The following is a 57,671-nucleotide window of genomic DNA, read 5'->3' as shown; positions in this document are numbered from 1 at the left end:
CACCGGACTTCCACGCGCACTCGGTCATTCAGACCTACCGACTCGGCACGGTCGCGGCCATCCACTCGCTTGCGAGCGAATAGGCCACACGACTTGATTCGATGTGGCTGCCGATCGCACGAGAGGCCGTTCCCTATGACGTCCCCGGGCCGACACCGTGAACACCGCGGGACCGACCAGCGCGAAGGCGGCGATGACGACCAACGCTCGAGCGACTCCCCGCACCCGTCCGATGCACACCGACGAACAGCGCGTAAACGGCCGGATACACCTGGCAGAGTTCGGGTGGCGTGGGTCCGCCGCATCCTGGTTACGCTCACCGCCGCCCTGGTCGTCGGCCGACATTCTTGGTTGCCGGCAGGACGATGGCCAGGTAGGAGCTGGACCGGCGGACGGCATGGCCGACAAGCGCAAGGCAATGGCGCGCGACCAACTCGCGAACGGCCATTGGGCAGTCGGTTACGTACGCGCCGGTGCAGCTCTCGAAGTCCTCGACTCGACTTCAGCGGCCGCGCGCACCACCACCGAAACCACCCGCACCGCCCAAGCCACCCGCACCGCCCAAGCCACCCGCACCGCCCAAGCCACCCGCACCGCCCAAGCCACCCGCACCGCCCAAGCCACCCGAGTGGCCCGAGAAACCACCACCCGATGAAGCTCCACCTGAACTCGCGCCACCCGACGAAGCTCCACCAGAGAAAGTCCCACCCGAAGACGCACCTGACGAAAAGGCTCCACCCGAATCCGCGCCGCCTGTGTAAGCACCGCCGGTCGAGACCCCACCCGAGGACGCACCACCCGAAGTGGCTCCGCCAGACGATGTTCCGCCAGTCGAGGCAGCACCGGGCGCAGCTCCCCCAGAGCTTGGACCACCCGAAGATGTCCCACCGGATGCACCCGACGACGAACCGTGCGCACCTCCGGAGGACGTGCTACCGGACGAAGCTCCTCCGGAGGAAGCACCACCCGAGGTGTCGCCGCCGGACGATGCGCCACCCGAGGCCGTGTCGGAGGCCCCGCCGTCGGAAGTCGCACCACCTGGCGTTGTTCCTGACGTGGAACCGGAGGTGCCCCCAGAGGCTGGAGTGTCGGTCGCACCACCGGACGTGGGGTTACCAGTCGAACCACCGGACGTCGGACTACCAGTCCCACCACCAGACGACGGGTAACCAGCCCCACCACCAGAAGGAGTTCCCGTGCCGGGAGTCGTTGGGGTGGCGGGGGCCGGATTGGACGGGGCGGGAGCAGGAGTCGTGCCTGGGAAGCTGGGCGGGAAACTGATCCTGGGAATGACGGGGACACCCGGCGGCAGGTTGAGGTTGGGTGCGGGAATGAAAGGCAGCGGGTTGATGAATTGAGCCGGGTTGGCGTAGGTGCCGAGGCCGGATTGCGGTGTGTCGCAACAGGATCGTTGGTTCTCGTGGGGGCGGGGGCCGGATTCGGCCAGCGTAGGGCCGAATCGGGTCGACCGGGCGACAGGTGCGATCGCCAGACCGGAGGGGATATAGGTGACCGGCCGCGATCCCGCGCCCCCGGTTCGCCAGAGCTTGTCGAGCGATCCGTCGCCGTTGGGTTCGTACAGCAGCGCGTCCGCGGGAACGTTGATGCCCGGTAAGAGCTCGAGCGCCGGGGATAGGCCGGTGTCGACGGGTCCGCCGAACACGGTGACGGCCGAGACGGCGATCGCGGATGCGACTGCGGCGCTGGAGAACACCGTGGGGTGCGGCACAAAATGATTGCCGGTGACGGCGGGGACGAAGGTGCGCGCGGCGTAGTAGGCGGCGCCGGCGGCGACGGTCTGACCAGGATCGGCCGACATCACCACGGGGCGACCGAGTTCGGCGAGCGTCCGCGCGACCTCTGCAGGCCGGCCCGCACCGCCGATGAGCAGGATGCGTCCGATATCGGAGAGGGTGAGGCCGGTCGACTGCACACACGCCCGCACCACATCGAAGGAATCGCGGATGTGCTCGGTGCGCAACCCGTCGACGTCGACGATCGACGTCATCGATAACGGCGCGGTGCGACCGGGCTGGGTGTATCGCGCGATCATCGACCCGAGCGGGCGGCCGCCGAAGTCATAGGAGCGCAGCGGCTTTCCCACCATCGGATGGTCTTCCCAGTCGGGCCCGACCCGGACGACGGTGACATCCAGACAGGTGCCGCCGAGGTCGTACACCAGCATGAACCCTGGCTCCAGCGGACCCTGCTCCTGCTCGAGCCACTCCGCTGCGGCCACCGGTTCGGGCACCAGCAGCACGTCTCGCGCTCCGGCGAGATCCATGGCCTGACGCAGCAGCGCGACCTGTTTGTCGGTATACGCTGCCGGATAGGTCGATACGGCGCCCGCGATCGGCTCGACCGCCTCGATCAAGCCGTTCACCACGGCGGCAACCAGATTGGCGGGGGACCAGATCCGCCCGCCGACGATCACCGGCTCCGGATCGCGCGCCAGATCAGCGAAATCACTGACCGCCATGCTGAATTGGGGTATCCCCCCGATTCTGATGCCGCCCGCGCTGTCGAACGTCACCGCCGAACGTCGAGTGCGCACCGATGGCCGGGAGCGTTCCTCGCTCACCGAAGCCGATACGGAGTTCACTGAACCGATGCTGAAGCCCACGCCAGTAGTCATTCGCTATCCCGTCAACGCACCGTGACCACGTCCATCACACAGGAGATCCATGTGGCCGCGGTCGTCTTCCAAACAGCCCCCACAGGTTAACTGCTTACCGGCCAGTATGGATGCTGAATTGATATGGAAAATTTTACCGCCGTTGACATTTCACCATTTTCCCAGGTAGACGGGTTGCGCAAGCACGATTCAGACCCCTCGACGACGGCGATTCGACTGCGGTAACGCAGATTCCGCTACCACACAGCGACCTGGATATCCATTTTGGATGCACCATTGTCGCCACTTGGCAGCCTCCGATCAAACCCGGACAACGCACACCGACCGGTCGGTAACCAAAGCGTTGCCGGTGCCATGAATTTCGTGGCACACGCGTCCCATTCGATAAATATGACATGTCAAATGCAACGACCGTTTTCCGCCAGCACCGCACTACCGCTGCGGCTTGACTGAGTACAGCGATGCGGCGCACGACCGAGACAAGATCCAGGTCTGCAGCTACATCCGACATGAAAAGTCAAGGACGAGAAGGGAACTGAAGACGATGTCTACACGCTTCGCGGAGAAGGTCGTGCTGATCACCGGAGCGAGCTCGGGGGTCGGCAAGGCGGTGGCCCTGCGCGTCGCCGCCGAGGGCGCGGCAGTGGTACTCGGCGCTCGTGGCAAAGACGCAGGCGAGCAGGTCGCCTCCGACATCCGCGCGGCGGGCGGCCGCGCGCTGTTCGTGCCGACCGATGTCACCGTCGAAGCCGACGTGGCCCGGCTGACACAGGCCGCGTTGACCGAATACGGCCGCCTGGACGGAGCCTTCAACAACGCGGGCGCGATCAACGCCTTCGGCCCGGTCTCCGATATCGAGGAGTCGGGCTGGCGCGCCGATATCGAGCTCAACCTGACCAGCGTGTTCTACGGTCTGCGCCACCAGGTTCCGGCATTGGTCGCCTCCGGCGGCGGCGCGATCCTGAACAACGCCTCGAACCTCGGCGTGGTGGGCATGGGCCAGGTCGCCCCCTATGTCGCGGCCAAGCACGGCGTGATCGGGCTGACCCGCGCGGTGGCGCTGGAAACGGCCGAACAGGGTGTGCGGGTGAACGCGATCACCTCCGGCGCGATCGACACGCCTGCCTTCCGCAACTCGATGGGCGCGACACCGGAGGGCGAAGCGGCCATTGCCGCACTGCATCCCCTCGGCCGAATCAGCAAGCCCGAGGAAATCGCCTCGTTCTGCGCGTACCTGCTCAGTGCTGAAGCAAGCTTCATCACCGGCGCGGCACTCGCGATCGACGGCGGGTTCACAGCTCGATAGGTATCGCGTCCTTGTGGACAGGCGCGGCACCTCGGCTCGAACACGCCCTCATCGCGTGGCCGCCGGCCGAGGTGCCGACAACCGCTCTGGCGACCCTACCGCGTGATCGCCGCCGCCGGACCGAGTCCGGACAACAGTCCCGCATTCGGACCGAGAGCGCACCGGCCGAGGGCAGAAAGCGATCCGGCAGTGCCATGGCGGTCTGCGACTGTGCGTATCAGACCGCCCCCGCAGTCGTTGCCGCCCGTCCGCCCGATCTGCGGGTTGCGAGGGGCGGCTCGGCCTGCGATCAAGCGCGGGCGAGCAGTCGGCGGATCGGGCCGGGACGCTGTGCCGCCCCTGTCGCGTGCACCGCAGGCTGACGGTTGCGCACCAGGCGATCGAATTCTTTGGCACTGCTGCGGGGTTCGCGCAGCAGACCGGCGTTGAAATCGTCGGCCAACTGCTGCACCGTCTCCTGCGCACACGACTTGTTGGTGCCGATGAAGCCGGTAGGGCCGCGCTTGATCCAGCCGGTGACGTAGGCGCCGGGAAGCACCGATCCGCCTGCCTCCTGTAGGACACGTCCGTTCCGGTTCGGGATCACCGCGGCCCGGTCGTCGAATGGCAAGCCGGGCAACGCAACACCGCGATAGCCCACTGACGTGAGGACAAGTCCGGCGTCGATCCGCTCGGTCTCCCCCGTCGCGACGGCATGTACCCGGCCGTCCGGATCGGTGCGGAGTTCGTTGCGACCGACCTCGATACCGGAGACCTCATCGGTGCCGAGAATTTCGGTCGGCGCGGCCAGGTAGCGGAAGATGATCCGTTTGCGGCCACCGAACGGGCGGTCGGCCACGCTGCGCAGCAGTCGCAGCTTCTGCTCCACCTGGTAAGGCAGGCCCTCGACCGGTTCGGGCAACTCGCCCTCGATGGCGATATCGACATCGGCCCCGAGCAGACCCACGAATTCCGGAACGGTGAAAGCAGATTCGGCAGGACCACGGCGGCCGAGGATGACGACCTCCTCGATCTTGCTGTGCTGCAACGCCCGCAACGCGTACGGCGCGATATCGGTGCCCGCCAACGACTCCGGATCGCTGGCGAGGATGCGCGCGACATCGAGCGCCACATTGCCGTTGCCGACGGTGACGACCCGGCGTTGCGACACATCGAAGGTATCGCCCGCATGATCGGGATGCCCGTTGTACCAGGCGACGAAGTCGGTGGCGGAGACATTGCCCGCCAACCCCTCACCGGGGATACCGAGCTTGCGATCCGAGGACGCACCGACCGCGTAGATCACCGCATGGAAGTGCCCGAGCAGCTCTCCATGCGAAACATGCTTGCCCACTTCGACATTCAGATAAGACCTGAACCCGGGCTGCGCCGAGATGACGTCGAACAGCTCGCTGACCTGCCTGGTCCTGCCATGGTCCGGCGCGACGCCGTGGCGGGCGAGCCCATAGGGCACCGGCAGGCGATCGAAGACGGTCACCGACACCTCGGGCTGGGTCAGCAGCTCATCGGCCGCATACATCGCCGACGGCCCCGACCCGACGATCGCCACCCGCAGCGGCCGGCGTTCGGTATGGATCTCGGCCGCAGGCACCGGCCGCGCGAGCAGCGGACGCGGGCGCGCCTGTCGGTAGAAGTCGGCGTTGATCTCGATGAACGGCTTCTGCTCATCGGTCAGCTTCTTCGACGAGGTGATGGCATCGACAGGGCAGGCGCTGGCGCAAGCACCACAGTCCACGCACGCCTGCGGGTCCACGTACAGCATCTCCGCCGTCAGGAAGTCCGGTTCGTCGGGCGTGGGATGGATGCAGTTGACCGGGCAGGCGTAGACGCAGGACGCGTCGCTGCAACAGGATTGCGTGACAACGTAGGGCACGTCAGGCAGCCTTGACCGCGCGCAACGGCTCCGAACGGTAGCGGGTGGTGTGGCCGTCGATCCGGAGCAGCTTCCAGACCGCCTTGGAGATCGGGTTCATCAGGCCGATGTCGTTGGCCAGGGTGCGCACGTCGGCGAAGTAGTCGCGGAAGACCTGCTTGGCTTCCTTGGAGCCGTAGAACAGCTCCTTGCGGACCGACTGCGGGATGTCGAACTCCTTGAAGAACGCCTTCGGCGGCGTCGCGATCGAGCGACCGAGGATCCACATGACGATCGGCATCGCAACCGACAGCACCAGCTTGCCGGCCGGGTTCGCCTCCGGCACATGCTTCTTCAGGAACTCGTGCGCGAAGGAGATATGGCGCGCTTCCTCGGCGACGTGAATGGCCATCACGCCGAGCATGATCGGATGGACCTCTTCGCCGGAGCGCAGGATGGCCTTCTGGATGTGGTCGATCGGCTCTTCGCCGGCCAGCACCGCCATGAAGAACAGATTCGGGAACAGCCCGGCCACCGGAGCGCCGAGGTACTTGAACTTGCTCACCAGCGGGCCCATACCGGGAACGTCGACGCCGATCCGGTTCACCATCTCCTGGAACATCAGGGTGTGGTTGTGCTCCTCGATCATTTCGTGGGAGCAGTAGCGGAATTCGGGCGAGCCGTTGGGCAGGCCGAAGTTGTGCGTCGCCATACCACTGATGAGGATCGACTCGAACTGCAGACCGACCTTGGCCACGTTGGCCTGACGGTACTTGCCGATCTCGATCTTCTCCTCGTCGGAGAGTGCCAGGTACCAGGGATGGCGGCCGAGGGTGTCGCCGGACATCGGCAGGATCCACCGCTCTTCGCCGGCGTCGGCCGCGTAGTCGGGGTTGTCCCAGTCGATGTCCTCGAACGGGTCGAAGTGCTTGTTGACCGAACCCTCGGAGAGCAGCAGCAATTTCGCTGCGTACTCCTGCGCCTTCTCCAGATCGGGATCGATTGCGGGCGTCACGGCTGCAGACATCGTCGTCACTGCCTCTCCTCATGGGACCAGTTATCTGTTTCCCATGGTTACACCAACGACGGCGGCAGTCAACCTGGCACCCACTCGGCCTCCCCGGCGGCGAACCGGATACTCGCCACCGCAGCCGCTCTCCTCCGCGTTGTCACACCCCGAGCTGCGACAATCCCGCGACCACCGAATCTGCGGACAAGGCGAGGGCAAGCGCGACACTGCCCGCCGACATCCCCGCCGCAATGGCGACCTTCGTCAGCTTGCGCCGCGTCCGTCGCGACAACAACAAGGCCCTCGTCGTCGCCCTGCGGTGCGACCCGCGATGTTTGCGCCCGTGTGGAATGCCCGCTGCCTCCTCGGCAGCGGCCGCCGACCTGCGTGCCATGATCGCGGCACCGTCGGCGATCGTGCGCTCCGGATCCGGGGCCGTGATCACCGGGCGCGCCAACTCACCTGCCAGCACCTGAGAGACCTCGATCGGCCGAGCCGCGCCACCGACCACCAGTACGCAGTCCACATCGGCCATCGTCACGTCGGCCGTGCCGAGGCAGCGATACACCAGTTCCAAAGAGCGGCGCACATGCTCGGTACGCAACGCATCGGCGGTCGTGCCGGTGACCGCCCCCGACAGCGAGGCCGCGGCAACACCGGTCCCGACCCGCTCGGCAACCAGCGCACCGAAGGCGCGGCCGCCGAATTTCGGTGAGCGCAGTGGGACGCCGACGATCGGATTGTGCGGACAGCCCGCGCCGACTCGGACCAGGGTGACGTCGAGGGTGGACCCACCTAGGTCGTAGACCAGCGCCAGCCCCGGCATGAGCGGGCCGCGCGTGGCTTCCAGCCAGGTCGCGGCGGCGACCGGCTCGGCGATCAGCGCCACATGCCCGAGAGCGACGGCATCCAGTGCCGCGCGCAACTCGGCCAGGTGATCGTCGGTGTAGCCCGCCGGATGGGTCAGCGCGATCCCGGCCTCGACCGCCCGGCGATCGCGCCGCGCCTCGGTGATCAAACATTCGGCGACCACTGCGACCAGGTCGGCGGACGACAGGGCGCGGTGCCCGACTCGGGCCCGCAAGGTGGTGCGCTGGGTGAGGTCGGCGAATTCGGTGATGGCGCGACCGTGCCGCGGGATCATGCCGACCCGCGCCATTCCGGTGCTGTCGAAGGTGAGTGTGGTGCGGCGGGTGATGGCGGGCGAACGCTCGGCGGCGGAGCGTCGCCCCGGCGGAGCCTTGGCCGAACCCTCCTGCGCCAGAGCGGAAACCGTGTTCACTGTGCCAATGCTCAAACCGAGACCAACCGCCATCGCAATCCACCTGATCGCCGAGCCGATTTGCTTCGAACCCTACTAACGCAACCACTTGGCGACCCGCCTGCCAACCACCGGACACACGATTGTCCGCATCCCGCCTGCACCGACACAAGTCGTATAGCGAAGGCACCGAGCGCCGCTCACCTGCCGCGCTGCGCCCAACGTTGCGCAGGCAGTCGGATTTCCTTACGGCGCGGCGAAATTCGAGGATGCCCTGTCCGAGTTAGCCAGCCGCGGAGCAGACCGTCCAGTTGCCAACAAATACATCTCCTGCCCCGTAATACGGGCACAGCGCTATCCCGTCCGGCAACAAGACAGCACCGCCCCAGTTACCGTCTGGCTGAATCCCTCCACTGCACAGGCACTTCCGGATCTCCACCGGGTGCGCATTCGCCTGGTGCGTGACGATTTCCGTGACCATGTCCGCCGCCTGCTCCTGCCACCTGAGCAAAGAGCGCGAACGCTGGGTGGCGGCATGCCAGAAGGGCCGGGTGCATGAAGTCCGGCACGTGCACCTGAAGTGCCTTATCCGGCGGGCAACTCCGGAATACGGGTGGCACGGGCGAAGACCGTCTCCCCCTCGTTCAGGTGCAACGCCTCGGCATCGCCGCGGGTCACCTGAGCCGCGAACAGATCGCCGGTGGCTGCGTTGCGCAGCTCGACACGCACTTCGAAACCCAGATGCACGATACGTTCCACGGTCGCCCGGGTGACACCCGCCGATTCCGCGGTGCCCTCGTGCGCGGCCAGCGCCATGCTCGCGTCGCGGCCGACCCGAATATCGTGCGGACGCACCAGGTGTCCGTTGAGCCGAGCCACTGCACCGAGGAACGACATCACGAACTCGTTGGCGGGACGGTCGTACACGTCCTCCGGAGTACCGACCTGCTCGATGCGGCCCTTGTTCATCACCGCGATCCGGTCGGCGACGTCGAGCGCCTCCTCCTGATCGTGGGTGACGAGCACGGTGGTCACGTGGACCTCTTCATGCAGCCGGCGCAACCAGGTGCGCAGGTCCGCGCGAACCTTGGCGTCCAATGCGCCGAACGGCTCGTCGAGCAGCAGCACCTGCGGGTCGACGGCCAGCGCGCGTGCCAGCGCCATGCGCTGACGCTGACCGCCCGACAGCTGTGCAGGGTAGCGATGCTGGAAGCCGTCGAGGCCGACAATGCCGAGCAGTTCGTCGACCCGCTTGGCGATTTCGCCCTTCGGGCGCTTGCGGATCTTCAGCCCGAACGCCACGTTGTCGCGCACCGTCATATGTTTGAACGCGGCGTAATGCTGAAACACGAAACCGATGTCACGCTTCTGCGGCGCTACCCTCGTGACATCGCGCCCCGCGATCACGACGACGCCGGAGTCGAGCGACTCCAGCCCGGCGATCGATCGGAGCAGCGTCGACTTGCCCGAACCCGACGGTCCGAGCAGCGCGGTCAGCTCTCCGGAGGGGATGTCGATGGAGACATCGTCGAGAGCGGCGAACGAACCGTAGTTCTTCTTCGCGTTGTTCACGGTAATCATGGGTGGCCTCCGGCAAGGGTGATCACTTGGTGCCCCGCTTACGTTCGAGGAGGGTCATCAGCAGCAGTACGACGAGCGCGATGCCCATCAGCAGGGTGGCGGCGGCATATGCGCCGAAGGTGTTGTGGTCGTTGATGTATCGGCCGTGCACGAGCAGGGTCAGCGTCTGCGACTTGCCGGGCAGCGCGGAGGACACCATGATCACCGCACCGAATTCGCCGAGCGCGCGAGCGACGGTGAGTACAACGCCGTAGGTCAGGCCCCAGCGGATCGCGGGCAGCGTGATGCGCCAGAAGGTCTGCCACCGGGATGCGCCGAGCGTAGCCGCCGCTTGCTCTTGATCGTCGCCGATCTCGTGCAGTACCGGCTCCACCTCACGCACCACGAACGGCAGTGTGACGAAGATGGTTGCGATCACCATGCCCGGCAGATTGAAGATCACCTTGAAGCCGAGGTCCTCCAGACCGCCGAACCAGCCGTTGGCGCCCCACAGCAGGATCAGCGCGACGCCGACCACGACCGGTGAGACGGCGAACGGCAGGTCGACGATGCCCTGAACCAGCGTGCGGCCGGGGAACTTACCGCGCACCAGCGCGAGCGCGGTGACGATGCCGAAGATGACATTCACCGGCACCACGATCGCCACGATGATGATCGAGAGCTGGAAAGCGGAGATCGCCGCGGGCGTGGTGATCGAGTCGATGAACGCGCCGACGCCCTTCTCGAAGGTGCGCCACATAATGATGATCAGCGGCAACACCAGCAGGATGAACAGATAGCCCAGTGCGATGGTCCGCAACGAAATGCGGGTCAGTGGAGAAAGTTTCATCGAGCGGCCTGTTCTTTACGCGCACTGCGCTCGGCAAGCAGCCGCAGTACGAACAGCGCCACGAACGAGATGGCGAGCAGCGTGACCGACACCGCCGCCGCGTTCACCGGCCGGTCGATCTCGATCTGCTTCTGGATGTACTGCGAGGCCATCTCCGTCTTGCGTGGAATGGCTCCACCGATCAGCACCACCGAGCCGTATTCGCCGATGGCACGGGCGAAGGCGAGGCCGCCGCCGCTGATGACGGCGGGTGCCAGGGTCGGCAGCACAATCCGTCGGAAAGTGGTCCAGTTGTCCGCGCCGAGTGACAGTGCGGCCTGCTCCACCTCGCGGTCGGCCTCGATGAGCACCGGCTGCACCGAGCGCACTACGAACGGCAGCGTGACGAACGCCAATGCCACGATCAGGCCGGGCTGGGTGGCGTTGAGGTGGATGTCGATCGGGCTCTGCGGCCCGTACAGCGACAACAGCACGATGCTGGCCACGATGGTCGGCAATGCGAAAGGCAGGTCGATGAGTGCGTTGACGACGCCTTTGCCCGGAAATTCGTCGCGGACGAGCACCCACGCGATCAGCGTGCCCATCACGACGTTGATCACCGCGACCACCACCGACACCAGGATGGTGATCCGCAGCGAGTCGAGCGCGGCGGGTGCGGTGACGGCGTCCCAGAACCCGGACCAGCCGTTGTCGAAGGACGTGACGGTAAGGGCGGCCAGCGGCAACAGCACGATGATGCTGAGCCACAGCACGGCGGTGGCGATGCCGAGCGGACCGACCGAGCCGGTGACCCGCAGCCACGACCAGTTGAAGCGCCCGGGCGCTGCGGCGGTCACTTTCGCGCCCGCCTCTACGGAAACGCCGGAACCGGGCGCGGGCCCGGTTCCGGTGTTGCTGCTGTCTGTCACAGTCTCGAGTATCCCGTGTGGCTCAGGTCACCGAGCTACTTGGTGGCCTTGTCGTAGATGACCGCGACGGAGCCGGTGTTCGCGGTGAACAGCTCCTTGTCCACGGTCTTCCAGCCACCGAGATCGGCGATGGTCCACAGCTTCTGCGGGGTCGGGAAGTCCTTGGCGTAGTCGGCGGCCACCTTCGGGTCGACCGGGCGGAAACCGGCCGAGGCCCACGCCTTCTGGCCCTCAGGGGTGAACAGGAAGTCGCGGAAGGCGGTGGCCTTCTCCAGGTTCTTGCTGTTCTTCAGTACGGCGACCGGGTTCTCGATCTTGAACGTGGTCGGTGGGACGACGTGCTCGATCGGGTCGCCCTTACGCTCGGAGAAGAGCGCCTCGTTCTCGTAACTGAGCAGCACATCACCGGTGCCTTGCAGGAAGGTCTCGGTGGCCTCGCGCCCGGACTTCGGCTGGACCTTCACATGCTCCTTGGCGATGAGCTGGCTCAGGTAATCGAGGCCGGCCTGCGGGTTCTTGCCGCCATCGCTCTTGGCGGCGTACGGGGCGAGCAGGTTCCACTTGGCCGAGCCGGAGCTGAACGGGTTCGGGGTGACCACCTCGACGCCCGGCTTCAGCAGGTCATCCCAGTCCTTGATGCCCTTCGGGTTGCCCTTGCGGACCACGATCGCGACGACCGAACCGAACGGAATTCCCTTGGTGGCGTCGGCATTCCAGCTCGCGTCGACCAGACCCGCGTCGACCAGTCGGGTGATGTCGGGCTCCACCGAGAAGTTCACGATGTCGGCCTCGGCGCCGTCCTTGACCTTGCGGGACTGGTCGCCCGAGGCACCATAGGATCCGTTGACCTGGACGTTCTTGCCTTTTTCGGTCTTGTTGAACTCGGGGACCACCTTGTCGAAGCCCGGCTTCGGCACGGCGTAGGCGAAGAGGTTCAGGGTGCCGCCGCTACCGTCGGAACCACTACCTCCGACGGTGTCACTGGCTCCACCGCCGCACGCGGTGAGTGCAACCGCCGCGATCGCTGTGAGAGCGGCGGCGGCATAGCGTCGACGCGGCGAGAGCCAAGATTTGCGAGACATGTGGGGTGGACCTTTCCAACGGAACCGTCACTGCCGGCACGGCGATCGATGACGGAGGAGCTGATGCTGATCGGTAGACCTGCCGCTGCGGCAGTGGCGCGACTCTCGGCCGGACGGCCGTCGGGGTTCGGACACATCTGCGAAAAAGGTGCGTGCCAGTCTACGAGGAAACGACGCGCAGAAGTGCCGGGTTACCGATCAACGACAGTGAATATCGGCGACATCGAGATTGCCGACAGCGATCAACGCCAATTCATGGCGGACCAGCGGGACGGCACTCGAAGACACGGGCAGACTGTAGCAGAGCGGACGCCACTGTCTCGAATTGTGACGGCGACGGCTTGCAGGTTGCTGACAACAGGCAGAGTTCCAGGAAGAGGGGGTTTTCATCCCATGACTACCAGCCCGGATCGTGTCCGCACCCGGTTGCCGGGCATCAGCACGCGCGCCTGGGAACATCCGGCCGACCGCACCGCCCTGGTGACACTGCGCTCGCTGTCCGGATTCGACGTGGTGCTGCGCGCGCTGTCAGGGTTGTTGCAGGAACGCCAGCACCGGCTGCTGTATCTGGCGACCGCCGTCCGGGTCGACGAGCGCCAGTTCCGTTCACTGCACCAGTTGCGCGAGGACTGCGTCGAGATCCTCGACGCGCGTACGACGCCCGAGATGTTCGTCTTGCAGAGCCCGGAGGTCAACGCCTTCACCATCGGCATGGACACCCCGTTCATCGTGCTGACCACCGGACTCATCGACCTGATGGACATCGAAGAGCTGCGTTTCATCGTCGGCCACGAACTCGGCCATGCCCTGTCCGGCCACGCCGTCTACCGCACCATGCTCATGCACCTGTTGCGGCTGTCGGCCAGCATCGGCTGGATGCCGGTGGGCGGCTGGGCATTACGCGCCATCGTGGCCGCGCTGATGGAGTGGAGTCGCAAATCCGAGCTGTCCGGCGACCGGGCCGGACTCCTGTGCGGTCAGGATGTCGAAGCCTCGGTACGGGTGCACATGAAAACCGCAGGCGGCACCTGGATCAAGGAAATGAACCACGGCGCATTCCTGGCCCAAGCCGACGACTACGAACGCTCCGGTGACCTGCGCGACGGCGTCCTGAAACTGCTCAACCTGGAGTTGCAAAGCCACCCGTTCTCGGTGCTCCGCGCCGCCGAACTGCGCCGCTGGATCCAATCCGGCGAATACAACCGCATCCTGGCAGGCGACTACCCGCGTCGCGAACACGACAAGAACACCAAAATCAGCGACGAAATGAAGGAAGCCGCCCGCACCTACCGGCAGAACTTCGACCAGTCCGAGGACCCACTGATACGCACCGTCCGCACCCTCGGCAAGGACGTGGGCTCGGCGGTGAGCACCGTCGGCCACGAAGTCGGCGAGACGGTGTCGAAAATCGGCAAGCGCTTCAACGACTGGCGCACGGGAGAACGGGACAGCCCGCCCACCGAGTAGCCGGTCGAGCGAGGAGACACAGCCGCTAGACAACGCAACCACAGCCATTCCCTGTGCAGGCAGGCACATAGCTGCCACCTCGGGGACTGGCTGTGGTTGCGTTGCAGGCACTTTGGGCTGTCGAGCGTAGTGAAATGGTGGTTCCGAGCTTGGCCCGAGCCGCCATTTCACTACCGCCGAATAACCGAGAACCCCTGTGCCACAACGATCAAGATGCGGCCCCTGCGTTGTATGACTAGGGGCGGTCGAACTCGCCGTCGTTCACGCCAGCGGTGAAGGCTTCCCACTCACCGGGCGTGAACACCAGGGCCGGGCCGGTCGGATTCTTCGAGTCACGCACCCCGATCTGGCCCCCATCGAGGAACGCGACCTCGACGCACTGGGAACCGCTTTCGCTCCGACTGCTCTTGAACCAGCGCGCCCCAGTCAGATCAACGTTCACTCTCAAAACCCCTTGCCACCTGCCGTAGCAGGTCTCGCGTACTCGTGGCATCCAGTGTCGTGTTTCGGATGGCCTCAGCCACTTCATGGTAGCGCTGCACATCTTCCTGCTTCTCCACGTACAGATCACTTGCCAACCGTCCCTCGACGTACACGACGGGCGGCTCCTTGCTGTCGGCTCCGAAGTCGAGAATCACGAACGGACCATGTAGAAACCCCCAGGTCATGCCTTCGGAGTACGGATGCACATGCACCGTGATGTTTGGCTTGGTGCTCAGGTCGGCAAGGTGCCTCAACTGCGCGGCCATCACGCGCGGCCCGCCGACAACGCGATGCAGAGCAGACTCGTGCAGTAACACTTCGACGGTAAGTGGCTTCACCTTGCGTGCGTGAATCACCTGTCGGTTCAGCCGAATGTCCACCCGACGTTCGATGTCGTCGGGGTTGTCATAGCCAGGAAACGCACTGAACGTGGCGCGGGCATAGTCTGCGGTCTGGAGCAGCCCAGGCACCTGCTCTTGGTAGGTGACGAGACTGCGGGCCGACCTCTCCATACCGACGTACATGTTGAACGCGTGGAACTTGCCGTTTGGGGCATGGGTGGCCCGACGATCTGGCATCCGGTTCAGCGGCTCACGATGCTGACGGGTGCATACTTCGACGACGAGCACGGCCCATCGATAGACCGCCTTTTACGGCATACCGGTTCGGTTCTGGTGGAGCCGGGAAAGTCGATCGTCCTCACCACGCCTGGCGACGGCGGCCGTGGTTGGGCGACCCCGATCAGAGACCTGTTCCGGCCGACGATGGCAACCGTCCTCACCACGCTGGCCGAATGCGCTTCCAGGGAGCGGCGATGAGCGCGATCCTGATCCTCGTTCCCCGCTGGAGCGAGAGCGACGACAACGACCTCGAAGCCGGTTGGGCGAAGGTGCACGCCAAGATTCGTCATGACAACCCGAATTGGCCGGTGTCCAGCCGCGCCGACGCGGAGCAGGCGCTGAACATGCATCGGCGGTGCGATCCTGGGGAATGTTCGACACGCGTTGCTGCTTCTATCGTGGTGCGCAACAACTTTCAGTACTTCCAGGACCGAATGCGATGACCATTGCAGCACCCGGCGAACCGGATGTACATCTACAGATCGACCTGCACGGCGTGGTCCTCCACTATGCCGCGCACCCTTCTGCCGCGCGCCGACTGATGGCGGATGAGTCGATCCACCACTACATCGACAACGTGTCCGTCATCCCCGGCACTGCCGCTGAACTCCCCCGTCTCCCCTGCGAACAGCTATACCTCGGCCCATGAGCTCGGCAGGTGGCGCGTAGCTTCGTCCAAGGGTGGCGAATCGCGCGCGGGGAGTGGCCGGAAACATCGTATAGCGCCCTCGCGGTGTGCCGCTCGTCTCTGCCACAGCGGTTGCAAGGCTCCCGCCAACAGTTAGGGGAAAATGCGCACGATGGACAGTCTCGAGCCCGCCCGCCGGGCACTCGTGCCCGGCCAGCTGGTGCGAGCCAAGATCGTCAGCCACCAGCCATGGGGTTTGTTCGTCGACATCGTCGGTCGCGAAGGTGTCGGCGCGTCGGTGGACCTCATCGCACAGTTCAGTGCCGCCTTCCCTGGAAGGCAGATCTACCAGCTGTTCCTGCCGATCGGCACCGAGATCTATGCCGTAGTCCAGCAAGTTCGGGACTGGTATCCCTCGGAGCGCGGTATTCGACAGGGCGGAATTCGACTCAGCATTCGCCCCGAGGACCTCGACTCGTTCAGCTGGCCGTGTGACTTCTGCGAGCAGCCCACAACTCTCAGCCCCGGAGGCGACGGCCTCAGCCTGGCAGTGCTGACCACCGACGGCCCCGAGGGCTACACAGTGACCTCGCACCGGAAGTGTCTTGCCGATCGCATCCGCCCGGAAGACGCAGGTCAACGTGCGCGAGCCCTGTGGATCGGCAAGCCTCTACCGAGCAACTCGCCGCCGGAGTAGTAGGTCGGACCGCGGCGTTTACGGATCAGCGGGTGAAGAGCCAGGCGACGAGTACGAGGACGAGTAGGGCGACGAGGGCTAGCTGAACGCGTGAGCGGGGCATCAACGGGCTCCGCTCTGGGCCGGCTCGCGCACTTCGGCGACGGGGAGGGCCGGCTCTTCGAGTGCGGCGGCTACCACACGGTCGCGGCCGAGGGCGTGCATGGCGGCGCGCAGGACCCGATCGAGGCCGTAGGCGATGGCGAAGCTGGTCGGGACCATGCCGACCAGGACAACGAGGAACTGCGGGATGAACGGCAACCCGGCCACCCAGAGCTCGAACCCGTCCCACCAACCAGCAATCGCATGCACAGCGACAGCCTACTCACGCCGGATAAACGAGCCATAAACGAGCGCGGCTCGGCGGCCGGTGGACGTGTGGGCGAGCTGGAACGAAGATGAGGTATGGCGTCTTACGATGATCTGACCGTCCAGGAACCCGATGGCTTGCCGGCGTTGAGTCCGATGACGGTGTCAACGCACCACGCCACCTATCCGCCGATCGACGACTATGCGTTCCTGTCGGACTGCGAGACCACCTGCTTGATCGCCAGCAATGGCGCAGTCGAGTGGATGTGTGTGCCGCGCCCGGATTCACCGAGCATTTTCGGCTCCATGCTCGATCGCAGTGCCGGGCATTTCCGAATCGGTCCGTACGGCGTCAATGTGCCTGCCGCGCGCAGGTATCTGCCCGGCGGGATGATCCTGGAAACCACCTGGCAGACCGAGACCGGCTGGATCATCGTGCGCGACGCCCTGGTACTCGGGCCGTGGCACAACAACGATCAGCGCAGCAAGACCCATCGCCGCACCCCGATGGACTGGGATGCCGAGCACATCCTGCTGCGCACGGTGAAGTGTGTGAACGGCACGGTGGAGCTCGAGATGAGCTGCGAACCGGCCTTCGACTACCACCGTTCGACGGTGAGCTGGCAGTACACGGGCAAGGTCTACGAGGAAGCCACCGCGGTGCGCACCGTCGACCCGGGCGCGGGTCCGACGCTGGTGCTGACCACCGATCTGCGGCTGGGGCTGGAAGGCCGTGAGGCGCGCGCCAGGACCAGGATGAAGGAGGGCGACGAGATATTCGTCGCACTGACCTGGTCGGAGTTGCCTGCGCCACGCACCTTCGAGGACGCGGCCCAGAAGATGTGGGCGACGACCGAATGCTGGCGGCAGTGGATCACCCTCGGCAAGTTCCCGGACCATCCGTGGCGCAACTACCTGCAGCGCAGCGCGCTGACCTTGAAGGGCCTCACCTACGCACCGACCGGCGCACTGATGGCCGCCGCCACCACCTCGCTGCCCGAAACGCCTGGCGGCCAACGCAACTGGGACTACCGCTACAGCTGGGTACGCGACTCCAGCTTCGCGCTGTGGGGCCTCTACACCCTCGGCCTCGACCGCGAGGCCAACGACTTCTTCGCCTTCCTCAACGACGCCACCACCGGCGAAAACGACGAACCCGTTCCGCTGCAGGTGCTCTACGGCATCGGAGGCGAACGGGAGATCACCGAATCCACCCTCGACCACCTGTCCGGCTACGACGGGGCCCGACCGGTTCGCATCGGCAACGGTGCCTACAACCAAGACCAGCACGACATCTGGGGCACCATGCTCGACGCGGTGTACTTGCATGTGAAGTCGCGCCAGCAGGTGCCGGAGACGCTGTGGCCGCTGCTGGAACGCCAGGTGCATGCGGCCATCGCGCACTGGCAGGAGCCTGATCGCGGTATCTGGGAAGTACGTGGCGAGCCACAGCATTTCACCTCGTCGAAGGTGATGTGCTGGGTGGCGCTCGATCGCGGCGCGAAACTGGCCGAAATGCACGGCCAGTTCGAGCACGCCACCGAGTGGTACACCATCGCCGAGCAGATCAAGGCCGACGTGCTGGCCAACGGCGTGACCGCCAACGGAGTGTTCACCCAGACCTACGGCGGCGACACCTTGGACGCCTCACTGCTGCTGGTGGTGCTGACGCGCTTCCTGCCGCCCACCGACCATCGGGTGCGCGCCACCGTGCTCTCGATCGCCGACCGGCTCACCGAGAACGGCCTGGTGCTGCGCTACCGGACCGAAACCACCGACGACGGGCTCAGCGGCGAGGAGGGCACCTTCACCATCTGCTCGTTCTGGCTGGTGTCGGCGCTGGTGGAGATCGGTGAGCTACAGCGAGCCAGGCACCTGTGCGAGCGACTGCTCGGCTACGCGAGCCCGCTACGGCTCTACGCCGAGGAGATCGATTCGCGCAGCGGCCGCCACCTGGGCAACTACCCGCAGGCATTCACCCATCTGGCGCTGATCAACGCGGTCATGCATGTGATCCGCGCCGAAGAATCACGCCACACCGGCGCCTTCCAACCCGCCCACACCCCCGCCAGCCACCCCGGCTGAGCGGAAAGCTCACCGCGGTGACACACATCAACCACGCCGAAAAATCACACCGTACCAACGCATTCCAACCCCACCTCCCAGGCTGAGCGGGGTTCGAAGTCCCGGCCGAACCCGACCTTCGCAACCCCGGGAGCGGGACTTTCGCTAGGCCGGGGCGAGATCGTCTGCGATCGAGCGCAGTCCGCGCAGCTTGCCCAGTTGGAGGTCGAGGTCGGCGATCCGCTGTTCTCTGCGGTCACCGTACTTCCCCGATGCTTCCTCGGCGGTGCGCAACGCCTCGTCGGCCGCGCGCAGCACGTCGGTGGCGATATCGGTGAAGTGGTCGCGCAGGGTGCGCTGCATGGCGCGCAAGCGGTTTCGCGATTCCTTGCCGACCTGGAAGACCACATCGTCCATCAGTCTGGCGACCGCGACCTTGGCCTCGGCTTGGCGGCGCTGCTTGCGGGCCTTGCGGTCGTCCCACAGCGCGTTGACGCCGAGAAGTACGGCGGCCGCGGCCGAATACCAGTTCACCAGTGGCATTTTCAGCAGGCTGGTGAGCAGGCCGACCATGAGCAAACCACCGTAGGAGCCGCGCATGGCGGTCAGCAGTTGGGTGAACACGCCGGCTTTCGCGCTCACCAGCGATTCCAGCGGGGCGACCGGCCCGAGTACTTCCCCGGGGTTGGTAAGCCGTAGATCCGGCAGCGATGGGGCGCGGTTGTCGGCGGGAAACCGCGCGGCAACCTGTTCGCACAGCTCGACTGCCCGGTAGTGCGCCATCACAAAGTTCTCTTCGACGGCCTCGCAGATGCGTGCGTCGAGATCGGTGCCGAATTCTTTCCACCGGCGGGCCGGATCGGTCTCGGCGATCTCGGCCTCGGCGTCCCGGACCAGGCTGCGCAGGCGATGCCGCAGGTCGTGCTCGATGTCGGCCATCAGTTCGGTGCTGCCGTCGACCAGGGTGACCTGCCAGTTCGCCGAGCGCTGCCGCAGCTGGTCGGCCTGGTCGCGGGCGATGACCAGCCGTTCGGTGATCTCGGCACGCTTGCGCGGATCACGCAGTGTTTCCGCCTCGGTCCGCAGCGTCATGGCCAGGTGGTCGGTGACCAGGCGGATGTCCTGCACTGCAGCGTCGATCGCGACGGTGTCGGCCCGCGCCACGACGTAGTCGCGCAGGTGATCGATGAGCTGCGGGACGCCGGACTCGATGTCGCGCTGATAATTACCCGCCTCGCGATGCAGCTGCGCGGACACCGGCGCGACCGCGAAGCCGAGCCCCGCCGCGTCGAGCAGCTCCCGGTTGCGCTGCTGAACGTGCGTCCACTGCGGGTACAGGTCGATCTTGTTGAGCACGCAGATCACCGTCGGGCACACCTGCTGGATGCGCTGCAAATGGGCGATCTGATGCGCAGTGAGTTCGGCGTTCGCCGCGCCGACGTAGAGCACGGCGTCGGCGGCGGCGATCATCGACCAGGTGGTGTGGTCCTCACCATTGGCGCCGGGGGCATCCATCACCACCACACCATCGGCGAGCAACGGGCTCGGCTCGGTGAATTCGGCGCGGATCACGCCCTCGGCGTTGAGCGCGGGGACCGGGTCGAGCGGATCGACCGCCTGGCGTTCAATGCGACCATTGCCGACCGACTTCACCAGGGTCGCAGAGGCTTCCGGCGCGTACTCCGCGATCACCGGAACGCTCAGCGCACTGTCGGTTGCGCTGACCTGTGCCCCGACCAGGCTGTTGACCAGGGTGCTCATGCCGTTCTTGGAATCACCGACCACCACGAGCCGAACCCGGGGATCGCTGACCCTGGCCCGCACCATATTGAGGCGCCCACCGAGATCTTCGCGACCAGCGGATCTGGTCATCTCCCGCAGTTCGTCGAGAATCCGGATGAGTGGCGCCATCGCGTCCGGGTGTTTCACCGTCACGGCCTCCAGCCCGGCTGCGGCAGACAACACTCCTCCTGACTGTGGTTCGCTTCGCTCAACGATGACATGACGGTGCGCGGGCTCGTGCACGCACCCCGTATCGCGCTCTCGATGCGCTCCGACTACAGCAGCGCGATGTCGAGTCCGCCGGCCAGCTGGTGGTGCGTGTCGTGCATGCTCGCCTCCGGCATCAGCGGGGTGGACAGGCCGCCCGCGGACAGCAGCGTGAACGCCGAAGGGTCGTAGTACATCGACGGATCGGTGTGTGACAGCAACGCGCTCATCGGGTCGTCGAGCTCGCCCGCGATCCCGTGCGGCTTCGGGTCCAAGCCCATCGGAGGCTTCATCGGGGTGACGGGCCCCGCTCCGGTCGGGAGCGGGTTCTGCGCGGTCGGCAGTTCGACGTCCATCGTCGGCGTGATCGGGATCATCGTCGGCGCGGGCGCGGCGTGCGAGACCGTCGGCTGCGGTAGCGAAGGCTGCTGGGTCGGTACGACCACCGTCGGGATCTCGGCACTCGGCTGAGTGTGTGTGGAAGGGGTGGTCTGCCCGGTGCCCGCGCCGCCGCCGGTGCTCGGCAGCGTCATGTCGTTGTCCGGCGTGGTGGGGCGCGTCGGAACGACCGTCGTGCCCGGGGTCTGGGTGCCGGGCAGGCCCGGTGTCTTGGTCACGTCGATCCCGGTGCCCGCGCCCGGCGTCGGCGTGAGAACCGCCGTCGGCAGCTTGGTGGTGCCGAGGTCGGGCAGCTCCGTGGTGCCGGGATCGGTGATGACGTTGCCCGGGGTCGGCACGGTGAGGGTGATGGTGGTCGGGATGGTCGGCAGCACCGGGGTCAGGGTGGGCAGCAAGTCCACCACCGGCTTCACCGGAACAGGCGGCACAGGCTGGTCGAACAGTGTGGGCAGCACCGCGGCGGGCGCGGTCAGCGGCGACGGACCCGGTGGCGGCGCAAGCACATTGGCGATCGGCGTGCTCGCCGCGTCCGGCTGGATGGTGGTCTGCAGCGGGGTGGCCGCCACCGGCTGCACGACATTCACCACGGGTGCGGGCGGCGCGATCGGCGCGGGCACCGGCGCGATCGGCTGCGCCGCGACCGTGGACAACGCGGGCGGCGCCACCGCAGGGGCAGCGGCAGGAACCACCGGCTGATGACCTACTCCGCTGTTGCCGAGACCCGAAGTGCCCGAACCACTTCCGTGCTGATCCGCCGTCGTGCGCCCGGACGGGCTCGCCGGGTGCGTGCCGTGACCGCCGTAGTCGAGCCAGTCGTTGAACCGATCGACCTGATCACCGACGTTGCTACCCGCGGCCGCGACGACCTTCAGATCCGCGGAGGCTTCCACCTTGAGGTCGGTGCTCATATACGCACCCCTGGGGCCGATGCCGACGTCCACGGTGAACTCGGTGTGCACCTGCACCCCGGCGTGCGCGCCGAGGTATATGCCGAAGTCGCCGTTGCCGACTCCGTCGAAAGGATGGCCCGACGCCCCGTCGGACATCCCGTCCAGGTAGTGACCGGAAGTCCCGTCCACATAATGACCGGACATCCCGTCGAACATGTGGCCCGGCACCGCATTCGGCGTTTCGTCATACACGTGGCCCGGCACGGCGTCCGTCGCTTTATCGCTGACCGCTTGCACTTTTGCGCTCTCCGCAACCGGAACCCTGGTCAGGCCGAATATGTTCCCCGGCGGGGCGAAACCACCGCCATCGGGAAGGCCGAAGCCATGACCGGAGGGGCCCAACCCGTGCCCGGGCAGCCCGAAACCAGGTCCGCTCTCGGTCGAATCGTCTTCTTCCGACTTGTCGGCCTTGCCGCCGGTGATCGCGTCCCACCAGTTGGGCGCGTGCCACTCGGGCAGTTGGAATCCGGGCAGACCCGACGGTGCATGCGTTTGCGGTGTCGGGTCACCCCATTCGGTAGTGGACGGCGCGTGCAACGTGGGTACGTTGCCGGATTCCGACCAATTCGGTTTGGTGGACTCCGACCAGTTCGGCGTCGAGGGGGCGTGCCCCTCGGGCGCGCCCACCCGGATGTAGGGGCCGTTGGACGGCGCGTGTCCGTTGGGAGCCACCGGCGCGGTCGGGAAGGACGGCAGCTGGAAGCCGTGGTGGCTGTCGCGAGCGAGCGGCGGCGCGGGGATCGAATGCGGGTCCGGCTCCGGGAAAGTCACCACAGGGCTCGGCGCATCGGGTTCCGGATCGGTGCTGCCCGCAGCCCAACCGGTGTGCCAGCTGTCGAGCCGTTGCGAACCGGGATGGGTGGGTGCGCCACCGCCGTTGGACGCCACCAGGGCGCCGCCGGTCACGTAGGCGCCCGCCCTCGCCACCCGCGCTACGCCGGTGGCAATGCGGTACGCGGTATCGCCCGCGCGGTCGTCAGCTTCGGTGTCGTTGCTGTCGAAGGGCAGGTCACTCGTCATGCAAGCTCCACTCTCGGGGTTCCAGCATCCTCACCAACGCCGGGCAGACCCGAGTGAAGATCACCTAACGATATTTCCGGAAATCACAGCTGTCACATTCTCCGGCCACCCTGCCATGGCAATTACCAGAACGGAAGCCCTTTTTCCCGGGGCATTCCAAACCGGACGCAGCCTCAAAATATGTGCCGCTACCGGGGCCGATCCCAACCGCGGACGCCCCCTCGCGCACGTGCACCGAAGTCGTGTCGACGAAGATTAAGAGATCTCTAACAAATGCTCAAGGGGCGCTGAAGATCCACTACCTACCTTCGATCTCGCGCCGTCGATCGGTCGGCAGCATCGCAGCGAAGGAGACCTCAGCATGACGGCACTCACCCGACGCCGCCGAGCCCGCATCGCCGCCGTCCTCACCGGGACGGCACTCACAGGCGGGGCGGCCGCCATCGTCGCGGGCGCCGCGTCCGCCCCCCACCGCTGCCGGCCGAACCCGGCGGCCCCACCATTGTCTGCACCATCCAGGCGCCGCCGGATATGCCGCTGCCTCCCGGACCTGTCCGCATCGAGCAGGTCGAACCGCTGCCCACCGAGCCGGGCCCGCATGCGGTGCAGCACGGCCACGCGCGGACCATCACCGTCGCGGCCCGCCGGTGCAGTGCAGACAAGCCGAGCGCCACCAACTCGACCACGGGTGACACGAACTATGCCGCCCCGACCACGGGCGATCCCAACACGGACGATCCGACCGCGGGCGTCGAAATCCTCATCGACGACGACGGCACCGGCATCCACAACGACTTGCGCCCCGACGCCTTCGACCGTTTCGTCAAAGGTCCTGGCTCCCACGGTTCGGGTCTGGGGCTCGCACTGGTCCGCCAACAAGCCGAACTTCATTCGGGCACAGCCGAACTCGACCACAGCCTGCTCGGTAGCACCCGTCTTCGGGTATGGATCGCAACACCGGAGTCCCAGACGGAACTCAATCGACCCAGTCTTTGAGCGGCGTGGTGTCCAGCGTGATGTCGACCGGAGCGGGAAGCGTCACCTCGCGTCCGAAGGCATAGCTGTGGGTGTCCTGGTAGTAGCCATCCTCATCAGGCTGGCTGTGTACTACAACTTTGCCGGCCTGACGATCAATGAGCAGATAGATCGGAATCCCGGCTTGTGCATACGCAATCGGCTTCTCCACCCGATCACGCTGATTGGTGTCCGAGTCATGCGAGGTGACTTCGACGGTCATCGCGACAGCCTCAGGTGAGGCCCATTCACCAGCACCCACAAATGCATCGAGCGGCGCCAGAATGCCATCAGGACGTGCCCGACCTTTGCGATAAGCCCCCACGGCCAACCCTTGCCCTATGACATGCAGAAACAGCCCCGGGTTCAGCGGTAGCAGCAGCAGAAGCAGCCAGTTGAGGATCCGACCATGGTCGCCATCGGGCACTCGCTTGACCCCCAGTCGTCCGCCGATCAGCTCGACATGTACACCCGCTGTCTCGCGCTCGACCGCACGGGCGATCGATTCGAACTCGGTTGTGAGGATTGGATCCGGCTCCACCGCAGTCATCGCCCTCCTCCTGGCATCTGCTCGGCACGCGATTCAGTCGGCAACCCACGCACTACCAGCGACGAGTCCATAAATCATGGACGCAGTGCAACTGTGTCCACTCATTATGCGCCCCAACCCCGTCTACTACTACTTGCCCTTCGGCTTATCGGACGCCGCGTCCGAAGACAACGCCGCGACGAAGGCTTCCTGCGGAACCTCCACGCGACCGATGGTCTTCATCCGCTTCTTGCCTTCCTTCTGCTTCTCCAGCAGCTTGCGCTTACGGCTGATGTCACCGCCGTAGCACTTGGCGAGCACGTCCTTGCGGATGGCGCGAATGTTCTCGCGGGCAATGATCTTCGAGCCGATGGCGGCCTGGATGGGCACCTCGAACTGCTGACGCGGGATGAGCTCGCGCAGTTTGGTTGTCATCTTGTTGCCGTAGGCCTGGGCGGCGTCCTTGTGCACGATCGCGGAAAACGCGTCCACCGCCTCGCCCTGCAGCAGGATGTCCACCTTGACCAGCTGCGAAATCTGCTCGCCCGACTCCTCGTAGTCGAGGCTGGCGTAACCACGGGTGCGCGACTTCAACGAATCGAAGAAGTCGAAGATGATCTCGGCCATCGGCATGGTGTAGCGCAGCTCGACGCGGGTCTCCGACAGGTAGTCCATGCCACCCAGGTCGCCGCGGCGCTGCTGACACAGCTCCATAATCGAGCCGATGAACTCGCTCGGCGAGATGACAGTGCACTTCACCTCCGGCTCGAAGACGGTGCGCACCTTGCCTTCCGGCCAGTACGAGGGGTTGGTCACGATGTGCTCGGTGCCGTCCTCCATCACCACGCGGTACACCACGTTCGGCGCGGTGGAGATCAGGTCGAGATCGAACTCGCGCTGCAACCGCTCACGGGTGATCTCCATGTGCAGCAGGCCGAGGAAACCGCAGCGAAAGCCGAAGCCGAGCGCCACGGAGGTTTCCGGCTCGTAGGTCAGCGCGGCATCGTTGAGCTGCAGCTTGTCCAGGGCGTCACGCAGATCGGGATAATCCGAGCCGTCCACCGGGTAGAGACCCGAGTACACCATCGGGCGCGGCTCGCGGTAACCGGTGAGCGGTTCGGTGGCGCCGTTGCGAGCGGCGGTCACGGTGTCGCCGACCTTGGACTGGCGCACGTCCTTCACACCGGTGATCAGGTAGCCGACCTCGCCGACGCCGAGACCCTGGGTGGGCTTGGGTTCCGGGGAGACAATGCCGACCTCGAGCAGTTCGTGGGTCGCGCCGGTGGACATCATCTTGATCTTCTCGCGCGGCACGATCTTGCCGTCCACCACACGGACGTAGGTGACCACGCCACGGTAGGTGTCGTAGACGGAGTCGAAGATCATCGCGCGGGCGGGCGCATCCGGATCGCCGACCGGCGCGGGGACGGTCTTGATCACCTCGTTGAGCAGCTCCGCGACACCGACGCCGGTCTTGCCGGAAACGCGAAGCACATCGTCGGGTTCGCAGCCGATGATGTGCGCGATCTCGCTGGCGTAGCGATCGGGGTCGGCGGCGGGCAGGTCGATCTTGTTCAGCACCGGGATGATCGTCAGATCCTTGTCCAGCGCGAGATACAGATTCGCCAGCGTCTGCGCCTCGATACCCTGCGCCGCGTCCACCAGCAGCACCGCGCCCTCGCACGCCTCGAGCGCCCGCGACACCTCGTAGGTGAAGTCGACGTGGCCGGGTGTGTCGATCAGATGCAGCACGTAATCGGTGCCGTCCACCTGCCACGGCAGCCGGACATTCTGGGCCTTGATGGTGATACCGCGCTCGCGCTCGATATCCATCCGGTCCAGATACTGGGCGCGCATCTGCCGCTCTTCGACCACACCGGTCAGCTGCAGCATGCGATCGGCCAGCGTCGACTTTCCATGGTCGATGTGCGCGATGATGCAGAAGTTCCGGATCCGCGCGGGATCGGTGAACGTCGTGTCGGCGAAGCTGGCGGGCACTCCACTCCTCATTGGTATCGGCAAACTGTCGTCTATCGTCCCATGGGCGGTGTAGAGCGATCGCCATCGGTTGGCCGTTGTCCAGGTCACAGTCGATCTGACCGAGCCATCAGGTGTCCCCCGTTGCGCCGCGCGATCGGCACATTCGCCGCCTTACCAGTCGAATTCCCGCGCGGATGTGAGAACGGCGGCGCGCCGTTATTCTCCAGAGATGGCCCGAAGTTGGAACTCTCTCGGCAAGCAGCTAGGCCTCATCGCGAAGGAACAGGGTCCCAAGATCGTCAAACAGCAGGGACCGCAGCTTGTCGACAAGCTGCGACGCTCGTCATTGCTGGAACGTGCGGTCGGCTCGATCGCGCAACGCAGGACACCCGCCGTCGCTGTGCGCCCCACTGCCTCCAGGCCCGTACCGACGGCCGAGCGCGCCAGACAGATCGTCTACGCACCACAGCTGGACGGCCGCGCCGACCCCGGCGAGATCGTGTGGACCTGGGTTCCCTACGAAGAGGACCCGAATAACGGCAAGGACCGTCCCGTCCTGGTCGTCGGGCGCGATCGCAAGACCCTGCTCGGGCTGATGCTTTCGTCGAATCCGGAGCGGGCGCACGACCGCAATTGGGTCGGGATCGGCAGCGGCAGTTGGGATCACGCGGGCAGGCCGAGTTGGGTCCGCCTCGATCGGGTGCTCGATGTGCCCGAGGACGGCATCCGTAGGGAAGGCGCCATCGTAGAGCGCAAGACATTCGACCTGGTCGCACACCGGCTGGTCATCGAATACCACTGGAGCTGAGAATGATCGATAGGGTGCTCGGGCCGACCAAGGTCGCCATGCTGATCACCGACATCGGCTTCCTGATCTATTGGGCGATCGCCTTCGCCCATTTGATCCCGCCGGAATTCGCGTACAAGGACTACACCGATCCGGTGCTCAGCGACTGGAACTTCTCGTTCGTCGCGCTCGACCTGGCCGCCAGCGCAACCGGCCTCGCCAGTCTGTGCCGCGGCAACGGCTCGCGAACGCTGATGACGGTGTCGCTCACCCTGACCAGCACCGCGGGACTCCAGGCGATCGCATTCTGGGCCCTGCGCGGCGACTTCAGCCTCACCTGGTGGATCCCGAACCTCTTCCTGCTGTTGTTCCCGATCCCCGCCCTGGTCACGCTGACCTGCGGCGCGGCACCTCGATCCGGTGCTGCGGCCGAATCGGGAGCGGTCCGCTAGCGACGTGCTCACCGAACGAACTCCGCTGATCACTTCGCGGGAGCGGCCGGCATCGCACGAGCCCGGGCCGACACGTCCATCGGAACGTGCGACCCGGGCTCGGGTAGTTCGGTAGGCCGGATGCTCAGCTGATCATTTCGCGAGAGCGGCCGAAGAGCAGGCCGTAGACCAGCGCACCGAGGACGCCGCCGATCAGTGGGAAGACGACGAAGGCCCAGACCTGGCCCATCGCGCCGTCCTGATAGGGCGCGACGGCGAGGGCGCGGGCCGGGTTGATCGCTGCGTTGTCCACCGGGATCGCGACCAGATGGATGACGGTCAGGGTGACGCCGATCGAGAGGCCGGCCAGCGGGACGTCGGAAAGCTGGTCGGTCGAGGCGAGCACCACGAACACCAGCAGCGCCGTCAGCATCACCTCGATGATGATCACCGCGGCCAGGCCGTAGCCGTTTTCGATGATGACCTTGCCGAGCGGACCGGTCTTCGCCGACGGGCTGTGCTTACCCCAGCCGTTGGCGGCGAGCCCGTCGGCCGCGCGATCGTAGGACGGCAGGTTCTTCGCGAGGGCGAACAGCACGAGACCGGCCAGGAACGCGCCGATGAGCTGGGCGATCACGTAGCCTGCCGCGGTGAGCGCCGACAACCGGCCGAGCAGCAGCTGACCGACGGTCACCGCCGGATTCACGTGGCAGCCCGAGATCGGCCCGATCGCATACACCAAGAACAACAGGGTCAGCCCGAAGGCGAACGCCACACCGAGCGCACCTACCCGCTGACCGGCCAGCACCGCGGTGCCGACACCCCCGATGACAAGAACGAACGTGCCGAGCGCTTCGGCGGCCCATTTCTTGGAGTCGGGAGTCGGTGCTAGCTCTGTGGCTTCCTCGATGACTTCCTGAGCAGTGGGCATACATGTCACCTTCCGAGAGAACACCCCGCGTGCACGGGGAGCACACTGGTTCTGCCTGAGGTCCTGCTGCGTTCGATAGTGCCGAAGTAGTCGATCCGTTCGGGACGTTACGCGAGGTAGTAGTGCTCCACAACAACCCTCGACCTGCGACGACCGATTTCCCGGACACCTCGGTGGCTCGCCGGGTGCGCCCAGAACACGGCCGATCGCCGATTCGCAGGCATCGGCGACTGGATAAAGCGCGAAAAGGCCGCAGTCTAGGCGAGACGGGTGATCTCCACGACGACCTCGAGGTCCGTAGAGCCGCCACCGGAAAAGATTCCCTTCAGCGGCGGCACATCCGCGTAATCGCGGCCGACCCCGACCGATACGTGCTGTTCGTTGATGGCGATGTTGTTGGTCGGGTCATAGCCCCACCACTGGCCGGTCCATGCCTCGATCCAGGCGTGCGACTGACCGGCCACCGTGGTGTTGATCTCGGCCTCCGGATGCGGATGCAGGTACCCGGAGACGTAGCGACTCGGTATGCCCATGCTGCGCAACAGGACAAGGGTGAGGTGCGCGTAGTCCTGGCAGACGCCTTGCCGCTCGGCGAACGCCTGCACGGCCGAGGTGTGCACGGAGGTGGTTCCGGCCAGGTAGGTCATCTCCTGATGCACCCATTCAGCTGCTCGCACCACAGCTTTCGCCGGTGGCACCCCGCGCGCCAGCTGCCGCGCGACGGTCGCCAGTTTCCGATCCGTCGGCACATAGGTGGTGGCGGCGAGCATTTCGTCGAACCGGTCGGCGATCTGTTCGCGGCGCAGCTCTTCCCAGCCCAGTTCCTCGGCCGGACCGGCGAACGGCTCGGTCTCCACCACCGAGGAGCCGGTGACCTCCAATTCGGTGTGCGGCGCATGCAGGTCGAAGGAGGTGACCGCGGTGCCCCAATAGTCGGTATAGCGGTAGGAGCGGGTCGAGGGCACCGTCTCTACCCGATTGAGGATGACGTTCTGCCTGCTGTCGGCGCGTGGGGTGAGCCGGGCCTCGTTGAACGACCGGGTGACCGGCGCGTCGTACACATAACCGGTGGTGTGCACCACCCGAATCCGCCAGCTCACAGTTCTCCCTCCACCTGCGCGTGGTTGTCGTGACTGCTGCGCAGATCGGTCCACGCCACCCATGGCGCGGCATGGAAATATTGCAGCGCGATCGCCTCGCCGACCTCGCGGAAGTTCCGCTGCAGCAGCAGCAACCGATTCTGCAGGTCCTCCAGCAGCACACCGGGCGGCAGGAATTCGAGTTCACTGCGGGCCCGGCCGAGTAGTCGCTGTGCCTCGTGCCGTGCGCCGACCCGGCTGGTCGGCCGTTGGTCGAGTTCGGCGAGACAGTCCTCGGCAACCCGCACCGAATGGAACAGTGACCGCGGGAAAAGCCGGTCGAGCAGAATGAATTCGGCCACCAGATTGGCGTCGAGCGCACCGCGATGGGTGCGCAGATAGGTGTCGTGCGCGCCCGCCGAGCGCAGCACCGTCACCCAGGCCGGTGACGAGGTGCGGTCACCAGCTCGCGAAAGCAGTAGCCGCACAGTCATATCCGCACGTTCGATGGAGCGGCCGAGCAGCAGGAACCGGTAACCGTCGTCGCGACTGAGCGTCGAATCCGACAGTCCGGCGAACATCGCCGCCCGGTCCTTGATGTAGTGGAAGAACTCGTGCGGCCCGAGGCTGCGGGCGGCGCGTTCGGCGGCCGCCAGCCCGATGTAGGTGGCGTTCAGGCACTCCCACATTTCGCTGGAGGCGACTTCTCTTGCGCCCCTGGCATTCTCGCGAGCATTTGCGATCGAGTTGGTGATCGACGCACCGTGCTCGGGACTGAACGCCACCAGATCGGTGACCGACCAGACATCGAGTTCGCCCTCCGGCGGCTCGATACCGAGCACCCGCAACAACACTCGCGAAGTACGGTCCGGATCGACCGTTGCATCCTCCAGCAGCTGATGCACCGCAACGTCGAGGATGCGTGCGGTGTCGTCGGCACGCTCGACGTAGCGTCCGATCCAGTACAGCGATTCGGCATTGCGGGCCAGCATCAGCGCACCACCCTCGCACCGGATTGTCGCTGCTCTTGTTGTTGCTGCTGCTGTTGCTGATTCGACTGCTCGGCAGTCAGTTCCCGGCCGAGTTCACGCGAATCCGATTGCGGCGGTTCGCTGACCAGCTCCGCACCCGCCAGTTCCCGGTCGGCGAGCGAGTCGCGTCCGGACAACACCCAGGTGTCCTTGCTGCCGCCGCCCTGACTCGAGTTGACCACCAGGGAGCCCTCCGGCAGCGCAACCCGGGTCAGCCCGCCGGGCAGCACCCAGATGTCGTCACCGTCGTTGACCGCGAAAGGCCGCAGGTCGACGTGGCGCGGCACCAGTTCGTTGCCGATCTTGGTCGGCACGGTGGACAACTGAACCACCGGCTGCGCGACCCAGCCACGCGGGTCCGCCTTGATCCTGCGACGGGCGGCGTCCAACTCGCGCAGCGTGGCGTCCGGTCCGATGACGATGCCGTAGCCGCCGGACCCCTCCACCGGCTTGACCACCAACTCACCGATCCGGTCGAGCACCTCCGCACGCTCGTCGTCCAGCCAGCAGCGGTAGGTGTCGACGTTCGGTAGCACCGGCTTCTCGCCGAGGTAGTACTCGATGATCGTCGGTACATAGGCATAGATCAGCTTGTCGTCGCCGACGCCGTTGCCGATCGCGCTGGAGACGACGACATTGCCCGCGCGTGCGGCATTCAGCAGACCCGCGACGCCGAGCACCGAATCGGGGCGGAAGTGCATCGGGTCGAGGAAAGCGTCGTCGATGCGCCGGTAGATCACGTCGACCTGCCGCTCCCCCGCCGTGGTGCGCATGTATACGACGTTGTCCCGGCAGAACAGGTCCCTGCCCTCGACCAGCTCCACGCCCATCTGCCTGGCCAGCAGCGAATGCTCGAAGTAGGCCGAGTTGTAAACGCCGGGGGTCAGAACGACGACCGTCGGATCGGCCCCGTTCGGCGCGGCCGAAGCGCGCAGCGCCCGCATCAGATGACTCGGATAGTCACCCACCGCACGCACCCGATGCGAGGAGAACAGGTCCGGGAAGACCCGCGCCATGGTGCGGCGATTCTCCATTACATAGGAGACACCTGATGGGGAACGCAGGTTGTCCTCGAGGACCCGAAATTCGCCGTGTTGGTCGCGAACCAGGTCAATGCCCGCGACGTGGATGCGCACGCCGTTCGGCGGCACCAGCCCGGCGGCCTCCCGGTGGAAATGTTGGCAGGAAGTGACCAGGCGTTTCGGGATCACCTCCGCGCGCAGAATGTTCTGCTCGCCGTAGATATCGGCGAGGAACAGCTCCAGCGCGGTCACCCGCTGCTTGATGCCGCGCTCCAGTTTGTTCCATTCGGCGGCCGCGATGACCCTGGGCACCAGATCCAGCGGGAACGGCCGCTCCTGACCCGACAGCGAGAACGTGATGCCCTGATTGATGAAGGCGCGATCGAGGGCGTCCGAACGCGCCGCGAGATCCGCGACGTCGATGGGCGCGAGCGCGGAGAAGATGCCTTTGTAGGGCTGCCGGACCCGGCCCGAGCTGTCGAACATCTCGTCGAAGGCCTGGTCATAACGGCCGGGTCGATAGCCCTCGAACAGTCCGGTGGAAGGTGCTCGCCCATGGCCACCCGCACGTCCGTTCGACCGGACCGGCGGCGGCACAGGAGATCGGGCCGATCGCGGCGGCGAGGCGGAGGTCATGCAAGAATCGTGCGCCATGCAGCGGCTTTGCCGTGTGAGACACAGGTAAATTTCTTGCATCACTCCCGCGTTGCGGGTAAAAATTCTGTTCGACAAACTGGCGGGTCCGCAGCGGTGGCTCGGGCGCCGGATGCACCGATTTCGTGTGCCAAGCCGTGGCTGGTACCCTCGATCTTCGGCGTTGCGTTACCGATTTACTTCGGGTGTGTCGCACGCTCGCAAACTTTTCCAGCACAGTCCATTCAGCGACAGGAACACGAGGAAACAGGCGTGGCCAACATCAAGTCCCAGATGAAGCGGATCCGCACCAACGAGGAAGCGCGCAAGCGCAACCAGTCGGTCAAGTCCGCTCTGCGCACTGCGATCCGCAGCTTCCGCGAGGCCGCGGCCACAGGCGACAAGGACAAAGCTGCCGAGCAGCTGCAGTTCGCCAGCCGCAAGCTGGACAAGGCTGCCTCGAAGGGCGTCATCCACGCCAACCAGGCTGCCAACAAGAAGTCGGCGCTCGCGCTGGCCCTCAACAAGATCTAGTCCGCCGGTATCGCGAGATACCGCATGTGCTTTTGACGTAGCCGCCGTGGCCTCGATGACCACGGCGGCTTTTGTCGTGCCCACCGAAACGAGACGGCCACACGACGCCGTGTCGGCGCACCGCCGAGGCCGTGATCTTGCGGGGACGAGCGCGGCAGGAGAATGGTGTGTGATCGGTTTCGGGCAAACGCCCGGCGTCCTCCGAATCGGCGGTAGTGTCTGCCAGGCGAGGGCACTCGTCAGCAATGTTTTCACCAATGATTGGAGTTACCGTTGGACGGCGACCGCAACACCATTACGTTGTATGCCAACCAGACCGTGGTTCGGTCCGAGGACCTGCCCGATGTCATCCGGGCTGCCGACGTTCTCCAGATCGGTCTGAAGATCGAGAACATCATGGTTCCCGCAGGTGAGGGCGCGTACTCGTTGGAGTGGATCGTCACCCGTGACGACGACGTGCCGTTCTACGAGGAATGGGACGGCCGCTACGAGGACTCCGACGAGGAAGACGAGCTGACGCTCGCCTCCGTCGAGTAGTTCTCAGGACTCGGCCAACCGGTCCAGCGCCGTTTGGGAATCGGCGTCCGCGGCTCGATAGATGATGATCCGCTGGTCGGGGTCCTGGATCGGCATCAGTACTTCGTAGTTGACGACCAAAGGCCCCACCACCGGATGCCGCAATGGCTTCCGGCCGCGACCGTTCACCCGCACATCATGCCTGTCCCAGGCCCGTGCGAATTCCTCGCTGCGGGTGAACTCGGCAATCAGGTCCGCAAGGGCCTGATCGTCGGGATGCGCCGCCCAGGCGGCTCGCAGGTCAGCGATGCCTTCTCGGATGATCCGTTCCCGGTCGGCATAGAAGTCGCGCATATCAGGGTGCATCAGGCACAGCCACATCGAGTTGCGCTGGCCCGGCGGCAAGGTGTCGAAATCGACGATCAACCTGGCCATTTCCCGGTTCCACGCCAGAATGTCGTAGCGATGATTGACCAGCATGGCAGGCAGCGGGGAAAGATCCTCGACCAGCATGACGAGCTCGGGCGCGGCCACCGTGCTCGGTTTGCCCGTGTCGGGCTGACGCTGCTGGGCCAGGTCGAACAGATAGGCGCGTTCGTCGGTGTCCAGCCGCAACGCACGCGACAGCGCCTCCAGCACGTCGGCGGACGGTCGTAGGCCCCGCCCCTGCTCCAGGCGGACGATGTAATCGATACTGACCCCTGCCAATTCGGCGACTTCCTCGCGCCGCAGGCCGGGCGTGCGGCGGGCCTGCCTGCGCTCGGGCAGCCCGAGGTCACCGGGGGTGAGGCGCTCCCGCCGGGCCCGCAGGAAGGCCGCAAGTTCCTGTGTCGCGTTCACCGTGCCAGTCATCACCTTCGATCCTACGGCTGGGTGGTACTGGCTTTCCCAGGAAGAACCTTCCCTTATCGTCGGCCTCGCGCCGTTCCAGACTTGCTGTCGAACGAACGACGACAGGAGCCCGACATGTCCACAGGCCTCACCCTCGACACCTACCGGCTGCTCGGCCGCTCGGGGCTGCGGGTTTCCCCGCTGTCCCTCGGCACCATGACCTTCGGCGCCGACTGGGGCTGGGGCGCCGACAAGGACGAAGCCCGCAAGATTTTCGACACCTATGTGGAGCGTGGCGGCAATTTCATCGACACCGCCAGCCAGTACACCAACGGCACCTCCGAGCAGCTGCTCGGCGAGTTCACCGCGGACAATCGCGAAAGCCTTGTGCTGGCAACCAAATACACGATGCTGCGGCGACCGAGCGACCCCAACTCCGGGGGCAACCACCGCAAGAGCATGTTCGCTTCGGTGGAGGCGAGCCTGCGCAGGCTGAACACCGACTACCTCGACGTGCTGTACCTGCACGCCTGGGATTTCCGCACCCCGGTCGAGGAGATCCTGCGCGCGATGGACGACCTGGTCCGTGCGGGCAAAGTGCTCTATGTCGGCATTTCCGACGCACCGGCGTGGCAGGTCTCGCGCATGCAGGCCATCGCGGATCTGCGGGGCTGGTCACCGCTGATTGCGTTGCAGATCGAATACAGCCTCATCGAACGGACCGTCGAGCGCGACCTCATTCCTATGGCGCAGGAAATGGGTCTTGGTGTGATCCCGTGGTCGCCACTGGCCAGCGGCGTGCTGACCGGCAAGTACAGCAGCGCCGACCTGGCGGATGATGCGGAGGCATCGCCGGAAGGCTCACGCAAGAATGTGGCCGCCGCCAACGGCTCGCTCACCGCGCGCGGTCTTGCCATCGCCGATGTGGTGAAAGAGGTTGCGGCGCAACTGGGTAAGGCGCCGTCGCAAGTGGCGCTCGCCTGGACGCTACGCAACCCCGCAGTTACCGCACCGATCATCGGCGCCCGCACAGCCGCACAGCTCGAGGACAACCTCGGTGCCCTCGATGTCGAGTTCGACCCGGCGCAGGTGGCTCGGCTGGAACAGGCCAGCGCTATCGACCTCGGTTTCCCGCACGAGTTCCTGGCCAGGCCGATGACGCAGAGCGTCACCTTCGGCGACCTGAAGGTGCAAGAGCGCAACTGAATTCGGCACGATTCGCGGCGGTGCAGAGCTGGCTTGCACCGCCGCGAACCGCTGCCCTATGCTCGGTGCCGCGACATCGCGTCGCCGTAAGCGTTCACGTCAACCAACGCACCGGTTCTGCCGCCCGGCGGAATCGCTGCTGTGACGACCTTACGGAGTGAACCGATGACTTCCGCGAACACCAACTCCCGCACCGGTTTCAAGCTGCCCGCCCGCTATGCGTCGGTGCTCATGCCGATGCTGCTGTCGATCCTGATGACCTGCATCGTCTCCCTGATCAGCACCCTGATGAGCGATGGCCTCGCGGTCGGGATGTGGCTGCGCTCGTGGGCGGTGTCCTGGCCCATCGCCTTCCCCACCCTGCTCCTGATGCTGCCGCTGGTACGCCGGGCCACGGCGGCACTGGTGCAGGCACCGAAAGCGGTGTGAGGCAACGCCTTATCTCGGATAATGCTGATCCGGCGTCGCCGGGGCAGGTGGCTGCCACGCACCCGCCGTCTGCGCCTGGTGCAGCAGTTCGGGGACACGCTGGTGAGGCACTTCCGATTCCGCTCCGCACCACGTGCACTGCACGGTGTGCTTGGTCTTCAGCGCGAAGAGCGGAATGAAGAAGAGCGTGAACTTGGTGACGAGTTTGCGCAGAGCGTGCGCCGCCGGATTGTGGCAGTTGCCGCATACCAGCGTCAGCATGGCGAGTTGCTGGACGGTGCGTCGCCAGCCCCAAATCAACATAGGAAACCCCCAGGATGGAATCGAACGACGTCGACAGTACTCGCATGATCCAGGACCAGCGCACCGTCGGTGGAGTCGGTCTGTCCATGCCGCAGGCGATTGGCACACGATCGTTCGGCCCAACGGACGTTCGCCATGGCCGACCGGTCAGTTGACGCAGGGGACAGCATCGCCGGTGATGGTGCTGTCGACGGCGTGCCGACATCCGGCGTGGCGGTGACCGATCCAGTGGTCGAGGCGGTGTCGGTGGCCTGATCGGCGGGCTTTGTGGACGGGGTGCTCGACCTGGTGGTCGGGATGTGCGCGCCGAAGGCGGCGCGCACGTCGTAGTGCAGCACCGGGAGAGTGCGGAATTCGACGGTCGGGTTGTCGGACGAGCCGGAGGTGCGCAGCAAGTCCCCGCCATCGGAGCACACAAGGGTCCGACGGCTATCAGGGAAAACATGTCGCCCTGGGCCACGATGACCGGTGCGTCGGGCTGAACAGGCCAAAGCCCCGTTCACGCGGTCGGTCGGAGAGCACGACATTGCGGTGCGCGACGTCCATCGGGGTCGGGGTGGGCGGCGGCGGGGAGCTTTCGATAGATGTCAACTACTTCCGCGGCGCGATCGATTGGTGGTCGAGGAGAAAACGTCGCCTTCACGCGGCCATTCGCCGGGATATCGGCATCTGCCCACAGACGTCGAGTGTCCGGCGGTTGTCAAGGAAATCCATGCCGCTGTGGCCACGATGGCCGGTGCACTGAACAGCCCGAAGCCCCGTTCACTAGACCGGCCGGAAAAGCGCGTCGCTTCGGTCAACCTGCGGAGTGCAGGTCCAGGATCTGGGTGAGAGCGTGTTCCAGGGCGTAGTCGGGGTCGGCGGCGCCGCCCTTGACGTCGGCGTTCAGGGTGGCGACCACTTGGAGGGCGGAGCCGATGGTTGCCGAGCTCCAGCCGCGGGCCTGGGCTTGGGCTTTCTTCACTTTCCATGGGGGCATGCCCAGCTGTTGGGCCAGCTTGAAGGGGTCGCCGCGACCCGCGGAGCCGACACGGGCGATGGTGTGTACGGAGTCGGCGAGTGCGTCGGCGAGGAGGACATGCGGGACGCCGCGATCATTGGCCCAGCGCAGTGCTTCCATCGCGCCGGGACGGTCGCCCGCGACGGCCAACTCGGCGACGTCGAAGCCGGAGACCTCCGCTTTCCCGGAGTAATAGCGGCGAACGGCCGCGACGTCGATCTTGCCGCCGGTGTCGGCGGCAAGCTGCGAACACGCGGCGGCGAGCTCACGTAGCTCCGAACCGACCGCCTCCAACATCACCTGCACAACCTCGCCCGACACCCGCACCCCCGCGGCCCGGAACTCGTTGCGCACGAATTCGACCCGCTCGGTCGCCTTGGTCAGCTTGGCGCAGTCGTGCACCTCGGCGCCCATCTTCTGCAGCGCAGGCGCCAGCGCCTTGGCCCGGCCGCCTCCCGAATGCAACACCACCAGCACCGCACCCTCGGGCGGATCCTCGGCAGCCTCGGTGATCACCGCGACGGCATCTTTCCCCGCCTCGGCCGCCGACTCCAACACGATCAACCGCTCCTCGGCGAACAACGAGGGGCTCAACAACTCGGCCAGCTCAGCAGTGCTGGCATCCCCCGCCCGCAACCGATCAACCGGCACCGCGTCACCATCCGGCGCACCCGCCCGAACCTGCGCAGCGATCTGCGCGACCGCCCGCTCGATCAACAACTCTTCTTCGCCGAGAACCAAGTGCACCGCCGCAGCGCGCTCGCTCACGACCCCACCCCGCTGACGCTGGGCTCCCTGGTGCGGGCAACCGACCTCGACATGATCCGCTCGCTGCACTCGCTCATGACCGCACCTCGCCGGCACTCGGCTCCAGCGCACCCGAAGGCGCCATATCCCTGATTGGCTCGCCGCGCTCGCTCACGGGCCCGATCCTACGGTCCGCCACCGACAGCTTTGCCATGACCACGCTGCGCGCTGTCCCGGCCAGAGCTGCCGGCACCGACGCAAAAGAGAGCAGCCCGGGCCCGGGCGAGCAACACCCGATCAACGCCCCGACGTTTGTCACACATGCCTCTGATCCAAGCTGTCCGTCAGATTGTCAGCACGCCAGCTCGCAACTTGGGTGTTGTGGCCGGTCCAGCGATTGTTGGCTATCGCGAGACGCGGGTAGACGCCAGCCGAGCGGACCGTGTTTCTTTTCAGTTTTGCTCAGACACATTATGAGCAAGTTTCGGTATCCAATGCGCAACGATCAAGGCCGAACTTCAGGTAGTCACCTTCGGCCGGTTTTCGGGGGATAAAAGAGGTCAACGGTATCTCTTTCCCCGGCTGGCATTCGTCATCGGCTGGGTGAAGACTGAAGAGGGGTGATTAGTTATTACAGTCGGAAATATATCCACACCGAAGGACGCAAAATGTCTACCAAAACCGTCAAAATCTTCGCCGCAACCGCCATGGCCTTGTCCCTGGGTGTCATCGCAGCTCCCGCGGCATCAGCAGGCACGGTTCCATCCGCTGAGCCCACGTCGACCTCGGCCACTCCCACGGATGGATCAATCGCGCTGTGCTTCCCCCTCGGCAGTGTCGTCTGGTGCATCTGAGGCCACCGCCTGAGAAGCCCGCAGAGGCGGGGCTGATGCGATCATCTCCGCATATGCACTTCGGCGCACAACTTCGCCGTTTCGGCTGGTCCAGCTATCGTTTCGGCTGTGGTTTGCGGTTGTGATGCCCGAATGCTCAGCCCCGCATGCTGAGCCGCATTCACGTTGCTCCGGCATGCCGAGCTACCTCCTCGTTGCTCCCCCATGCTGAGCTTTCTTCGTTGCTCCGGCATGCCGAGCCACCTCCTCGTTGCTCCCGCATGCCGAGCTTTCTTCGTTGCTCCCGCATGCCGAGCCACCTCCTCGTTGCTAAGGAGATCCGACCGATTGCAATGTCACCACTCGCACTTTCGATCCTGCACCGATGATCACCATGTCGCCGACTGATCGGTGCGGATGACGACGCTGCCGACGGCGCCGAGCGGCGAGTAGACCGGGACGCGGGTGACCGAAGGCGTAGTCCACACCGGCGCCGACTATCGCGAGGTGCGAGCAAAGGATGAAGAAAGTGTTTCTTTTCAGTTTGCTCGGCAACATTCCGAATAAGCTTCGGTCTCCAGAGCGCAACGATCATACACCGAACCCAGGTGATCAACTTCGGCCGGACTATAGGGGATAAAAGAGGTCAGCGGTATTTCTTGACGCAGTCTGGCATTCGTCGACTGCCGGGGCCACACTGAGGAGGGTGATGAGTTATTGAAGTAAGAAGTTTATCCAAACCAAAGGAAGCAAAATGGCTACCAGAACCGTAAAAATCCTCGCCGCGACCGCCATGGCTTTGTCGCTGGGTGTGATCGCAGCTCCCGCCGCTTCGGCCAGCACGATTCCATCCGCTGAGCCCACATCGACCTCGGTCACTCCAACCACCGGTGGCTCAATCGCACTGTGCTTCCCTCTCGGCAGTGTCGTCTGGTGCATCTGAGGCCACCGCCTGAGAAGCCCGCAGAGGTGGGTCGAAAGTAGTCCATCCTGGGCCTCCATCCAGTGCGTAAACGCACTGGATGGAGGCCCAGAAAGATCTCCGGACAAGGTCTGCGAGTGCGATTGGATTCGCTGAGGGCTGCCGACCACCATGGCGGCGAGAACCGAGCCACAATTCAGCGCAATGTCACCACTTGCATATTCGATCCTGCACCGGTGATCACGACGTCGCCCAACTGGTCTGTGCGGATCACGCCGCTGCCGGCGCGCGCCAAGTCGGCGAGTAAGCCGGGATGCGGGTGACCGAAGGTGTTGTCCGCGCCGACGCTGACTATCGCGAGGCGAGGGTGGACGGCGGCCAAGAATTCCGCTGCGGTGGTTCGTGATCCGTGATGGGGGACCTTGAGGATGTCGGCCTGGACCGGGGCTCCGGAGTTCAATAGGCGGTGTTGGGCGGGAGCCTCGATGTCGCCGGTCAGCAGGATCCGGCCCGCGGGCGTGGTGGCGGCGATGACGACCGACCGGTCGTTGGCGTCATCGGCTGCCGCGGTGCCCGCTGACGGTCGCAGAGATGCTGTCGGCGCGAGAACCATCAATTCGACTGCGCCGAAGCTCATTACGTATCCCGCCGACAGTTCCACGACAGGAACACCTGCCCGCGCGGCAGCGGTTGCGACCTGGACCGGCCCATTGGTTGCGGCACGCGCGTGGCTGGTCGGAGCCCGCGGCTTACTGGTCGAACCGCGCGGATCGCCAGACGAGGCACGCGGCCCACTCGTAGTCGCACTCGGATCGCCGGTCATGGCGCATGAGTCGGCGGTTCTCGGAGGCGGATCGTCGGTCGCGCTGCATGGGTCGCCGAGTGTGGCGTGTGGACAGCCCTCCGTCATGCCGCACTGGTCGCCGATCGAGGCACACCGTTCACTAGGCGAGGCGCGCGGGCCATCGGTCGCGGCACGCGGGTCGCTGATCGAGCCGCACAGGTCACCGGGGGTGACGTGCGAGTTGGCCGCAGGCGCTGAACTATCGGTGTCATCACCTGTGCCGCCGTTGACGCTGGCCGCGATGTGACGCAAACCGGGTACTGCGGGGAGTTCGCCGGGGCCGACGGCCAGTGCTGCGACCGAGCGTCCTTCGAGTGCGCCGGTGAGGCCACCGATGTGGTCGGCGTGCGGGTGGGTCAGGACAAGCAGGGGGATTCGGGTGATATGGAGGCGATCGAGGCAGGTGCGGATGGCACGGGGTTCCGGGCCGACGTCGATCACTATCGCGGCACCATCGCCGATCGACAGGACTAGCCCGTCTCCCTGTCCGACATCGCAGGCGGCAAGAACCCAGCCGGATGGTGGCCACCATGGGTGCCAGATCCGGAGGGGAAACAAGACGGCCGCGATCCCGAGAAATGTTGCGGCCGCGAGTCGGCGCACGATGGCCGACCGTAGGGACCACACAAATACCGCAACGACTGCGGCGGTGATCGAACCGCCGAACAAGCCACCGGGAATGTCGATCGTCGCGCCGGGTATTCCTGCCGCGTGTTCGGCAATCGTCAGCAGCCACCACATCGGTGGTCCCGCACAGCGCAGAACCAATTCGGCGGGCAGTTGCCAGATACACGACAACACAGCACCGGTTGCGCCGATCACCGTGATCGGCGCGACAACAGGTGCGACAAGAACATTCGCGAGAACTGCCACGAGACTGAGCTGTCCGGTCAGCGCGACCATGAGCGGAGTGGTCACCACGAACGCGCCTGCCGACACGGCGACGATTTCGGCAGGCATCCGCCACCAACCGCGGGCGCGCAGCCAATCGGCCCAGCTGGGCGCAAGGAGTATCAAGCCGGCCGTGGCGACAACGGACAGCGCGAAACCGGCCCGCACGGCCAGCTCGGGCCATATCGAAAGCAGTCCGAGAACCGCCGCGCACAACGCGGGCAACGCCTGCTTCCTGCGACCGGTGACCAGTGCCAACAAGGTGATTGCGCCCATCGCACCGGCCCGCAACACACTGGGATCCGGCCTGGCCAGCACAATGAACATGAGCAACGCCGCCGCTGCGACCATCGCGGCAAGACGTGGACCGAGGGTGAGGGCACGCACCACGAGCAGCACTACCGAGAGCAGAATAGTGAAGTTCGCACCGCTGACGACGCACAGATGTTGCAGTCCAGCTATTTTGAACTCTTCCCGCACGTCATCAGGCAATGCCGAAGTATCCCCCACGACGAGTGCGGGCAGCAGTCCGGCTGGATCCGAAGGTAGGGCACGAGACGCAGAGGCAGCGAAATCCGTACGCACCGCGGCGGCCACGCGTTGCCACCACGGCAGCCTTCCGACCACGACCGGCCGACCGAGCGCCCGCAACGTGACAACCGAAAGATCCTGATGCCACGGCTGATCTATTCGCGCGCGGAATTCGACCGGCCCGCCGGGCAATAGCTGCGCCCACTCCACACCCGAAGCCAGAATCACCACCACACCACCGGTCCGCACGGTCACCTCACCCTGCCGGTACTCGCGCAGCTCCGCGCGCACCGTCCACCGCCGCTCGCCCGCGAACGAATTGATGCGCACCGGTTTCGGATCATCGATCGGTGTCGCCACAACCCGCACCGACGCACCGATCGCTGTCCGCAACGGATGCGTGGCCACCCGATGCTCCCGCCACGCCCCCGCGATCGCGAACCCCATCCCGAGCAACACCGCCGCGAGCGCGACCACCGCGACGACCCGCCAACGTTCACTGCGGTGCGCAACCGCCCACAGCAACAACACCCACAACCCGATCGCCAGCACCGACAACCCAGCTGCGACCACAAGCCCAACCACCCACCCACCGGTGACCGCCACAATCGTTGCGCCCCAACAACACAGCGTCGCAGGCAGCAGCCGCGCATCGAGCACCTGCGGCTCGTCATCCCGATCTTCGTCCCGGTTGTCGCTGTCGCCTGGCCGACGGTCTACCCCAGGCCCGCTACTCATCGGACATGCACCTCATGCGCCGCCGCGGAGGGCCTCTCGCCGCGTTGTGAAACCGGCGGACACTGCCGGTCTGTAGTCCTGGGTCTGCACAATCCCCGTGCTCGACCGACCGGCTCGCTCCCCTCGAGCCTCATACCTTCACCAACCCGCGCAGGCGGGCAAGTCGAGCGGGTCCGATGCCGTCTATTTCGCCGAGCTGTTCGATATCGGTGAAGCGGCCATTCTTGGTGCGCCAGGCGATAATTGCGCGGGCAGTCACCGGCCCGACGCCGGGCAACGCGTCGAGGTCGGACTCGGTCGCGGTGTTGAGATCTATGCGGGCGGTGGTGGACGATGACGATGCGGAACCCACATGCGGCGCCGGGCGAGTAGCGGTGCGGCCGGCGCTGATGGTGGTGCTGCCCAATTGCATCGGCCCAGGACTTGAGCCGATGGCGCCGACCAGCACCTGATCGCCGTCCTGCAAGCGCTGGGCCAGGTTGAGCCCGCTGAGATCGGCGCCTTCTTTCACACCGCCCGCCGCCGTGATGGCGTCGGCCACTCGAGATCCGTTCGGTATCCGCAACAGGCCGCCGTTGTGCACCAGACCGACAACACTGACGACCAGTTCGACGCCGGTGACGCCCTCGGGGCCGTCGGGCGACACCGGCGCTGCACCGGCCGGCGTAGACACAATCGGCGCCGGACTCAGCTGTGCCGAGGCACGAACAGCGCTCGTCGTGCGTACCGCGGGCACCGGTGGAACGGCCTGCGCGACAGGCCGTTCCCGCAACACCACCACCGTCGCCGCGAGCACTGCCGCCAGCCCGACCAAGGACAAAGTCACCACACCCCGCCAGCCCGGATCGAACCGCGCACCCCGAAACCGCTCCGGCACAATCCGGTCCCGCCACACGGAGCGGCGCCCTGCCTCCTCCAGCCACCCTGGCACGCGGACCTCACCGTCCGCGCCTGCCAGGTCGTGTTCGCCACCGAGCTCACCGTCCGACCCATCCGACTCCATTCCTCTCGCCGGCAACCGGTCGTCATCCCATCGCCCGCCGCCGCGCACACCCTCTACCCGCCCCATCTGCCCCACCCGCTGCGCCTTTCTCGATAGCTGCACTCCACCCGGGGACTGCGTCTCCCGTGCCCGCTCGCCGCCTTCCGATCGCCCATGGGCTACGGGCAGCGCGATACCCCTTGGCCGCCCACGACCTTCTGCCCGGTCGTTTTCGCCGACCGGCTCGCCCTCGCTCGCCGCTGCGGCGATCTCTGTCGCCGACAATCGCGTATGACTGCCGTCCCGCGATGACGGTGTGGGCTCGACCGCGCCGCGAATCCCGGACCCCGCTGTCCTGCTCGCGCCGACCCGGCTCGTCAGTTCGCTGAGGCGCTGGCGGACTCGCCGGCGTTCGTCGTGTCGTGACATGGCGGTGACGGTAGTGCGATTCGAATTCCTGGGATCCGCGCTGAACAGCGGATTCGATGGGTCTGTTGATAACCGCGGGGCTGTGGACAACCGCGCCGCGAACGAAACCGACGAAGGCAGACCGGTCGGTACTATTCAGAGGGTTGCCAGCACAGCGTTCGAGTTCACGAAGGGACCGGCGATGTCGGCGAGGCGAGTGTGACACGACTGCCGCACTACGCGGCAATGCTGGCGATGGCGGGCGTCCTCCCCAGCGACGAACAGGGCTGGGCCTACGAAGCCAAATTCGACGGCATTCGCGCCATCGGCTACATCGAGGACGACCTGCGACTGATGTCGCGCAACGACAAGAACATCACCGCAGCCTGGCCCGAGATCGCAGACATCGCTCCCGCGGCCCCTCGATTCGTCGTCGATGGCGAAATCGTCGCCCTCACGGCCGACGGCAGACCTTCGTTCGAGGCCCTGCAACCTCGGATGCATCAGCGCAATCCCGCCAAGATCCACGCGCTCGCCAAGGCCGTCCCGGTCACGTACCTGATCTTCGACCTACTGCACATCGGTGATCGATCGCTGATCGGCCTGCCCTACCAGCAGCGCAGACAGCTGCTGGAACAGCTCGGCCTCGACGGCCCGCACTGGCAGGTCCCACCCCGCCTGCCCGGCACCGGTGCCGACGAGCTCGCCGAATCGAAGCGCCGCGGACTGGAAGGCATCGTCTGCAAACGCCTCGACAGCCCCTACCTCTCTGGACGACGCAGCGAATTATGGACGAAGGTCAAGAATGTTCACGATCAAGAAATCGTGATCGTCGGGTGGCGACCGGGCACCGGCCGCCGCGCAGGAGGTATCGGCTCGCTGCTGATGGGAGTACGCGACGCCACCGGAAAGCTGGTCTACGCCGGAGGTGTCGGTACCGGTTTCACCGACACGATGCTCGATGCACTGCAGACGAGACTTCTACCCCTGCAACGCAAAACGGCCACCGTGGCGGCCGATGTCAAAGATGCGGTCTGGGTGGAGCCCGAACTCGTCGGCGAAGTCGTCTTCGCCGAATGGACCGGCGACGGCCGACTCCGACACCCCTCCTGGCGCGGGCTGCGCCCCGACAAGTCACCGCGTGAAGTCATTGCACCTCCATTGCAATAAATGCAACGTGCTCGACGTCAGGGAATTCGAACCGGAGCGAAGTCCACGTCGGCAGGGGTTTCGGCGACGGATACGAGGCCGGTGATTCGAGGGTTTCCTCTCCGGATGGGGTGGTCCGGTCATCGTCCGGGCCGTCTCAACCGGAGAGGAACCCTGTACACCCCGAGTTCGGTTGCGGTGTCGCTGAACTCGGGGTGCGCCGGTGGCATGGCCCCTGAGTGTCGGCGCATGGCATCTACCTCCGTTTTCGGGTCGGCAGCACGTGCTGCCTGATGGATCGGGGTCGGATTGCGGTTAGGTGTAGAGCCTCGCGATGAAGGCGTTCATGTTGTCCCGGACCCGTTCGACCTTGGTTTCCACGGAAATGAGGTCTTCGCGGTACCGATTACCGAGTGCGGGCGTTCTCTTGCCGCGCGCATACAACGAACACGCGAGGTCAGTGCACATATAGGTGCCGACCGAGTTGCCGCGGCGGCCGGACTCGCCCGCCTTGTGCGCGGTCATCAACGAGACACCCTTGCTGGTGTGCGTGGTCATGCAGATCGCACACATCTGAGCTCGGCCGAACCCACCGATTTCGTAGCGCAGTGCGACACCGATGAGGCGATCATCTTCCTGCGGGACGACGAGGTAGCCGCGTCCGGGCAGCGATGGATCGCCCCAGCCGAGGAAGTCCAGGTCATCCCATGGACGATCGTCCAGGTCCCGAGGTGCGGGCAGCTTCTTGGCGGTGGTTTTGGAACAGTTGACGAACGACGACCTGATGTCGCGTTCGGTGACGGCTTTCATGACAGCATCGACTCCTTCGGTTGATCGTTTGACAAACCGAAGTGACGTTACAGCTGGTCGCAGCATCGAACAATGGAATTTTCCCGGTCATGGCGCCGGGTCAGACCCGGCGCATCACCGAGACCACCTTGCCGAGCACCACGGCCTCGTCGCCGTCGATCACAGCGTAGGCGGGGTTGCGCGGCTCCAGATACACGTGGCCGTTGCGACGGCGATACACCTTGACAGTCGCCTCGCCGTCGATCATCGCGGCGACGATCTCCCCCGAGTGGGCTTCATGCTGTTTCCGGATCACCACGATGTCACCGTCGCAGATTGCGGCGTCGATCATCGAGTCACCGCGCACTCGCAGACCGAAAACAGTACCGCGGCCGACGAGTTCGCGCGGCAGCGTCATCATGTCGTCGGTGTGCTCCTCGGCGAGGATGGGACTGCCCGCGGCGATGTCACCGACAACCGGCACGGCCACCGAGTCGTCCGACGACTCCCGCGGCGCGGCAGCAGCAAGAAACATCCGGACATCGATCGGCCGCGACATCGTCTGGCTGCGGCGAAGGAAACCCTTGTCCTCCAGGCTTTTCAGATGCTTGGACACCGACGAGGAGGAACGCAGCCCCACCGCATCGCCGATCTCCCGTGTGTTGGGCGGATACCCGTGCCGGACAACGCAGTCCCGAATCGTGGTGAGAATCTGCTGCTGTCGCACTGGCAGCGTCGAGGTGTCGAGGTGCTCGAACGCGTCGAGGTGGTCGTATCCGGTCACCCGGGAATCGTAGATGGCACACCGAACCCACCAGCCGCACATCATGGACCGACCATCGGCGTGTCGCCGACCTACCACCGAGTTCCCTCCGCATCCACTCCTGCGCCGCCGACCTCTGGCCACGCGGCATCGAACGGCACCACGGCGGGCAATCCTCGCGCTTCGCCGCAGTCACGGCCCGTTCGTCAATGGATCGTCGTGGCGGAGGTCTGTCAGGGCAGAGTTTTGGCGAAGCAGTTGGAGAGAGGGAGGGGTTCGTAGGGGGAGAACAGGGGGATTCGGTGGTAGCCGCTGCGTTCGTAGAAGCGGACCGCTTCGGGCTGGAGGTGGCCGGTTTGCAGGATCAGGCGGGGTTGGCCGAGTTCGCGTGCGGCAGCTTCCGCGGCGGCGAGCAGGCGGGCGGCGACGCCCGAGCCGCGGTGGGCGGGGCGCACGAACATGCGCTTCAACTCCAGGTCGCCCGCATTCCATCGCACCGCGGCATGCCCGACCGGCTCGCCCGAATAGGCGACGAATGTCCGGTGCACCGTCGCGGGATCGACCGCTTGCGGATTGACGCGCAACTGCTCGGCCAGATAGGCGTACCGGGGGCCGACTTCGGCAGCCATCTCCGCACGAAGGATTACCGCGTCTTGATGCTCCCAGTCCGTCGACTCCACAGTCAGCGGTGGACGGGTCGGCGGCTTCGCAGAGCTCGTCATATCGCGACCCTAACCTACCCCACCTCCACTGAACCCCTTTGCGATCAAGCAGATTGGTTTACTCACCGAGGGCCGACGGGCGGGTGATTCAGGCGCAGCCGCCGGGGACAACCAGGACACCGACGGCTCCGTGGCCGAGATGGACACCGAGGGCGGGGCCGAATTCGGCGATGATGAGTTCACGGATGCCGGGGACGAGGTCGCGGAGTTGGGTGGCAACGGTGTTGGCCACTTCTTCCGCGCCGAGATGTTGGACGGCTACCGCGGCGCCGTCGTCGCCTGCCGCATCGACTGCTGCCGCGACGAGTTTGGCGTAGGCCTTGGAGCGAGTGCGGACCTTTTCGCGAAGCTCGAGACGGCCCTCAACGATCTGCAGCAAGGGTTTGGTGACCAGTTCGCTGCCGAAAAATGCGGCAGCGCTGCTCAATCGGCCGCCACGGCGCAGCTGTTCGGTGCGGTTCACCAAGATGAAGGTGCGTGCGCGGCTCGACGCGGCAACGGCGGTGTCGTAGACGATGTCCAGTGCGGCGCCACCGCGGGCTCGGCGGGCCGCCGCCAGCACAGGCAGCCCGGTGGCCAGGCCGGCGCCGAGCGAGTCGACCAGACGCACGCGGTCGGCGGCGTCCATATCGCGGACCGCCTGCCTGCCTGCCTCCCAGGTCCCCGAGAGCTGGCGCGAAATATGCACCGCGACAACACCGTCACCACCGCTGCGCTCCAGCGCTTGCTCGTAGACCACACGTAGTTCGCCGGGCGAGGCGGCCGAGGTGGTCACGGTGTCTGAGGAGTAGTCGATATCGATGGGGTCGACGCCCTCACGGATCGCGCGATCACCCACCAGGACATGCAGCGGTACGACGGCGATGTCCAGCTCGTCGACGAGCTCGGCGGGGAGGCTGGCGGAGGAATCGGTGACGACCACAACGGCCAACTACCGAACCTCCTGCAAGGTCTTCACCATCGCAGTGGCCACCGCGGTGTGTCCGGCCCAGCCCCAGTGGATGCCGTCGGGGTTGGCCTCACCGGAGAAGATGTTGTCGCGCACCGCTTCGCCGAGATCGACCAACGGCACCGAGGTCTTGGCCGACCATCGGCGCAGCGCCTGCACCGCGCGCTCGCGGCCCGAGTGCACGCGACCGTAGGCAGCGCAGTTGTGCACCGACGGCAACACCGCGACGACCGGCAGGTCGGGACGCAGGTGCGACAGCGCTTCCCGCGACTGCTCCAGGTAATCGACGCTCACCCTCGGCGGCAGCGCCACCGGACGGCCGAGCTTCGATAGCTTCGGCTGCAGCCAGTTGTAGGTGCCGCGCACCGCGCGGCGAATGGCAGGCGGACGCACGTAGCGGATCAACTCACGCAACGCGGTCGGCAGCGGTGACGGCAGCGTGTCCATCCCGCCGACCGCGAACACCACCGCACCCGCACGCGGGACCGCGGCCCACACCCGAGGATCGCCGATCAGCGCCCAATACGCATCCCGGCAGGTCCAGCCGATCCGTCCGACCAGCTCGACATCCCAATCGAGTTCGGCACCGACAAGGTTCGGCCAGATCTGCGGATGATCCGCAGGCAACCCGCCCTTCGGGCCGAAGTAGGACAGCGAGTCCGCGATCACCAGCAACACCGGCCGCACCGCAGACTGCTTCGCCGCGACGATCGAGTCCGTGCCGGAAGTCACAGCGGCATCCGCATCAGCCGAGTCCGCACCAGCAGCCGCCGGCGCGTCGACCCCGGCAGCTCCAACCGAGTCCGCACCAGCAGTCACAGATGACGTCTCGACCGCCACGGCGGAGTTCGCCTCGGCCAACGCGGCCGAGCCAGGCCCAGTAGCCGCAGCGGAGGCCGCGCCGCCAGCCACAGTGTGCACGGCTGCCGCGGGACTGCCGGATTCGCTTGCTGTGGTATCGGATTCGGTATCCGAAGCCTCGGCAATGGACGGGGCGGTTCCTGCTACCGCGGACGCCGCGTCGATAGCCGGGGCCGCCGCGCCCGCGTCGTCCAATGGTGCCGCGGCGGTTTCGGTAAGCGCGCCTGCACCCTCGTCCGACCTGACCGCGTCGGCCACCGATACCGGGTTGGATGCGGATTTCATTGTGGCAGAGGAAGACTCTGCACCAGAAGCCGCAGGGTCGACGGCAGCAGCCACCGAATCCGCCGTGGGAGTTACGGAATCGGTGGCTCCTGGAGGTTCTCCGGCAGCGGGCGCGACCGCACCTCCCCCGGATTCGGCTGCACCGGATGCGGACTCACCTGCACCAGCCACCGACCCAGCAGTGTCGGACGCAGGTTTCGCGGCACGGGCTACCGCCTCGGCAGCACCGGACACGGACTCACCAGCACCAGCCACCGAACCGGCAGCACCAGACACGGACTCACCAGCCCCGGCCACCGAACCGGCAGCGCCGGGTGCGGATTCGACTGCACCGCCGGCGCTGGACGCGGATTCTGCTGCGGTGGACGCAGTCTCGGTTGCGTCGCGCGCGGATTCCGCCGGGGCCACGGGTTCGACCGGCTCGACAGGCTTCTTGACCGGAGGGGGTCCGAACAGCGCATCGGGGACAGCCCGTTCGGGCTTGGCCGATATGCGCCGGAACAGTTCATCCGGAACCTGTCGAATCGGTTCTTCAGAGGACATCGGGGGCCACCTTCGCCGCTGCGTTCCACACATCCAGGCGCCAACCAGGTTGATCGATGCTCGGGCCGTGGCTGCTCAGCTGCACCCAGCTGGTGTTGGCCAAGCCCCCAAGGGCAGGCCAGTTCCGCGGCGGCAGGTCGAGCAGCGCGGCCGTGAGGGCGGCGATCAGCCCGCCGTGCGCCACCAGGATGATAGTCCGGCCCGGCCAATCCTGCCGGTCGGCAAACAATTCTTGTACCACCGGAAGTGACCGCGCACCGACCTCGAGTTTGCTCTCACCGCCGGGCGGGGTGTACGTCGCGTCCAATCGCCAGGCCACGCGGGCACCGGGGTAGTCGGCGTCCACGTCGAGGTGGGTCAGGCCCTCCCAGTCGCCGAGGTCGGTTTCGCGCAGCCGCGCATCCTTGACGACCGGCACCGTGGTGTGTTCGGCCAGCGCGGAGGCGGTGTCGAAGGCACGCCGCAGATCGGAGGACACGATCGCGATGGCGTTGCGCGAGACCAGCTCACGGGCAGCCTCTTTCGCTTGGCGGCGGCCCAGTTCGGTCAGGTCGGTGTCGATCTGGCCTTGCATCCGATCGGAGGCGTTCCATTCGGTCTGCCCGTGCCGCAACAGGATCAGGGTGCGGACGCCGGCATGTCTGCTCACTCGGAGTCGTCCCCCGCTTCACCGCGCACAGGCTCGCCGTTCACGGATTCACCATTGCTCGCGACCGGCAGCTGCTGCGGCGCGCCGATGCCGGCCACGGGAACCACCGGGCAGTCCTTCCAGAGCCGTTCCAGCGCATAGAAATTGCGCTCGTCGTTGTGCTGGATGTGCACCACCACGTCGACGTAGTCGAGCAGCGCCCAGCGACCCTCGCGGGTGCCCTCGCGCCGGACCGGCTTGTGCCCGGCCTCGCGGAGCTTCTCCTCGATATTGTCGACGATGGCGTTCACCTGCCGCTCGTTCGGCGCGGAGGCGATCACGAAGCAGTCGGTGATCACCAACTGCTCGGAGACGTCGAGCACGACGACGTCGGAAGCCAGCTTCTCGTCGGCCGCACGTGCGGCAACCTGCGCCATCTCCACCGATTCGACAGATGCGCTCATGCCGCAACCTCGCTGTGCTTGCTCACGTTCAGCTACCTTCCGCTCCTGCGGTCACGTAAAGGTGCCGCTTCGATATGTACTGCACAACCCCGTCGGGGACGAGGTACCACACCGGCCGATTCTCGGCCGCGCGGCGACGACATTCGCTCGACGAGATCGCCAAGGCCGGGATTTCGATCATGGTCACCGCGTCGACCGGCAGGTCGCGCAGATGCTCCGCGAGATGATCGGCATTCAGCTCATACCCCGGTCGACTCACCCCGACAAACTTCGCCAGTTCGAACAGTTCGGACCAATCCTGCCATGTCAGGATGTTGGACAGAGCATCCGCTCCGGTGATGAAGTACAGCTCGGCGTCCGGATGCTTGCTGCGCATCTCGCGCAGGGTGTCGACGGTGTAGGTGACTTTTCCTCGGTCGATGTCGGCCCTGCTGACCGAGAATCGCGGGTTGGAGGCGGTCGCGATCACTGTCATCAGATAGCGATCCTCGGCCGGGCTGACCTGTTTGTCCGCTTTCTGCCATGGCTGTCCGGTCGGGACGAAGATCACTTCATCGAGGTCGAATCGATTCGCGACCTCGCTGGCGGCGACCAGGTGACCGTGATGGATGGGGTCGAATGTGCCGCCCATCACGCCTAGCTTGCGTTGGCGCCGACCTGTCTCGTGCATGAGTGCCGAGCTTAACGGGTTACCCGCGTGCGAGGTCGTCGAGCGTGCACGGAACCGGCTGCACGAGCGGGTGCGCGACGCACCGATTCGCTGTCAACTGCTGACGACTGCCCGCAGACCTGGCTTCAGCACACCGTCGAGCGCCGACCACGGCACGGTGATGTCGATGTAGCCCATCGCGTGCGACGCGATCTCGCCGAGATAGATGCGCATACCCGCCGGGGTCGCGACCCAGCGTTCATAGTTCTGCACCCTCGGCTCGAGATCTTCCTTGAAGTAGAAATTCGTGCCGACCCGCGTCTTCGGCAGCAGTTCCGCCGCCTGTACAGAGAGCACGTTCAGTCCCTGCTGCAGGTCGGTGAACAGATCGGGCAGGGTGAGCGCCGTCGCGGTGTCGACATTGGTCACGTGGGTGGCCTTGTAGGTGGCCGGATGCGCGCCGCCGGTGTCGACCTCGATCCCCAGCACGCCGCTGAGCACATGCCGGCCGATTCGGGCGACCTCGCTGCGGAACCCGGTGACCTTGATGTCCGGGCCCGCGTCCCGGATGAACTTGTCCGCCTCGGCGTGCATCCCATTGTCGAATTCGGTTCGCGCGTCCTCTTTCCCACCGGCGACCTGCGGCAGATCGACGCTGTATCCCATGCCCTCCAAGCGCACCGTGGTCGCGGTGAACCCCCAGGTCGTGTCGGGCGCGGGCGACCCAGCAGCGGCGGACGTGGCGGATACCGTGGTGGCCGGGACGGCCTGATCGGTGGATCCACACGCAGTGAGCACGGCGGCCAACGCTGCGGCCACGATGGCGGCGACGGTCTTCTTCATTCGCGGAACCCTCCCAGACGATGCCCGGTACAGCCTAGTGATTCGCGGCCGGATCGTCGGTGGACGACTGCCCGCATGTCGCAGCAGCGATCAGGAGCCGACGACCGCCCGCATGCCCGGCTTCAGCACACTGTCCAGCTCGGACCACGGCACCGTGATCTCGATCTTGCCCAACGCGTGCGGCCCGATTTCGCCGAGCACGATCCGCATGCCCTCCGGAGTGGCCAGCCAGTTCTCGTAGTTCCGCTCCTCGGGGGCGATGGCTTCCTTGCGGTAGTCCGCGCCGGCCCGTGTCTTCGGCACCAGCAGCGCGGCCTGCGCCGACAGTGCCTCCAAACCCGTGCGTGTGTCGGTGAACAGGGTGGTCAGCGTGATCGGTTGACCGGTGTCCACGTTCGTCACGTGGGTCCCGTAGAAGTTGTTCGGATGCGCGGCGCCCTGCGCGTACACGATGACGACCAGCTCGCCGCTGAGGACGTGCGTGCCGATGTGCACAACCGCGCTCTCGCCGCCGGTGATCGAGGTGCCGGGAACGAGCTGCGCAATCCATTCGCCCGCCAGCGCGCCCATTCCGTCGTTGAATTCCGCTCGCACGCCGGGGTTCCCGCCGTTCACCTGCGGTACGTCGATGGTGTAGTTCGGGCCTTCGAGCCGGATGGACGACGGGGTGAAGGCAGCATTCGGGTCGGCCTGGGGTGAGGTAAGCGTGGTCGAAGGCGCGGTCGACCCGGTTGACGGTGCGGTCCCTCCTACCGACGGCACCGACGAACCCGCGGCACCGACCGACGACGGCGCGACACCGGAGTTGGGAGCGTCACCCGGCCCGCAGGCCGTCAGCACAGCGGTGAGCGCGGCTGCCACGGCGGCTGCGGCAATTTTCTTCATGTGGAAGCTCCCGAATCGGCGACGCACCGAGCCCATCCCGGTGTCCATTCTCGACCATGCCGGGATCGCCTAACGATTCCCTTATCAAGGAGTAATGGACGTCAGGAGTCCGGTGCACCCGTGTTCTCGACTTCGCGCCGCATATCCGCCAACTGGCTGTGGGTGTGCGCGAGTTCGTTGGTCACCTCGGCCGACGGCGCGGTGCCTGCGAGCTGTTCCAGTTCGGCGAGCAACCCACCCATCGTCGCCAGCCAGGGTCGCTCGTCGGATTCCGCGCTTCGGCTCCATACTTGCACCCAGGCGGCCGAACGCAGGCACCTGGCCCGCGAACCCACTCGGCCGAGCGCGCCCCAGAGCTGAGCGGCACGCAGATAGGCCACCAGCGCCTGGTCGTCTTCGTCGCAGTTTTCCAGCGCGGTGGCCGCCGCCCAGGCAAGGTCGGCCTGTAGCTCGATCCGTTCGGGGTCGTCTTGAACCAAACGTGCGGCTTCGACGAATTGCCGTGCCGCAGCGCGGAATCGGCCGAGCCTGCGCAGTGATTCGGCATACTGCCTGCGCAGCACGGCCATCTCGGCGGCCGGGTAGGGCGCCTTTCCCGCGGCAATCGGCTGCTCGAACAATGCGGCGGCCTCACCGTACCGTCCGGCCCGATGGAAGGCACGCGCCGCGACGAAGGTGAGATGCACGGCGTCTGCGTCGGAAATCCCCTCCCATCGCGCGACGGCATCGAGGGCCGCATCGGCCAATTCGGATTCGCGCCCCGGCTGCCCGGACAACACCATGACGAGCTGCGAACTCAGCCGCGCCAGGTGCTCGGCAGGCAAAACGGTCGCGCCGATCGACAGTGCCCGCCGCAGATGCCGTTCGGCGACCGCAGGCCGGTCGATGAGCCGGGCCGCGGCCAGACCTGCCAGCCACAGTGCCTCGGCCTCCCGTTCGGTGGCAGCGGTGACCCGCGCTGCTGCGGTGGCGGGGCAGGCTGGGCGCGGCAATGTGTTGCGCAGACCGAGGGGAAGGTGTTCGAGCAACGGTTGTTGTGCCAGTCGCGTCGCGACGCGGGCACCGACAACGGTGCTGTCGTTGCGGGCATCGAAGCGGTCCGACAGCTCACCGATCTCGATCTCGAGGTCTGCGCGCACCGAGTACACCGTTGCGGCACCGATGGCGAGATCACCGAGGCCGAGGGCTTCGAGTCTGCGTAGCAGCACCGACACTCCCGCCGTGAACGACAGCCGGGCGGCGTCGTCGGCACCCCGATCGGTCAGCCACGCGGCGTGCGCGGCAAGGATGTCGAGGCCGCGCGCTTCGTTGCCGGTGAGAGCACAGAACTCGATGTGTTCGGCGACCGAGTGCCGGAGATCGGGGCTGTGTCGGACCAGTGGATACCCGGTCAAGTGCGCATTGCGCGCTTGCGCGGTCCGGCCGGTGCGCACCAGCGGAAGCAATGCATGCGCGAGCACCTGGTGCGGCTGCTCTGTGCAGCTGCGCGCACCGTCGAGAACCGGCCGCCAGTGGGCGAGTGCGGCCTCGTCGTCACCGGCCCGGGCGCTATTGACGCCCCATTCGTTGCGTTCGCACGCTTCGCAGTCGGACATGCCGTCGCGCGGCGCGACCATCGCGGCCTCGAGCAGGCGCGCAGCCTGCTCGTGCTCGCCCAGTTCCCGAGCCAGATCCGAGCGCAGCGCGAGCACTGGACGGGCACTGTATCCGTGCTGGCGATAACGGTTTTCGAGCTCATCGAGCCACCGATAGGTTGTCGGAAGCGGCACCGCGGGGTTTCCGATCAATCCCGACGTCATCCACTTCAGATACCAGTGCACCGACGGCGCGATGGCGCCGAGTTCGGCAGGAAAGTCATCGTGGATCCGCAACAATCTGGCGTAGACAACCGGAGCCAGATCCCGTTCGCCCCCTTGCGCGTACGCCTTGGCCAACTCCAGCAGCACCGCCCCCTCCAAGGCCCGGTCCGGCCCTACCTCAGCGGCCGCGGCGAGCATCTCCAATCGCTGCGTTCGCCCGCGCCCGTCCGGCAGCGAACAACTGAGCGCCAATGCGCTGCGGATCTCAGTCGCGTCCATCTCACGCCTCCCCTACCTGTCTCATATCACCCACACGCCACCGCAACCTCACCCCGCCGCAGCCCACCGACCGAGCCTTGTGTCGCCCAGTCGAGGAATTCACCGAACGCTCGGTTGACCAGCAGTGTGTCGGCCGGACGCAGCGGACGGTGGGTCATCAATAGCGCTCGGCCGTAGCAGGATTCGATCGCCGTCATGGTGAGGACGGGGTCGGCGATTCGGCTCAGTCCGCGGACCACTGGTCTCGGCCACCGTGAGGCAGGCGAGCAGCCCGGCGTTCTGTTCACCATGGCGACCGATAGTGCTGCTACCCGCCAATGGTCGGCTTAACGAAAGCTTGACAACCTTCAGGCGGTGGGGCGTTTCGACTTCGGCAGCTTGCTCACGACGGCGTCATAGGACTGGTCGACGAGTTCGGTTAGCTCGTCGTCGGGAACCGCGCCGCCGAGCTCGACGCTGTTCCAGCCGTACCTGCCGATGTAGGCGGAGGCCGCTACGTCCTGCGGGTAGACCCGGATCAGCTCGTCGGCTTCCTCCCGGTTGCGGCCGCATTTGAGCCCGACCGAGGCCGAGCCCAGGAACGCGAAGATCTTGTCGCCGACCTTGGCGACGATATCGCCCTCCCACGGTTCGTCCTGCCAGGCGCCGGGTTTCGCCAGGCAATACTCCAGCAGTTTCGTCTCATCCATGTCGGCTCCTTACACGGGCAGCAGCCGAGACACCACCGCGGTCAGCTGGCTGGCGGAGCGACATTCGTGCATCTCGATCACCTGCTGGTACTTGTCGGCGGCGGAATCGCCGGAACCCCAGTTGGTTCGCATCTCCGGATTGAGCCAGTGCGCGTGCTTGGCGGTGCGCACCAGCGACCGCAGCGTATCCAGTTCGGGGTCACGATAATTGGTGCGTGCGTCACCGAGGATCAGCAGTGAGCTGCGGGCAGTGACGGCATCGGGAAAGTCTCTGACGAATCCGGCCAGCGCGTTGCCGTAGTCGGAGTGTCCGTCCATGCCGACGACAGCCGCCTCGGTGAAGATCCGGGTCATCGCAGTGTCGAGCTGCGTGCGCGGATCGAAGAATCGGGTGACCTCATCGGTCTGGTCGACGAACGCGAAAATCCTTACCCGCGAGAATTGTTCGCGCAGCGCGTTGACCAGCAGCAGGGTGAAGTTGCTGAAGCCGGCCACCGAGCCGGACACGTCGCACAGCAGGACCAGCTCCGGGCGGCCGGGCCGCGGCTTGCGATTCACCAGGTCGATGGGCACGCCACCGGTCGACATCGACTTCCGCAGGGTTTTGCGCAGATCTATTTCGCCGCGACGGGAATGTCTGCGCCGCACCGCGAGTCGAGAGGCGAGGATGCGCGCGAGTCTTTGGGTGCTGCGCCGCATCTCGATCAGCTCGGATTCCGAGGCGCGCAGGAAATCGACGTCCTCGGATTGCCGCGAGACGGCGTAGCTCGCGACGCGTTCGCGGCCGATCCGCTCGGCCACCCGCCGCCGGGTTTCCGCTTCCACCGACGCACGGAACCCGTTGATGCGCCCGCGAGCGGCCCGCCTGGTGATCTCGGTGTCGAACGCGCTGGCGTCCGGCCCGGCCGCCAAGCCGGCCAGGATCTTGGCAAGCAAGGTTTGCGGCTGCACGTCTTTCAATGCCTTGTAGGCCGAAAACGACGACCCACTCGCGGACTGATACTGACCGAGCTGCTCGACCAGCTGGGCGGCCAGCGCCTCCAGCTGCGCCTCGGTCGATTCTTGGGCCAGCAGTTCCGCGAGCAATTCCCGCA

57 protein-coding genes (2 of these 57 cut by a window edge) are annotated in these 57,671 nt (G+C 65.9%); 15 read left to right on the top strand and 42 right to left on the bottom strand.

Annotated elements, in window-relative coordinates; all coding sequences use genetic code 11:
- Together ACLMAL_RS15185 and ACLMAL_RS15180 are read right to left on the bottom strand one after the other, a co-directional pair.
- Positions 1-3: the 5' portion of an HAD family hydrolase gene (locus ACLMAL_RS15185; RefSeq protein ID WP_411999642.1), read on the bottom strand. It extends 846 nt beyond the left edge of the window; 3 of the gene's 849 nt are visible here — the first part of the coding sequence; it begins with the start codon at positions 1-3; its stop codon lies off the left edge, out of view.
- Positions 4-502: 499 nt separating this feature from the next.
- Positions 503-2,479, bottom strand: a complete 1,977-nt coding sequence (locus ACLMAL_RS15180) for an Hsp70 family protein (protein WP_411999641.1) — start codon at positions 2,477-2,479, stop codon at positions 503-505.
- Between ACLMAL_RS15180 and ACLMAL_RS15175 the strand changes: the two genes are divergently transcribed.
- Entirely contained in the window at positions 2,478-2,660 is a 183-nt protein-coding gene (locus ACLMAL_RS15175) for a hypothetical protein (protein ID WP_411999640.1), read from the top strand. The two genes, ACLMAL_RS15180 and ACLMAL_RS15175, sit on opposite strands and share 2 nt — an antisense overlap.
- Positions 2,661-3,179: 519 nt before the next feature.
- A complete protein-coding gene (locus ACLMAL_RS15170) occupies positions 3,180-3,941 on the top strand; it encodes an SDR family NAD(P)-dependent oxidoreductase (RefSeq protein ID WP_411999639.1) in 762 nt (253 codons plus the stop codon).
- A gap of 289 nt (positions 3,942-4,230) precedes the next feature.
- Here ACLMAL_RS15170 and ACLMAL_RS15165 read toward each other — a convergent pair whose 3' ends face one another.
- The 8 genes from ACLMAL_RS15165 to ACLMAL_RS15130 all read right to left on the bottom strand — a co-directional run bounded on the left by ACLMAL_RS15165 (position 4,231) and on the right by ACLMAL_RS15130 (position 12,751).
- Entirely contained in the window at positions 4,231-5,814 is a 1,584-nt protein-coding gene (locus ACLMAL_RS15165; protein ID WP_411999638.1) for an FAD-dependent oxidoreductase, read from the bottom strand.
- Position 5,815: 1 nt separating this feature from the next.
- The gene (locus tag ACLMAL_RS15160) at positions 5,816-6,820 is read right to left on the bottom strand and encodes an AurF N-oxygenase family protein (protein WP_411999715.1); all 1,005 of its coding nucleotides are present in this window, start codon (positions 6,818-6,820) and stop codon (positions 5,816-5,818) included.
- A gap of 142 nt (positions 6,821-6,962) precedes the next feature.
- On the bottom strand, positions 6,963-8,084 hold the full coding sequence (locus ACLMAL_RS15155) for an Hsp70 family protein (protein WP_411999637.1): 1,122 nt from the start codon (positions 8,082-8,084) through the stop codon (positions 6,963-6,965).
- Positions 8,085-8,648: 564 nt separating this feature from the next.
- A complete protein-coding gene (locus tag ACLMAL_RS15150) occupies positions 8,649-9,644 on the bottom strand; it encodes a sulfate ABC transporter ATP-binding protein (RefSeq protein WP_328410611.1) in 996 nt (331 codons plus the stop codon).
- A 22-nt stretch (positions 9,645-9,666) separates the two neighbouring features.
- Complete coding sequence (gene cysW / locus ACLMAL_RS15145; RefSeq protein WP_411999636.1) at positions 9,667-10,473, bottom strand: sulfate ABC transporter permease subunit CysW; 807 nt, start codon at positions 10,471-10,473, stop codon at positions 9,667-9,669.
- Positions 10,470-11,309 (bottom strand): sulfate ABC transporter permease subunit CysT, encoded by an 840-nt coding sequence (gene cysT, locus ACLMAL_RS15140; RefSeq protein WP_411999714.1) that lies wholly within the window; start codon positions 11,307-11,309, stop codon positions 10,470-10,472. The genes cysW and cysT overlap by 4 nt, the downstream gene beginning before the upstream one ends.
- 107 nt (positions 11,310-11,416) lie before the next feature.
- Positions 11,417-12,463 (bottom strand): sulfate ABC transporter substrate-binding protein, encoded by a 1,047-nt coding sequence (locus ACLMAL_RS15135; RefSeq protein ID WP_411999635.1) that lies wholly within the window; start codon positions 12,461-12,463, stop codon positions 11,417-11,419.
- 198 nt (positions 12,464-12,661) lie between these two features.
- Positions 12,662-12,751, bottom strand: a complete 90-nt coding sequence (locus ACLMAL_RS15130) for an Ms4533A family Cys-rich leader peptide (protein WP_328410605.1) — start codon at positions 12,749-12,751, stop codon at positions 12,662-12,664.
- A 105-nt stretch (positions 12,752-12,856) separates the two neighbouring features.
- On the opposite strand from ACLMAL_RS15130, the gene ACLMAL_RS15125 reads away from it, so the two are divergent.
- On the top strand, positions 12,857-13,930 hold the full coding sequence (locus tag ACLMAL_RS15125; protein ID WP_411999634.1) for a M48 family metallopeptidase: 1,074 nt from the start codon (positions 12,857-12,859) through the stop codon (positions 13,928-13,930).
- 235 nt (positions 13,931-14,165) lie between these two features.
- Here ACLMAL_RS15125 and ACLMAL_RS15120 read toward each other — a convergent pair whose 3' ends face one another.
- A complete protein-coding gene (locus tag ACLMAL_RS15120; protein ID WP_411999633.1) occupies positions 14,166-14,372 on the bottom strand; it encodes a DUF397 domain-containing protein in 207 nt (68 codons plus the stop codon).
- Complete coding sequence (locus tag ACLMAL_RS15115; RefSeq protein WP_411999632.1) at positions 14,362-15,042, bottom strand: DUF5753 domain-containing protein; 681 nt, start codon at positions 15,040-15,042, stop codon at positions 14,362-14,364. Before ACLMAL_RS15115 ends, ACLMAL_RS15120 begins: the two co-directional genes overlap by 11 nt.
- 185 nt (positions 15,043-15,227) lie before the next feature.
- Here ACLMAL_RS15115 and ACLMAL_RS15110 point away from each other — a divergent pair, with 185 nt between their 5' ends.
- The 3 genes from ACLMAL_RS15110 (at position 15,228) to ACLMAL_RS15100 (ending at position 16,358) form a co-directional block, all read left to right on the top strand.
- Positions 15,228-15,476, top strand: coding sequence for a hypothetical protein (locus ACLMAL_RS15110; RefSeq protein ID WP_411999631.1), 249 nt, complete (start codon positions 15,228-15,230; stop codon positions 15,474-15,476).
- Positions 15,473-15,682: a hypothetical protein gene (locus ACLMAL_RS15105; RefSeq protein WP_379062906.1), complete on the top strand. Its 210-nt coding sequence runs from the start codon at positions 15,473-15,475 to the stop codon at positions 15,680-15,682. The genes ACLMAL_RS15110 and ACLMAL_RS15105 overlap by 4 nt, the downstream gene beginning before the upstream one ends.
- 151 nt (positions 15,683-15,833) lie before the next feature.
- On the top strand, positions 15,834-16,358 hold the full coding sequence (locus ACLMAL_RS15100; protein ID WP_411999630.1) for a hypothetical protein: 525 nt from the start codon (positions 15,834-15,836) through the stop codon (positions 16,356-16,358).
- 102 nt (positions 16,359-16,460) lie between these two features.
- On the opposite strand, the gene ACLMAL_RS15095 is transcribed toward ACLMAL_RS15100, so the two are convergent.
- Entirely contained in the window at positions 16,461-16,709 is a 249-nt protein-coding gene (locus ACLMAL_RS15095; protein WP_411999629.1) for a hypothetical protein, read from the bottom strand.
- Between the two features lie 153 nt (positions 16,710-16,862).
- Here ACLMAL_RS15095 and ACLMAL_RS15090 point away from each other — a divergent pair, with 153 nt between their 5' ends.
- Positions 16,863-18,791: a glycoside hydrolase family 15 protein gene (locus ACLMAL_RS15090; RefSeq protein WP_411999713.1), complete on the top strand. Its 1,929-nt coding sequence runs from the start codon at positions 16,863-16,865 to the stop codon at positions 18,789-18,791.
- Between the two features lie 144 nt (positions 18,792-18,935).
- On the opposite strand, the gene ACLMAL_RS15085 is transcribed toward ACLMAL_RS15090, so the two are convergent.
- Positions 18,936-20,732: a dynamin family protein gene (locus tag ACLMAL_RS15085; RefSeq protein ID WP_411999628.1), complete on the bottom strand. Its 1,797-nt coding sequence runs from the start codon at positions 20,730-20,732 to the stop codon at positions 18,936-18,938.
- 95 nt (positions 20,733-20,827) lie between these two features.
- Positions 20,828-23,128, bottom strand: coding sequence for a hypothetical protein (locus ACLMAL_RS15080; protein ID WP_411999627.1), 2,301 nt, complete (start codon positions 23,126-23,128; stop codon positions 20,828-20,830).
- Between the two features lie 531 nt (positions 23,129-23,659).
- On the opposite strand from ACLMAL_RS15080, the gene ACLMAL_RS15075 reads away from it, so the two are divergent.
- Positions 23,660-24,124, top strand: coding sequence for a sensor histidine kinase (locus ACLMAL_RS15075; protein ID WP_411999626.1), 465 nt, complete (start codon positions 23,660-23,662; stop codon positions 24,122-24,124).
- Here the strand turns inward: ACLMAL_RS15075 and ACLMAL_RS15070 are convergent.
- Positions 24,105-24,692 carry a Uma2 family endonuclease gene (locus tag ACLMAL_RS15070; RefSeq protein WP_411999625.1) on the bottom strand — a complete coding sequence of 196 codons (588 nt, stop codon included), beginning with the start codon at positions 24,690-24,692 and terminating at the stop codon, positions 24,105-24,107. The genes ACLMAL_RS15075 and ACLMAL_RS15070 overlap by 20 nt on opposite strands.
- 129 nt (positions 24,693-24,821) lie before the next feature.
- Positions 24,822-26,681: a translation elongation factor 4 gene (gene lepA / locus ACLMAL_RS15065; RefSeq protein WP_328410591.1), complete on the bottom strand. Its 1,860-nt coding sequence runs from the start codon at positions 26,679-26,681 to the stop codon at positions 24,822-24,824.
- A gap of 199 nt (positions 26,682-26,880) precedes the next feature.
- Here lepA and ACLMAL_RS15060 point away from each other — a divergent pair, with 199 nt between their 5' ends.
- Positions 26,881-27,459 (top strand): type II toxin-antitoxin system PemK/MazF family toxin, encoded by a 579-nt coding sequence (locus tag ACLMAL_RS15060; RefSeq protein ID WP_328410589.1) that lies wholly within the window; start codon positions 26,881-26,883, stop codon positions 27,457-27,459.
- Between the two features lie 2 nt (positions 27,460-27,461).
- Complete coding sequence (locus ACLMAL_RS15055; RefSeq protein WP_411999624.1) at positions 27,462-27,890, top strand: DUF5360 family protein; 429 nt, start codon at positions 27,462-27,464, stop codon at positions 27,888-27,890.
- Positions 27,891-28,014: 124 nt separating this feature from the next.
- On the opposite strand, the gene ACLMAL_RS15050 is transcribed toward ACLMAL_RS15055, so the two are convergent.
- The 4 genes from ACLMAL_RS15050 to ACLMAL_RS15035 form a co-directional block, all read right to left on the bottom strand.
- Complete coding sequence (locus tag ACLMAL_RS15050; protein ID WP_406237194.1) at positions 28,015-28,800, bottom strand: aquaporin; 786 nt, start codon at positions 28,798-28,800, stop codon at positions 28,015-28,017.
- A 257-nt stretch (positions 28,801-29,057) separates the two neighbouring features.
- Positions 29,058-29,900 (bottom strand): transglutaminase family protein, encoded by an 843-nt coding sequence (locus ACLMAL_RS15045; RefSeq protein WP_328410583.1) that lies wholly within the window; start codon positions 29,898-29,900, stop codon positions 29,058-29,060.
- Entirely contained in the window at positions 29,897-30,871 is a 975-nt protein-coding gene (locus tag ACLMAL_RS15040) for an alpha-E domain-containing protein (RefSeq protein WP_411999623.1), read from the bottom strand. The genes ACLMAL_RS15045 and ACLMAL_RS15040 overlap by 4 nt, the downstream gene beginning before the upstream one ends.
- Positions 30,871-32,568 carry a circularly permuted type 2 ATP-grasp protein gene (locus ACLMAL_RS15035; RefSeq protein WP_411999622.1) on the bottom strand — a complete coding sequence of 566 codons (1,698 nt, stop codon included), beginning with the start codon at positions 32,566-32,568 and terminating at the stop codon, positions 30,871-30,873. The genes ACLMAL_RS15040 and ACLMAL_RS15035 overlap by 1 nt, the downstream gene beginning before the upstream one ends.
- 270 nt (positions 32,569-32,838) lie before the next feature.
- Between ACLMAL_RS15035 and rpsT the strand changes: the two genes are divergently transcribed.
- Together rpsT and ACLMAL_RS15025 are read left to right on the top strand one after the other, a co-directional pair.
- On the top strand, positions 32,839-33,099 hold the full coding sequence (gene rpsT, locus ACLMAL_RS15030; RefSeq protein ID WP_328410579.1) for a 30S ribosomal protein S20: 261 nt from the start codon (positions 32,839-32,841) through the stop codon (positions 33,097-33,099).
- Positions 33,100-33,372: 273 nt separating this feature from the next.
- Entirely contained in the window at positions 33,373-33,636 is a 264-nt protein-coding gene (locus ACLMAL_RS15025) for a hypothetical protein (RefSeq protein WP_328410577.1), read from the top strand.
- 3 nt (positions 33,637-33,639) lie between these two features.
- Here ACLMAL_RS15025 and ACLMAL_RS15020 read toward each other — a convergent pair whose 3' ends face one another.
- Entirely contained in the window at positions 33,640-34,467 is an 828-nt protein-coding gene (locus ACLMAL_RS15020) for a helix-turn-helix domain-containing protein (protein ID WP_411999621.1), read from the bottom strand.
- Positions 34,468-34,581: 114 nt separating this feature from the next.
- Between ACLMAL_RS15020 and ACLMAL_RS15015 the strand changes: the two genes are divergently transcribed.
- Positions 34,582-35,652, top strand: a complete 1,071-nt coding sequence (locus tag ACLMAL_RS15015) for an aldo/keto reductase (RefSeq protein ID WP_328410574.1) — start codon at positions 34,582-34,584, stop codon at positions 35,650-35,652.
- 165 nt (positions 35,653-35,817) lie between these two features.
- The gene (locus ACLMAL_RS15010) at positions 35,818-36,081 is read left to right on the top strand and encodes a DUF2798 domain-containing protein (protein ID WP_411999620.1); all 264 of its coding nucleotides are present in this window, start codon (positions 35,818-35,820) and stop codon (positions 36,079-36,081) included.
- Positions 36,082-36,090: 9 nt separating this feature from the next.
- On the opposite strand, the gene ACLMAL_RS15005 is transcribed toward ACLMAL_RS15010, so the two are convergent.
- From ACLMAL_RS15005 to ACLMAL_RS14980, 6 genes are all read right to left on the bottom strand, one after another.
- Positions 36,091-36,384: a hypothetical protein gene (locus ACLMAL_RS15005; protein WP_328410570.1), complete on the bottom strand. Its 294-nt coding sequence runs from the start codon at positions 36,382-36,384 to the stop codon at positions 36,091-36,093.
- Complete coding sequence (locus ACLMAL_RS15000) at positions 36,378-36,779, bottom strand: hypothetical protein (protein WP_411999619.1); 402 nt, start codon at positions 36,777-36,779, stop codon at positions 36,378-36,380. The genes ACLMAL_RS15005 and ACLMAL_RS15000 overlap by 7 nt, the downstream gene beginning before the upstream one ends.
- Before the next feature lie 401 nt (positions 36,780-37,180).
- Positions 37,181-38,152: a DNA polymerase III subunit delta gene (gene holA / locus ACLMAL_RS14995; protein ID WP_411999618.1), complete on the bottom strand. Its 972-nt coding sequence runs from the start codon at positions 38,150-38,152 to the stop codon at positions 37,181-37,183.
- 1,526 nt (positions 38,153-39,678) lie between these two features.
- Entirely contained in the window at positions 39,679-39,843 is a 165-nt protein-coding gene (locus ACLMAL_RS14990) for a hypothetical protein (RefSeq protein WP_411999617.1), read from the bottom strand.
- Positions 39,844-40,082: 239 nt separating this feature from the next.
- Positions 40,083-42,890: a ComEC/Rec2 family competence protein gene (locus ACLMAL_RS14985; RefSeq protein WP_411999616.1), complete on the bottom strand. Its 2,808-nt coding sequence runs from the start codon at positions 42,888-42,890 to the stop codon at positions 40,083-40,085.
- 130 nt (positions 42,891-43,020) lie between these two features.
- Positions 43,021-44,301, bottom strand: a complete 1,281-nt coding sequence (locus ACLMAL_RS14980; protein WP_411999615.1) for a helix-hairpin-helix domain-containing protein — start codon at positions 44,299-44,301, stop codon at positions 43,021-43,023.
- A 198-nt stretch (positions 44,302-44,499) separates the two neighbouring features.
- Here ACLMAL_RS14980 and ligD point away from each other — a divergent pair, with 198 nt between their 5' ends.
- Positions 44,500-45,450: a non-homologous end-joining DNA ligase gene (ligD, locus tag ACLMAL_RS14975; RefSeq protein WP_411999614.1), complete on the top strand. Its 951-nt coding sequence runs from the start codon at positions 44,500-44,502 to the stop codon at positions 45,448-45,450.
- Positions 45,451-45,744: 294 nt separating this feature from the next.
- On the opposite strand, the gene ACLMAL_RS14970 is transcribed toward ligD, so the two are convergent.
- From ACLMAL_RS14970 to ACLMAL_RS14905, 14 genes are all read right to left on the bottom strand, one after another.
- Complete coding sequence (locus tag ACLMAL_RS14970) at positions 45,745-46,239, bottom strand: FBP domain-containing protein (protein WP_411999613.1); 495 nt, start codon at positions 46,237-46,239, stop codon at positions 45,745-45,747.
- 100 nt (positions 46,240-46,339) lie between these two features.
- Positions 46,340-47,002 (bottom strand): transcriptional repressor LexA, encoded by a 663-nt coding sequence (gene lexA, locus ACLMAL_RS14965; RefSeq protein ID WP_411999612.1) that lies wholly within the window; start codon positions 47,000-47,002, stop codon positions 46,340-46,342.
- 212 nt (positions 47,003-47,214) lie between these two features.
- Complete coding sequence (locus tag ACLMAL_RS14960) at positions 47,215-47,703, bottom strand: GNAT family N-acetyltransferase (protein WP_328410554.1); 489 nt, start codon at positions 47,701-47,703, stop codon at positions 47,215-47,217.
- Between the two features lie 88 nt (positions 47,704-47,791).
- On the bottom strand, positions 47,792-48,634 hold the full coding sequence (locus ACLMAL_RS14955) for a DegV family protein (RefSeq protein ID WP_328410552.1): 843 nt from the start codon (positions 48,632-48,634) through the stop codon (positions 47,792-47,794).
- Positions 48,635-49,363, bottom strand: coding sequence for a diglucosylglycerate octanoyltransferase (octT, locus tag ACLMAL_RS14950; RefSeq protein WP_411999712.1), 729 nt, complete (start codon positions 49,361-49,363; stop codon positions 48,635-48,637).
- Positions 49,364-50,330: 967 nt separating this feature from the next.
- Positions 50,331-50,990 carry a histidine phosphatase family protein gene (locus tag ACLMAL_RS14945; protein WP_411999611.1) on the bottom strand — a complete coding sequence of 220 codons (660 nt, stop codon included), beginning with the start codon at positions 50,988-50,990 and terminating at the stop codon, positions 50,331-50,333.
- A complete protein-coding gene (gene rsfS, locus ACLMAL_RS14940) occupies positions 50,987-51,433 on the bottom strand; it encodes a ribosome silencing factor (protein ID WP_328410548.1) in 447 nt (148 codons plus the stop codon). Before rsfS ends, ACLMAL_RS14945 begins: the two co-directional genes overlap by 4 nt.
- 28 nt (positions 51,434-51,461) lie before the next feature.
- A complete protein-coding gene (gene nadD / locus ACLMAL_RS14935) occupies positions 51,462-52,103 on the bottom strand; it encodes a nicotinate-nucleotide adenylyltransferase (protein ID WP_328410546.1) in 642 nt (213 codons plus the stop codon).
- Between the two features lie 93 nt (positions 52,104-52,196).
- Entirely contained in the window at positions 52,197-52,925 is a 729-nt protein-coding gene (locus ACLMAL_RS14930) for an RsiV family protein (RefSeq protein WP_411999610.1), read from the bottom strand.
- A gap of 90 nt (positions 52,926-53,015) precedes the next feature.
- Complete coding sequence (locus ACLMAL_RS14925) at positions 53,016-53,810, bottom strand: DUF3298 domain-containing protein (RefSeq protein ID WP_411999609.1); 795 nt, start codon at positions 53,808-53,810, stop codon at positions 53,016-53,018.
- 101 nt (positions 53,811-53,911) lie between these two features.
- The gene (locus ACLMAL_RS14920; protein ID WP_411999608.1) at positions 53,912-55,888 is read right to left on the bottom strand and encodes a hypothetical protein; all 1,977 of its coding nucleotides are present in this window, start codon (positions 55,886-55,888) and stop codon (positions 53,912-53,914) included.
- A 26-nt stretch (positions 55,889-55,914) separates the two neighbouring features.
- The gene (locus tag ACLMAL_RS14915; protein ID WP_411999607.1) at positions 55,915-56,127 is read right to left on the bottom strand and encodes a hypothetical protein; all 213 of its coding nucleotides are present in this window, start codon (positions 56,125-56,127) and stop codon (positions 55,915-55,917) included.
- A gap of 108 nt (positions 56,128-56,235) precedes the next feature.
- Entirely contained in the window at positions 56,236-56,577 is a 342-nt protein-coding gene (locus ACLMAL_RS14910; protein ID WP_411999606.1) for an MmcQ/YjbR family DNA-binding protein, read from the bottom strand.
- Between the two features lie 9 nt (positions 56,578-56,586).
- Positions 56,587-57,671, bottom strand: partial view of a vWA domain-containing protein gene (locus ACLMAL_RS14905; protein WP_411999605.1) — the 3' portion only. 343 nt of this gene lie beyond the right edge of the window; the window shows 1,085 of its 1,428 coding nt (coding positions 344-1,428); its start codon lies beyond the right edge, outside the window; its stop codon occupies positions 56,587-56,589.

Origin of the sequence: Nocardia sp. CWNU-33 (genome assembly GCF_046764895.1) — a bacterium.
GTDB lineage: Bacteria > Actinomycetota > Actinomycetes > Mycobacteriales > Mycobacteriaceae > Nocardia.
Note: the sequence above shows the minus strand (reverse complement) of the source record. Positions and strands in the feature narration are given on the sequence as shown.

Bases quoted from the DNA above. Each gene is read 5' to 3' on its own strand.
- ACLMAL_RS15175 (WP_411999640.1), top strand. From the start codon at position 2,478: ATGCTGAATTGGGGTATCCCCCCGATTCTGATGCCGCCCGCGCTGTCG.
- ACLMAL_RS15180 (WP_411999641.1), bottom strand. From the start codon at position 2,479: ATGGCGGTCAGTGATTTCGCTGATCTGGCGCGCGATCCGGAGCCGGTG.
- ACLMAL_RS15170 (WP_411999639.1), top strand. From the start codon at position 3,180: ATGTCTACACGCTTCGCGGAGAAGGTCGTGCTGATCACCGGAGCGAGC.
- ACLMAL_RS15160 (WP_411999715.1), bottom strand. From the start codon at position 6,820: ATGTCTGCAGCCGTGACGCCCGCAATCGATCCCGATCTGGAGAAGGCG.
- ACLMAL_RS15150 (WP_328410611.1), bottom strand. From the start codon at position 9,644: ATGATTACCGTGAACAACGCGAAGAAGAACTACGGTTCGTTCGCCGCT.
- cysW (WP_411999636.1), bottom strand. From the start codon at position 10,473: ATGAAACTTTCTCCACTGACCCGCATTTCGTTGCGGACCATCGCACTG.
- ACLMAL_RS15135 (WP_411999635.1), bottom strand. From the start codon at position 12,463: ATGTCTCGCAAATCTTGGCTCTCGCCGCGTCGACGCTATGCCGCCGCC.
- ACLMAL_RS15125 (WP_411999634.1), top strand. From the start codon at position 12,857: ATGACTACCAGCCCGGATCGTGTCCGCACCCGGTTGCCGGGCATCAGC.
- ACLMAL_RS15110 (WP_411999631.1), top strand. From the start codon at position 15,228: ATGAGCGCGATCCTGATCCTCGTTCCCCGCTGGAGCGAGAGCGACGAC.
- ACLMAL_RS15105 (WP_379062906.1), top strand. From the start codon at position 15,473: ATGACCATTGCAGCACCCGGCGAACCGGATGTACATCTACAGATCGAC.
- ACLMAL_RS15100 (WP_411999630.1), top strand. From the start codon at position 15,834: ATGGACAGTCTCGAGCCCGCCCGCCGGGCACTCGTGCCCGGCCAGCTG.
- ACLMAL_RS15090 (WP_411999713.1), top strand. From the start codon at position 16,863: ATGACGGTGTCAACGCACCACGCCACCTATCCGCCGATCGACGACTAT.
- ACLMAL_RS15080 (WP_411999627.1), bottom strand. From the start codon at position 23,128: ATGACGAGTGACCTGCCCTTCGACAGCAACGACACCGAAGCTGACGAC.
- ACLMAL_RS15075 (WP_411999626.1), top strand. From the start codon at position 23,660: ATGCCGCTGCCTCCCGGACCTGTCCGCATCGAGCAGGTCGAACCGCTG.
- ACLMAL_RS15070 (WP_411999625.1), bottom strand. From the start codon at position 24,692: ATGACTGCGGTGGAGCCGGATCCAATCCTCACAACCGAGTTCGAATCG.
- lepA (WP_328410591.1), bottom strand. From the start codon at position 26,681: ATGAGGAGTGGAGTGCCCGCCAGCTTCGCCGACACGACGTTCACCGAT.
- ACLMAL_RS15060 (WP_328410589.1), top strand. From the start codon at position 26,881: ATGGCCCGAAGTTGGAACTCTCTCGGCAAGCAGCTAGGCCTCATCGCG.
- ACLMAL_RS15055 (WP_411999624.1), top strand. From the start codon at position 27,462: ATGATCGATAGGGTGCTCGGGCCGACCAAGGTCGCCATGCTGATCACC.
- ACLMAL_RS15050 (WP_406237194.1), bottom strand. From the start codon at position 28,800: ATGCCCACTGCTCAGGAAGTCATCGAGGAAGCCACAGAGCTAGCACCG.
- ACLMAL_RS15040 (WP_411999623.1), bottom strand. From the start codon at position 30,871: ATGCTGGCCCGCAATGCCGAATCGCTGTACTGGATCGGACGCTACGTC.
- ACLMAL_RS15035 (WP_411999622.1), bottom strand. From the start codon at position 32,568: ATGACCTCCGCCTCGCCGCCGCGATCGGCCCGATCTCCTGTGCCGCCG.
- ACLMAL_RS15020 (WP_411999621.1), bottom strand. From the start codon at position 34,467: ATGACTGGCACGGTGAACGCGACACAGGAACTTGCGGCCTTCCTGCGG.
- ACLMAL_RS15015 (WP_328410574.1), top strand. From the start codon at position 34,582: ATGTCCACAGGCCTCACCCTCGACACCTACCGGCTGCTCGGCCGCTCG.
- ACLMAL_RS15010 (WP_411999620.1), top strand. From the start codon at position 35,818: ATGACTTCCGCGAACACCAACTCCCGCACCGGTTTCAAGCTGCCCGCC.
- ACLMAL_RS15005 (WP_328410570.1), bottom strand. From the start codon at position 36,384: ATGTTGATTTGGGGCTGGCGACGCACCGTCCAGCAACTCGCCATGCTG.
- ACLMAL_RS14985 (WP_411999616.1), bottom strand. From the start codon at position 42,890: ATGAGTAGCGGGCCTGGGGTAGACCGTCGGCCAGGCGACAGCGACAAC.
- ACLMAL_RS14980 (WP_411999615.1), bottom strand. From the start codon at position 44,301: ATGTCACGACACGACGAACGCCGGCGAGTCCGCCAGCGCCTCAGCGAA.
- ACLMAL_RS14970 (WP_411999613.1), bottom strand. From the start codon at position 46,239: ATGAAAGCCGTCACCGAACGCGACATCAGGTCGTCGTTCGTCAACTGT.
- ACLMAL_RS14960 (WP_328410554.1), bottom strand. From the start codon at position 47,703: ATGACGAGCTCTGCGAAGCCGCCGACCCGTCCACCGCTGACTGTGGAG.
- rsfS (WP_328410548.1), bottom strand. From the start codon at position 51,433: ATGAGCGCATCTGTCGAATCGGTGGAGATGGCGCAGGTTGCCGCACGT.
- nadD (WP_328410546.1), bottom strand. From the start codon at position 52,103: ATGCACGAGACAGGTCGGCGCCAACGCAAGCTAGGCGTGATGGGCGGC.
- ACLMAL_RS14930 (WP_411999610.1), bottom strand. From the start codon at position 52,925: ATGAAGAAGACCGTCGCCGCCATCGTGGCCGCAGCGTTGGCCGCCGTG.
- ACLMAL_RS14925 (WP_411999609.1), bottom strand. From the start codon at position 53,810: ATGAAGAAAATTGCCGCAGCCGCCGTGGCAGCCGCGCTCACCGCTGTG.
- ACLMAL_RS14920 (WP_411999608.1), bottom strand. From the start codon at position 55,888: ATGGACGCGACTGAGATCCGCAGCGCATTGGCGCTCAGTTGTTCGCTG.
- ACLMAL_RS14910 (WP_411999606.1), bottom strand. From the start codon at position 56,577: ATGGATGAGACGAAACTGCTGGAGTATTGCCTGGCGAAACCCGGCGCC.